The 57,671-nt window shown below is 40.0% G+C and carries 56 protein-coding genes (2 of these 56 cut by a window edge); 27 read left to right on the plus strand and 29 right to left on the minus strand.

From position 1 onward, the window contains the following. The 10 genes from EHQ49_RS07920 to speE all read right to left on the minus strand — a co-directional run. Nucleotides 1-63, minus strand: the 5' portion of a protein-coding gene (locus tag EHQ49_RS07920; protein ID WP_135578142.1) for a PLU-1-like domain protein. Its footprint begins 300 nt before the window's first position; 63 of the gene's 363 nt are visible here — the first part of the coding sequence; it begins with the start codon at nt 61-63; its stop codon lies off the left edge, out of view. A 58-nt stretch (nt 64-121) separates the two neighbouring features. Next, the gene (locus tag EHQ49_RS07925) at nt 122-577 is read right to left on the minus strand and encodes an SRPBCC family protein (protein ID WP_135578351.1); all 456 of its coding nucleotides are present in this window, start codon (nt 575-577) and stop codon (nt 122-124) included. Nucleotides 578-681: 104 nt separating this feature from the next. Continuing rightward, nucleotides 682-1,995, minus strand: coding sequence for an SAM-dependent methyltransferase (locus tag EHQ49_RS07930; RefSeq protein WP_135578144.1), 1,314 nt, complete (start codon nt 1,993-1,995; stop codon nt 682-684). Then, entirely contained in the window at nt 1,952-2,752 is an 801-nt protein-coding gene (locus EHQ49_RS07935) for a DUF1365 domain-containing protein (protein WP_135578353.1), read from the minus strand. Before EHQ49_RS07935 ends, EHQ49_RS07930 begins: the two co-directional genes overlap by 44 nt. An 8-nt stretch (nt 2,753-2,760) precedes the next feature. Continuing rightward, nucleotides 2,761-4,032 carry an NAD(P)/FAD-dependent oxidoreductase gene (locus EHQ49_RS07940; protein WP_135578146.1) on the minus strand — a complete coding sequence of 424 codons (1,272 nt, stop codon included), beginning with the start codon at nt 4,030-4,032 and terminating at the stop codon, nt 2,761-2,763. A 26-nt stretch (nt 4,033-4,058) separates the two neighbouring features. Continuing rightward, the gene (gene pyrF / locus EHQ49_RS07945; RefSeq protein ID WP_135578148.1) at nt 4,059-4,886 is read right to left on the minus strand and encodes an orotidine-5'-phosphate decarboxylase; all 828 of its coding nucleotides are present in this window, start codon (nt 4,884-4,886) and stop codon (nt 4,059-4,061) included. Next, complete coding sequence (locus EHQ49_RS07950) at nt 4,883-5,752, minus strand: hypothetical protein (protein WP_135578150.1); 870 nt, start codon at nt 5,750-5,752, stop codon at nt 4,883-4,885. The genes pyrF and EHQ49_RS07950 overlap by 4 nt, the downstream gene beginning before the upstream one ends. Further along, nucleotides 5,749-6,480, minus strand: coding sequence for a hypothetical protein (locus tag EHQ49_RS07955; protein ID WP_135578152.1), 732 nt, complete (start codon nt 6,478-6,480; stop codon nt 5,749-5,751). The genes EHQ49_RS07950 and EHQ49_RS07955 overlap by 4 nt, the downstream gene beginning before the upstream one ends. Beyond that, a complete protein-coding gene (locus EHQ49_RS07960) occupies nt 6,470-7,729 on the minus strand; it encodes a hypothetical protein (RefSeq protein WP_135578155.1) in 1,260 nt (419 codons plus the stop codon). The genes EHQ49_RS07955 and EHQ49_RS07960 overlap by 11 nt, the downstream gene beginning before the upstream one ends. 7 nt (nt 7,730-7,736) lie before the next feature. Beyond that, a complete protein-coding gene (speE, locus tag EHQ49_RS07965) occupies nt 7,737-8,582 on the minus strand; it encodes a polyamine aminopropyltransferase (protein ID WP_135578157.1) in 846 nt (281 codons plus the stop codon). 141 nt (nt 8,583-8,723) lie between these two features. Between speE and EHQ49_RS07970 the strand changes: the two genes are divergently transcribed. Together EHQ49_RS07970 and EHQ49_RS07975 are read left to right on the plus strand one after the other, a co-directional pair. Next, nucleotides 8,724-9,164, plus strand: a complete 441-nt coding sequence (locus tag EHQ49_RS07970; protein ID WP_135578159.1) for a hypothetical protein — start codon at nt 8,724-8,726, stop codon at nt 9,162-9,164. An 83-nt stretch (nt 9,165-9,247) separates the two neighbouring features. Then, the gene (locus tag EHQ49_RS07975) at nt 9,248-9,637 is read left to right on the plus strand and encodes a DUF302 domain-containing protein (protein WP_135578161.1); all 390 of its coding nucleotides are present in this window, start codon (nt 9,248-9,250) and stop codon (nt 9,635-9,637) included. Nucleotides 9,638-9,819: 182 nt separating this feature from the next. Here EHQ49_RS07975 and EHQ49_RS07980 read toward each other — a convergent pair whose 3' ends face one another. Both EHQ49_RS07980 and EHQ49_RS07985 read right to left on the minus strand, forming a co-directional pair. Further along, nucleotides 9,820-11,031: a hypothetical protein gene (locus tag EHQ49_RS07980; RefSeq protein WP_135578164.1), complete on the minus strand. Its 1,212-nt coding sequence runs from the start codon at nt 11,029-11,031 to the stop codon at nt 9,820-9,822. Between the two features lie 149 nt (nt 11,032-11,180). Further along, nucleotides 11,181-11,597, minus strand: coding sequence for a hypothetical protein (locus EHQ49_RS07985; RefSeq protein WP_135578166.1), 417 nt, complete (start codon nt 11,595-11,597; stop codon nt 11,181-11,183). Nucleotides 11,598-11,948: 351 nt separating this feature from the next. Between EHQ49_RS07985 and EHQ49_RS07990 the strand changes: the two genes are divergently transcribed. Both EHQ49_RS07990 and EHQ49_RS07995 read left to right on the plus strand, forming a co-directional pair. Beyond that, the gene (locus EHQ49_RS07990; protein WP_135578169.1) at nt 11,949-12,497 is read left to right on the plus strand and encodes a hypothetical protein; all 549 of its coding nucleotides are present in this window, start codon (nt 11,949-11,951) and stop codon (nt 12,495-12,497) included. 38 nt (nt 12,498-12,535) lie between these two features. Further along, nucleotides 12,536-12,916: a VOC family protein gene (locus EHQ49_RS07995; protein ID WP_135578171.1), complete on the plus strand. Its 381-nt coding sequence runs from the start codon at nt 12,536-12,538 to the stop codon at nt 12,914-12,916. A 15-nt stretch (nt 12,917-12,931) separates the two neighbouring features. Here the strand turns inward: EHQ49_RS07995 and EHQ49_RS08000 are convergent, their stop codons facing one another. The 4 genes from EHQ49_RS08000 to EHQ49_RS08015 are packed head-to-tail and all read right to left on the minus strand — an operon-like array spanning nt 12,932 to nt 15,809. Further along, on the minus strand, nt 12,932-13,786 hold the full coding sequence (locus tag EHQ49_RS08000; protein WP_244241403.1) for a DMT family transporter: 855 nt from the start codon (nt 13,784-13,786) through the stop codon (nt 12,932-12,934). Between the two features lie 55 nt (nt 13,787-13,841). Next, complete coding sequence (locus tag EHQ49_RS08005) at nt 13,842-14,324, minus strand: DUF2505 family protein (RefSeq protein WP_135578174.1); 483 nt, start codon at nt 14,322-14,324, stop codon at nt 13,842-13,844. Then, on the minus strand, nt 14,324-15,082 hold the full coding sequence (locus tag EHQ49_RS08010; RefSeq protein ID WP_135578176.1) for a ferritin-like domain-containing protein: 759 nt from the start codon (nt 15,080-15,082) through the stop codon (nt 14,324-14,326). The genes EHQ49_RS08005 and EHQ49_RS08010 overlap by 1 nt, the downstream gene beginning before the upstream one ends. Nucleotides 15,083-15,140: 58 nt before the next feature. Continuing rightward, nucleotides 15,141-15,809, minus strand: coding sequence for a lysoplasmalogenase (locus EHQ49_RS08015; RefSeq protein WP_135578179.1), 669 nt, complete (start codon nt 15,807-15,809; stop codon nt 15,141-15,143). A 65-nt stretch (nt 15,810-15,874) separates the two neighbouring features. Here EHQ49_RS08015 and EHQ49_RS08020 point away from each other — a divergent pair, with 65 nt between their 5' ends. From EHQ49_RS08020 to meaB, 4 genes are all read left to right on the plus strand, one after another. Further along, nucleotides 15,875-16,183, plus strand: a complete 309-nt coding sequence (locus EHQ49_RS08020) for a hypothetical protein (protein ID WP_244241404.1) — start codon at nt 15,875-15,877, stop codon at nt 16,181-16,183. A 1-nt stretch (nt 16,184) separates the two neighbouring features. After that, nucleotides 16,185-17,996 (plus strand): methylmalonyl-CoA mutase family protein, encoded by a 1,812-nt coding sequence (locus EHQ49_RS08025; protein ID WP_135578181.1) that lies wholly within the window; start codon nt 16,185-16,187, stop codon nt 17,994-17,996. 1 nt (nt 17,997) lies between these two features. Continuing rightward, nucleotides 17,998-20,136, plus strand: coding sequence for a methylmalonyl-CoA mutase (scpA, locus tag EHQ49_RS08030; RefSeq protein ID WP_135578183.1), 2,139 nt, complete (start codon nt 17,998-18,000; stop codon nt 20,134-20,136). An 88-nt stretch (nt 20,137-20,224) separates the two neighbouring features. Continuing rightward, nucleotides 20,225-21,340, plus strand: coding sequence for a methylmalonyl Co-A mutase-associated GTPase MeaB (gene meaB / locus EHQ49_RS08035; protein ID WP_135578185.1), 1,116 nt, complete (start codon nt 20,225-20,227; stop codon nt 21,338-21,340). 472 nt (nt 21,341-21,812) lie between these two features. On the opposite strand, the gene EHQ49_RS08040 is transcribed toward meaB, so the two are convergent. From EHQ49_RS08040 to EHQ49_RS08060, 5 genes are all read right to left on the minus strand, one after another. Continuing rightward, on the minus strand, nt 21,813-22,454 hold the full coding sequence (locus EHQ49_RS08040) for a response regulator transcription factor (protein WP_135578188.1): 642 nt from the start codon (nt 22,452-22,454) through the stop codon (nt 21,813-21,815). Continuing rightward, entirely contained in the window at nt 22,451-23,698 is a 1,248-nt protein-coding gene (locus EHQ49_RS08045) for a sensor histidine kinase (RefSeq protein WP_135578190.1), read from the minus strand. Before EHQ49_RS08045 ends, EHQ49_RS08040 begins: the two co-directional genes overlap by 4 nt. 47 nt (nt 23,699-23,745) lie before the next feature. After that, nucleotides 23,746-24,108 carry a PilZ domain-containing protein gene (locus EHQ49_RS08050; RefSeq protein WP_135578192.1) on the minus strand — a complete coding sequence of 121 codons (363 nt, stop codon included), beginning with the start codon at nt 24,106-24,108 and terminating at the stop codon, nt 23,746-23,748. Nucleotides 24,109-24,181: 73 nt separating this feature from the next. Then, nucleotides 24,182-27,385, minus strand: a complete 3,204-nt coding sequence (locus tag EHQ49_RS08055) for an efflux RND transporter permease subunit (RefSeq protein WP_135578194.1) — start codon at nt 27,383-27,385, stop codon at nt 24,182-24,184. 12 nt (nt 27,386-27,397) lie between these two features. After that, entirely contained in the window at nt 27,398-29,260 is a 1,863-nt protein-coding gene (locus tag EHQ49_RS08060; protein WP_244241405.1) for a hypothetical protein, read from the minus strand. Between the two features lie 124 nt (nt 29,261-29,384). On the opposite strand from EHQ49_RS08060, the gene EHQ49_RS08065 reads away from it, so the two are divergent. The 3 genes from EHQ49_RS08065 to EHQ49_RS08075 are packed head-to-tail and all read left to right on the plus strand — an operon-like array spanning nt 29,385 to nt 33,111. Next, entirely contained in the window at nt 29,385-30,044 is a 660-nt protein-coding gene (locus EHQ49_RS08065; protein ID WP_135578198.1) for a MotA/TolQ/ExbB proton channel family protein, read from the plus strand. A 12-nt stretch (nt 30,045-30,056) separates the two neighbouring features. Further along, nucleotides 30,057-30,698: an energy transducer TonB gene (locus EHQ49_RS08070; protein ID WP_135578200.1), complete on the plus strand. Its 642-nt coding sequence runs from the start codon at nt 30,057-30,059 to the stop codon at nt 30,696-30,698. Nucleotide 30,699: 1 nt separating this feature from the next. Further along, nucleotides 30,700-33,111, plus strand: a complete 2,412-nt coding sequence (locus EHQ49_RS08075) for a fibronectin type III domain-containing protein (protein WP_135578202.1) — start codon at nt 30,700-30,702, stop codon at nt 33,109-33,111. A gap of 24 nt (nt 33,112-33,135) precedes the next feature. Here the strand turns inward: EHQ49_RS08075 and EHQ49_RS08080 are convergent, their stop codons facing one another. Beyond that, entirely contained in the window at nt 33,136-33,552 is a 417-nt protein-coding gene (locus EHQ49_RS08080) for an acyl-CoA thioesterase (RefSeq protein WP_135578204.1), read from the minus strand. 118 nt (nt 33,553-33,670) lie between these two features. Between EHQ49_RS08080 and EHQ49_RS08085 the strand changes: the two genes are divergently transcribed. Then, nucleotides 33,671-34,255 carry a TetR/AcrR family transcriptional regulator gene (locus EHQ49_RS08085; protein ID WP_135578206.1) on the plus strand — a complete coding sequence of 195 codons (585 nt, stop codon included), beginning with the start codon at nt 33,671-33,673 and terminating at the stop codon, nt 34,253-34,255. Here EHQ49_RS08085 and EHQ49_RS18860 read toward each other — a convergent pair. The 3 genes from EHQ49_RS18860 to EHQ49_RS08100 are packed head-to-tail and all read right to left on the minus strand — an operon-like array spanning nt 34,245 to nt 36,278. After that, complete coding sequence (locus EHQ49_RS18860; RefSeq protein ID WP_135578207.1) at nt 34,245-34,502, minus strand: LA_0364 family Cys-rich lipoprotein; 258 nt, start codon at nt 34,500-34,502, stop codon at nt 34,245-34,247. The genes EHQ49_RS08085 and EHQ49_RS18860 overlap by 11 nt on opposite strands. Further along, complete coding sequence (locus EHQ49_RS08095; RefSeq protein ID WP_135578209.1) at nt 34,499-35,911, minus strand: UTP--glucose-1-phosphate uridylyltransferase; 1,413 nt, start codon at nt 35,909-35,911, stop codon at nt 34,499-34,501. The genes EHQ49_RS18860 and EHQ49_RS08095 overlap by 4 nt, the downstream gene beginning before the upstream one ends. Nucleotide 35,912: 1 nt before the next feature. Next, the gene (locus EHQ49_RS08100; RefSeq protein ID WP_135578211.1) at nt 35,913-36,278 is read right to left on the minus strand and encodes a hypothetical protein; all 366 of its coding nucleotides are present in this window, start codon (nt 36,276-36,278) and stop codon (nt 35,913-35,915) included. 115 nt (nt 36,279-36,393) lie between these two features. On the opposite strand from EHQ49_RS08100, the gene EHQ49_RS08105 reads away from it, so the two are divergent. Then, the gene (locus EHQ49_RS08105) at nt 36,394-37,242 is read left to right on the plus strand and encodes an esterase/lipase family protein (protein ID WP_135578213.1); all 849 of its coding nucleotides are present in this window, start codon (nt 36,394-36,396) and stop codon (nt 37,240-37,242) included. 69 nt (nt 37,243-37,311) lie between these two features. Here EHQ49_RS08105 and EHQ49_RS08110 read toward each other — a convergent pair whose 3' ends face one another. The 3 genes from EHQ49_RS08110 to EHQ49_RS08120 form a co-directional block, all read right to left on the minus strand. After that, nucleotides 37,312-37,758, minus strand: coding sequence for a four-helix bundle copper-binding protein (locus EHQ49_RS08110; protein ID WP_135578215.1), 447 nt, complete (start codon nt 37,756-37,758; stop codon nt 37,312-37,314). Between the two features lie 80 nt (nt 37,759-37,838). After that, nucleotides 37,839-38,213 (minus strand): hypothetical protein, encoded by a 375-nt coding sequence (locus EHQ49_RS08115; RefSeq protein ID WP_135578217.1) that lies wholly within the window; start codon nt 38,211-38,213, stop codon nt 37,839-37,841. A 41-nt stretch (nt 38,214-38,254) separates the two neighbouring features. Continuing rightward, entirely contained in the window at nt 38,255-39,478 is a 1,224-nt protein-coding gene (locus EHQ49_RS08120) for a TraB/GumN family protein (protein ID WP_135578219.1), read from the minus strand. A gap of 60 nt (nt 39,479-39,538) precedes the next feature. Here EHQ49_RS08120 and EHQ49_RS08125 point away from each other — a divergent pair, with 60 nt between their 5' ends. Genes EHQ49_RS08125 through EHQ49_RS08135 form a run of 3 tightly spaced genes read left to right on the plus strand, consistent with a single transcriptional unit; the run spans nt 39,539 to nt 41,468 of the window. Continuing rightward, complete coding sequence (locus EHQ49_RS08125) at nt 39,539-40,042, plus strand: chemotaxis protein CheD (RefSeq protein ID WP_135578221.1); 504 nt, start codon at nt 39,539-39,541, stop codon at nt 40,040-40,042. A 6-nt stretch (nt 40,043-40,048) separates the two neighbouring features. Further along, a complete protein-coding gene (locus EHQ49_RS08130) occupies nt 40,049-40,903 on the plus strand; it encodes an HDOD domain-containing protein (protein WP_135578223.1) in 855 nt (284 codons plus the stop codon). A 28-nt stretch (nt 40,904-40,931) separates the two neighbouring features. Then, nucleotides 40,932-41,468, plus strand: coding sequence for a shikimate kinase (locus EHQ49_RS08135; protein ID WP_135578225.1), 537 nt, complete (start codon nt 40,932-40,934; stop codon nt 41,466-41,468). Between the two features lie 112 nt (nt 41,469-41,580). On the opposite strand, the gene EHQ49_RS08140 is transcribed toward EHQ49_RS08135, so the two are convergent. Beyond that, nucleotides 41,581-42,528 carry a TPM domain-containing protein gene (locus EHQ49_RS08140; RefSeq protein WP_244241406.1) on the minus strand — a complete coding sequence of 316 codons (948 nt, stop codon included), beginning with the start codon at nt 42,526-42,528 and terminating at the stop codon, nt 41,581-41,583. A 51-nt stretch (nt 42,529-42,579) separates the two neighbouring features. Between EHQ49_RS08140 and EHQ49_RS08145 the strand changes: the two genes are divergently transcribed. The 11 genes from EHQ49_RS08145 to EHQ49_RS08195 all read left to right on the plus strand — a co-directional run. Then, a complete protein-coding gene (locus EHQ49_RS08145) occupies nt 42,580-43,791 on the plus strand; it encodes a hypothetical protein (protein WP_135578229.1) in 1,212 nt (403 codons plus the stop codon). 196 nt (nt 43,792-43,987) lie between these two features. Continuing rightward, complete coding sequence (gltB, locus tag EHQ49_RS08150; RefSeq protein WP_135578232.1) at nt 43,988-48,565, plus strand: glutamate synthase large subunit; 4,578 nt, start codon at nt 43,988-43,990, stop codon at nt 48,563-48,565. Continuing rightward, complete coding sequence (locus tag EHQ49_RS08155) at nt 48,558-50,000, plus strand: glutamate synthase subunit beta (protein ID WP_135578234.1); 1,443 nt, start codon at nt 48,558-48,560, stop codon at nt 49,998-50,000. Before gltB ends, EHQ49_RS08155 begins: the two co-directional genes overlap by 8 nt. Before the next feature lie 207 nt (nt 50,001-50,207). Beyond that, complete coding sequence (locus tag EHQ49_RS08160; RefSeq protein ID WP_135578236.1) at nt 50,208-51,179, plus strand: LA_0442/LA_0875 N-terminal domain-containing protein; 972 nt, start codon at nt 50,208-50,210, stop codon at nt 51,177-51,179. Nucleotides 51,180-51,370: 191 nt separating this feature from the next. Then, entirely contained in the window at nt 51,371-52,801 is a 1,431-nt protein-coding gene (gene ccoN / locus EHQ49_RS08165) for a cytochrome-c oxidase, cbb3-type subunit I (RefSeq protein WP_135578238.1), read from the plus strand. Next, complete coding sequence (ccoO, locus tag EHQ49_RS08170; RefSeq protein ID WP_135578240.1) at nt 52,801-53,496, plus strand: cytochrome-c oxidase, cbb3-type subunit II; 696 nt, start codon at nt 52,801-52,803, stop codon at nt 53,494-53,496. Before ccoN ends, ccoO begins: the two co-directional genes overlap by 1 nt. Nucleotides 53,497-53,500: 4 nt before the next feature. Next, nucleotides 53,501-53,650 carry a cbb3-type cytochrome c oxidase subunit 3 gene (locus EHQ49_RS08175; RefSeq protein ID WP_135578242.1) on the plus strand — a complete coding sequence of 50 codons (150 nt, stop codon included), beginning with the start codon at nt 53,501-53,503 and terminating at the stop codon, nt 53,648-53,650. A 5-nt stretch (nt 53,651-53,655) separates the two neighbouring features. Then, nucleotides 53,656-54,186 carry a c-type cytochrome gene (locus EHQ49_RS08180; RefSeq protein ID WP_135578244.1) on the plus strand — a complete coding sequence of 177 codons (531 nt, stop codon included), beginning with the start codon at nt 53,656-53,658 and terminating at the stop codon, nt 54,184-54,186. Nucleotides 54,187-54,188: 2 nt separating this feature from the next. Continuing rightward, nucleotides 54,189-55,508, plus strand: coding sequence for a cytochrome c oxidase accessory protein CcoG (gene ccoG, locus EHQ49_RS08185; protein ID WP_135578245.1), 1,320 nt, complete (start codon nt 54,189-54,191; stop codon nt 55,506-55,508). Continuing rightward, entirely contained in the window at nt 55,508-55,999 is a 492-nt protein-coding gene (locus EHQ49_RS08190) for a FixH family protein (protein WP_244241407.1), read from the plus strand. Before ccoG ends, EHQ49_RS08190 begins: the two co-directional genes overlap by 1 nt. Then, a protein-coding gene (locus tag EHQ49_RS08195) for a heavy metal translocating P-type ATPase (protein WP_135578247.1) crosses the window boundary here: on the plus strand, nt 55,996-57,671 show its 5' portion. 787 nt of this gene lie beyond the right edge of the window; the window shows 1,676 of its 2,463 coding nt (coding positions 1-1,676); it begins with the start codon at nt 55,996-55,998; the stop codon falls past the right edge of the window. Before EHQ49_RS08190 ends, EHQ49_RS08195 begins: the two co-directional genes overlap by 4 nt.

Raw genomic sequence — 57,671 nt, forward strand, 5'->3', positions numbered from 1 at the left:
AGCGATACGGTCTGTTATATCAGTTAATTTCTGGAAATACGGTTCCAATTCAGGATATTCCATCTTCGAACCCTCCTTAACAACCCTTACTTTTACCAGGATTTTAGAAAGGGTCTAGAGATCAAGATTTTTTAAAAAATTTAGTGATATCTGGATTTTGTTTTAGAAAGTCTTTTAAGTGAATGGCTTGCCCATCCCAAGCTTCTTTGGCTCCTTCAATCCAAACATCAGAACCATCTCCGTCAGGGAATCCACCATTAATGATTGTTAGCTGAGATTTGTCCCCACCTTTGGATTCAAATAATAATTGTAAAAAAATGGCACCACTTGGATCTGCTGGATGGTCTTTCCACTCCATAACCAATTCTTTCAGTGGTTCTATCTTTTTGTAGGTACCATGAGTGGTAAAATCACCCTCTAGTCCTAATTTCCATGTCCAAGAGAAGTCACCACCTACCTTCGGTCTTCCTTTTACCTCGTCCGCCAACCAATGTACTAACACTTCATAGACGGTAACTCCCGACCACAATCGTTCTATTGGTTCATCAAAGGTAAATACAGACTTCGTTTCTCTCATAGACAGAGTAGTAAAGGTTTGGGTTTTCTTTGGCAAGATGTTTTTTTAAAGTAAGAACACTACTGATAACGGTTCGTTACCAGTAAGTTTGTGTTTTGTACGAGTTAGATATTCAGATTGTTTGGCCTAACATAAACAGATTGAACTACACTGATATTTCTCATTTGAAACGCTGCCGCACAATAAGCTAAATAATATCTCCACTTTCTGATAAAAGTTTCACTATAACCCTGGTTTCTTACCTCAAGGATGTTTTCTTCAAAACTCTTTAGCCAAAACCGTAAAGTCTTCGCATAACTAAGACCCAGATCTTCCAGATGGAAAAGATACATGTCACCTGTACGGTTGATGGCTTGGTTCATTCGCCCAATTGAAGGGAGTAAAGAACCCGGGAAAATATGTTTCTGAATGAAATCGATTCCCTTTTTGAACGAAGTAAACCGGGAATCAGGGCAAGTGATGACTTGAAGAGCCATAATCCCATCCTTTGTGAGAAGGTCTTGGCACTTTTGAAAGAAGGTTTCGTAAAATGCATCTCCTACCGCCTCTAACATTTCTACAGAAACAATTTTTGTAAATTGTCCTTCTAACTTTCGATAATCCTGAATGCGAATTTCGATTTTATCACTAAGTCCTTCCTTCTCGATTTTTTCTTTAGCAAAACTATATTGTTCTTCGGAAAGGGTCACAGTAGTAACACGGCATCCATAATTTTTTGCAGCATGGATCGACAAAAATCCCCACCCACTTCCAATTTCCAAAAGATGATCGGCTGGATTTAACTTCAACTTTTGACAGAGTTTATCTACCTTCTTAGTTTGTGCCTCTTCTAATGTATCTTCAAGTGCTTCGAAATAAGCAGAACTATAAGTCATCGTTGGATCTAAAAATAATTTATAAAATCGATTCCCCAAATCATAATGTTCTACAATATTTTTTTTACTGCCGGTTAAGGTGTTCTTTCTCAAAAAATGCAGGAATTTATTACCTAAATTGAATAAATCCAAATGGAATAATTTCTTTTTGGCACCCGACATATTCGGACTATCATCCACATTCAAAATAAACCACGAGATTACATTTTCAATTGAATCGGTTTCCCAATCTCCAGTTAAATAAGATTCCGAAAACCCAATGTCACCATATAACACTGATTTTTTGAAAAAAACCGGATCCTTCACATGAACGAGAGCTGAGTGAAATTTTGAGTCGAACAAAGAATCGGGATCACCGATGACCACTTGTTCTCCATCAGGAAGGATCATTCGTAAGGATCCTCTTTTCATGGAACTCATTGCTTTAAAAAAAATTTTCCTATAAATAGGAAACTGATCTGTGATAGACTTGTTCTTTAATTCGGTAAAAAGTTTTGAATCAATCGTGTCTTGTAAGAGGGACTGGTTCTGTGATTTTTCCAAGGGGAACTCCTGTTTGTTTCTCTAAGTTTTGGTGTTTCGAAATGTATGGAATTTTTTTGACCCATAACTTGAACGCCTGCCAATGAATCAATGTTATTATTTTGACGGTGATAAATGGGAATCGGGCAAAAAGTTTTAATAAGTATTTTGATTGGAATGGAATTTTTTTTCCAAGAAAGGAAGTAACTAAAATTCGTTTTCCATTTTCGAAAGAGTCGACACCAATCTGTAATTCTTCTTTCGGTACATTCAATCGAAACTCAAATTCGGAATCTAAAGGAATGAAAGGTGAGACATAAAAATTCTTCTGTTCTCTAATGTACACTTCAGGATCAGCAATCGTTCCTTTTGTCTTCTTAAAGTATCCAAGATAGGGTTTGATTTCGCCAAACGTATTCCCGACTTCCGCAATGGATACTAGGGGCTCCCCTGCCTTATCATAACAAAAATAAAAACTGACGGGATTAAACCCATAACCAAGGATACGAAGGTTGGTTAGAAGAAATATCTTTCCAATGTTTGTGACCCCAGAGGCTTCGAGAAAGGCCTTTATATTTTCATAAACGTTCTCTTTTCCAAACTGGATATGGTCTTTGTCATAAAAGGAAAAAAGATTCCATCGGTTTCTGGAAAACCAAAAACTTTTGTGGGACAACTGGTCTATTTCGGAAAGGTCCAAATAAAAATTGAATATTTTGTATTGGAACTTGTTTGGTTTTGGGGCGGTCCGGGCATGAAATACATCCGCCGCATACATGCAGGAATTTAAGTCCATGGATCCCTTTTTAAAATACTCCGAGAGACATTCACTGCGGACAAAAATCCATCTTCGTGAAATCCATACCGAAAATAAGCACCGGCATAATAAATAGGGCCATTTTGATTCAACTCAAAAAGGCGACTTTGACCAAGAGAGGCTTCTACAGAAAATAGCGGATGTTCATAATCGATTTTTTTGATAATTTTATCTTTCTCAACACGTCCTGGGTCGTTGATCGTTACAAAATAATTTTGTTTTTTAGAAACATTTTGCAAACGGTTCATCCAATAGATGGTATACGGATCTTGTTTTCCCATCTCCCCTTCTACAATTTTATAATTCCAACTCGACCAACATGAGGAAATTTTTGGCATATCACTCGCATCCGTATGGAGAGTGGCAGTATTGTGTTGGTATTTGTAAAGGGGAAGAAGTTCATTCTCTAATTTCGTAGGATTTCCTAGTAATTTCGCAGAAATATGGCCATGGGTGGCAAGTAAAACTTTATCAAAAACTTGCTTTTTATTCTCACCAAACACAAGTTCTACCTTTCCATCCGTAGTTCTGTTCACTTGTTTCACAGGAGTGTTCAAACGAATGAGATCTTTAATGGGTGGAATGATTCGTTTTATATACTCATGAGATCCACCGTCCACGGTATACCATTGGTGTTGGGTATTCAGACCCAAAAATCCATGGTTATAAAAAAAACGAATGAGTGACTTAGCGGGGAACTCCAACATAAGATCAGGAGGAGTAGACCAAACTGCTGAACTCATAGGAATTAAATAGAAGTTGAGGATGTCTTTCCCAAATCCGAAGGTTTCCATGTACTGACCCAAATTCCAAGTATCATACTTAGGATCTTCTAAAATCTTTGGTGCCGACTTGTTAAACCTGTCTATCTCAAGTAACATCTTCAAATATCGAGGGCGGAAAAGATTCTTTTTCTGGGCAAATAATCCGGTTAGGCCTGAACCACAAAACTCTAATTTGGTGGGATCATGTTGGACACTAAAAGACATATCCGATTTTTTTGTCGGAACATTTAGTGTTTGGAATAGTCTAAGTAAGTTTGGATAGGTGACATGATTGAACACAATGAACCCGGTATCAATCGGAATGGAAACTCCATCCTCTTCTACCATAACAGTATTCGTATGACCACCTATATAATCGGCACTGTCAAATATGGTTAAATCAAAATCATTTTTTAAAAAGTACGCAGAACCGAGACCAGCGATTCCCGTACCAACAATAGCTAATGTTTCTTTCACTTGTTTCCCTGGTGGTGATTAGACCGTCAGAGAAAGAGTTGGTTCATTTGCAGATGGACTTCTTCTGCTTTCTTTTGTGCAACTTGTCCGAAATTTTCTTCCAAAGAACTAAGGGTGATTCCCCGGGAAGAATTGATAAGCGAATGTTTTCCAGAAGCTTGGATGATGGATTCTAAATCCCCACCTTGGGCACCGAATCCAGGAATGAGAAAATACATTTCTGGATGGCGGGAACGTAAGGTTTTGATTTCTGAGGGATGGGTTCCGCCCACAACAAGTCCGACCTGGTTTGGGTACTCTTCACCGAGCCTTGCCATCTGATCACTCACCTCTTCATATAAAAAGATATCCTTCCCTACCAATTTTTGTTTTTGAAAATCAGCAGAACTAGGATTGGAAGTAAGGCCTAGGACAAAAATATAACCACCGAGATCCAAATAAGGAACCAAACTATCACGGCCCATATAAGGATTTACAGTGAGCGCATCTACCCCCAAGGTCTTGAAAAAATACTTAGCATACTCTTTAGAAGTATTGGCAAGATCCCCTCGTTTGGCATCCATCACAATGGGCACTTGTGGCGAAACTTCCTTCATCACTCGGACCATATGTTCCAAAGCAAAATATCCTTCCGCACCTAACCGTTCAAAAAAGGCAACGTTCGGTTTCCAAGAGGTTGCATAAGGATGAGTGTAACGAATGATGGTTTCTGCAAAATGAACAAGTGGAGCCTTAGACTCCAAACTAACTTTGGGTAATTTTTCTAATTCAGGATCAAGACCGATACAAAGCAGAGACTTAAGTGTATCTCGTCTAGTGTCAAATTTTTGAATGAAGTTGGATGAATGGTTCACTTAGGTTCCTTAATTTGGATCTTTTGTTTTCTTTTGTCTAATTCCATATCAATGTCTCTTTTTTTGTAACGACCGTAAATATGGCCCGGGATCACAGCAACAGCGGTGATGGGATTGGCCACCACATCTCCAATAGCGCCTCCCACATAAGTAGAATAAGCCGGTGTGAGCAGTTCATAAGAAGATTCTAACTGTTCTCTATCATTTTTTTCTGCAAAATAATTTAAGGCATCATCAGAGGCTCTTGCTTCATGATAGAGTGCACCAACCACAGGGATGGCATATACGGCGGCATATAAAGTTCTTTTTTCTCTTTGGGCAAAGTCTTTGGCATGCCCTCCTTCGTGGATGACAACAGGAGGTAAGTCAGAATACACATTGATTGTGTTGGTAAAAGAATTGTAGTGATCCCCTCCTATAGTTCCTGCAAATAAACGACCAGGAAGAAAAGTATACGCGAGTAAAGAAATGGACCCAAAGAAATACCGAACCACAGGATTGATATTTTTGTTTTTAGGCAGACGTTTCCATTCAGAAATCGGAGCATATTGGTTGAAACGTACTTTCACATCTCGTAAATTGTTTTCTTTGATATAACGAATCAGATATTCCTTTGTTTCTTTTGAAATATGATGGTTGTCCGCTTTTAAATTAAGGAGGACTAATTTAGAAGGAAGAGAAAAAATCCAATTTCCAGTTTGGTCCAAAATCCAAATTGGTTCTCCTTCTTCAAATTGTGGATCGTCTTCGGTAAATTCGGGACTCGGAAGGTATGGATTCCCGTAGTTGTATGGTTTTTCTAATGAATAACAGTTTATGAAATAAAAACCAATCCAGATGAATAGGAGAATGACACGAAATTTCATAAACTCTCTAAAATCTCTTTCAGTTTTGGATCCACTGGTTCTTGTTTTGTTGGTGTTTGTTTCTGTTTTATAGGTGCAGACTCCGGCTGAGGAGATTCATCTACCGGTGAACTTCCGTTATACCCGGACAAAACTTCCAACTTTGCAAAAAATTCCGACAAAGAATTTCTTCCCAATTGGTTCAATTGGTCTTCTCGATTCCCCCGAAATCCATTATATGGAACATACCATAACAATGGTATCACGGTTAGAATACTTCCGGTTAAATAACAATTGGTCACACGAGAATCAATTTCATCATAATAAGAAAATACTTCTTCTGTAGAACTACCAATTTGAATTCGTACCTTCAGACGAACGAAACTTAAATTTTTAGAACACTTATCAAGGGAAACCAATTGGAATTCATCAACTAAAATCTTCCCTCCTCTATCGAGTAACAAAGGATAACGATTCCCACGCATAGAAAGTTCTTTTCTTATCAAATAGGACAAAGGACCATATTCATTGGGAAGTCCTTCGGGACTTGAAAAATATCCATCATAAATCCCCATCTTCATTCGGTTCTCTTCTTTGACTTTGATCTCAATATGATCCATTTTTTTGACAAATTCAAATGCAGTTTCATTCGGGAAAGGACGATACACCCGAAGGGAAATCCCACAACCCATTCCCAACAAAGAAACAAAAACCAATAACAGAGAATGAAAACAAATTTTAAAAAACATAAGTATATCCAAAGTATAAATTCTGAATTAGATAACTTCGAGAAAGGCGTTTGTCCCGACCATCTGCCTCATAATAAGCAGAACTCAAATAAAAATCTCTCACTCCCGAATGAAAAGAATCCTGATTTAAGGCCCGAATCCCTGGCACATAAGATTCGTTAGCTCTCCATATATATTGGATGACTTGTAAACCCAAGTGAAATTTATGGTGGTCAAACGGTTGCCAATTGAATTGTCCGACTAGATCAAGTCCAACAATGGTTGTTTGCACTGGTTTTTCTGAAAATACAGAATAGGCTTCTTCACCCAAAACCATACCTTCCGCAAATCTTGGTACACCGCCAGTTTGGGTAAAAATATCCCTTCTGTATTGAAGTCGACCAAGAGGAGTAAAAAACAAATCTCCTCCTAATTCATATGAAAACCCGTCTTCCAATTTATGATAAAATTTGAATCCTGTACTTGGAGCAAGATATCGCATTGAATCTCGCATAACTCCCGTTTGCCTCATCGTCTGGGAGGAAAAAACGGAATTTGTGTGAAAAGATCCGGCTCGGATTCCAAAATCCCAACTATAACCAATATTTTTAGAAAACTCTTCATAAATTTTAACAACTAATTTATGCTCTGCGCTATACAGACGATCCGAATGGTATGCAGACTGCGTTTCACCCAAAAATCCTATAGAAAGGAAATCATTTGTTGTTTGAAACTGAAAGTAAACATATTCCAATCCCCATTTTGCAGATTTATGTTTGTATGCCACTCGAGGCGATAAAGAACCAGAAGCTCGATTCGAATTCTCTAAATCGTAGGAATAAGGAAGAGTTCGAATGTTTTGGTATCCAATGGGGGATCGAGGATAATACGGTGTGCCTGCCTGGAAAGCCACACGGCCATTATCAAGTGCCCAGTCATTACCTGGAGAAAAAACCCCAAACTGAGTTAAGCCCCGAAACCCGACCTCCCAAGTTCCTTGGTTGAATTCCAAAGAACCTTGGTTGGTTGCTGGGATGTTTTTTGTGGGTGAAACATATTGTTCTTGAGTGTTTCGATCACGAAATTGATCAGAACGAATTTTTTTGACTTTGTTACGGATTTCTTCTGATTTTTTTGGATACCCACGTTCCTCATAAGATTCCGCTTCTAATTCCAACTGTGTTGCTTTTGTTTCTTCTGCCCACAATGAATGGGTAGTTGTCAGAAAAGATAAGAACAGTAGGAAAAAGAATACGAGAATCTGTTTCACAAAGAATCTATCCTTTTCGTTTGATATAAGCTTTTGCAAATTCAGGAAGTACAAAAGCAGCTTTGTGAATTTCAGGACTATAGTATTTGAGTCCTTTAGGAACTCGTTTAGGATCTGGTGTCACAGAATAAGGATCTATCGCATTGGATAAAAAAGTAAACCCAATGATTCCAGAAGGATAGGTAGGAATCGTTGTGTAATAGTATCCATACTCAGGAAAAATTTTGGGAATGAAATTGAATAGAGAAGAAATCACATCTCCATGATACCAAAAAGATTCCGCTTGAGTCGCAATGATTCCTGTTGGTTTCAATGCACTTGCCATATCCCGAAAAAATGGTTCTTTAAATAGGACTTCTGCTGGGCCTACTGGATCACTAGAATCGACTAGAATCACATCAAAACGGCCTTGGTTTTCACGAGCAAATTTGGCACCATCATCATAATAATGAATGACCTTTGGATCTTTCATCGCATCAGCACATTCAGGAAAATATTTATAACTAATATCTACAACGGCTTTGTCAATCTCGCATAACACAACTTCTTTGACAGAAGGGTGTTTTAATACTTCGCGAACCGTTCCACCGTCTCCCCCACCAATCACAAGTACCGATTCTGGATTTGGGTGACTCATCATGGGGATGTGGGCTATCATTTCATGATATGAATGTTCGTCTTTGTTAGTAACCATTGTTACACCATCAAGTGTAAACATGCGGCCAAAGGATTGTGTTTCAAAAATATCGATTTTTTGGAACGGAGATTGTAGGCTTTCGATTGTTTTTGTTACCCGGTAACTGACAGCGCGCCCTTTTTCTAATTCCAATTTTTCGGTATACCAAATCTCCATTGATTTCTCCTAAGGTTTCTCTCTTTGAACCAGATTTGATTTGGGAAGAAGAAGGTGTAGTTTTTTTTAAAGTTTCTTGGTTTGGGGAAGATTAAAAATTCAACTTGGCGAGAACTGGGTGTTTCAGTTCCATTGCCTTGTATGCAGAAATATTCCCGTGTTTTTTACCTGCTTGGTTTTTTATCCATGCCACTATTCATTTTATTACTGGTTTATGGTTATATCAAAATCAACGAAATGGCGAGTGAAGAAATCCATTGGGGTCATAACAAATCCTTCGCTTTTGGACAGGCTTCCCGCGAAGGAAAACTCATTCTCCTGGCAGTGACCAAATCTCGTTGTGAGATGCTCCAAGGCCTTGAATGCGGCGAAGGCAAACCAGATCTCGGTGCTTATGTTTTACTGAACTACACTCCGAGAGACCAAGAATTCCAAACTTTGATTTTGGATGACCGGTTTGGTTCCTTAAAAACAGATCCCATTCCCCAATACTTCCTACTCAATTCTTCTGGGGAAATCCGTCATATGTCAACGCAGCTTCCCAGTGTAGAAGAGATGCAAAAACTCCCTAAAAAAGAATGATCTTTTTTAAATCCTAACCAAAATTCTCTTGCAAGTTCCTTTTCGAAACCATACCCTATGGGGTATAGACTTGCGGAGGATTTATGTTAGGACTCACTGTTCACAGAAAAAAAAATTTTGAAGATACCATCACCGACACAACCGAAGCCCTAAAAAAAGAAGGTTTTGGTGTTTTAACTACAATCGACGTCAAACACACACTCAAAGAAAAGATAGGAGTCGATTTCAAAAGATACACCATTCTTGGAGCATGTAACCCAAGTTTTGCGCACAAAGCCCTACAAACCGCCGACGAAATCGGACTATTACTCCCCTGCAATGTGGTTGTCACCGAAGAAAAAAATGGGGAAACCAAAGTATCCATCTTCGACCCAATGACCATGACAAAACTCGTCCAAAACCCAGAACTAGAAAAGATTGCTAAAGAAGTACAAGAAAAATTAATTCAAGTCATCCACCATTTACACGAATGAATTAGATTTTAATCATTGGGGCGCCTCGCCAATGGCTTGGAGTCCCCACATTCTATCCATTAGGCGATCCCGCTTTTCGCTCCAATCTTTCTGGAAGGCCTTTTTGTATCCAACAGGGTTCTCGAACCAGAAAGGATTTCCGCTACAATCGGTGGCGCTTTGGGGACTGATCCTAAAAAAAATTAGTATGTATTTGTTTCTTTCTCCTTCTTTGTTTGAGACGGTAAGAAAGTTTTTTCATTATCATCTGATAATGAAAACTGATAAATATCTTTCATCAGTTCCAATCGTTTTGTTAATGTTAAATTACAAACATTCATTTTGAAAAAAAGATTTGGTTCATCAAACCTGTACATACTTTCCCACTTAGTTTCGTAAATTCTTGTCCACTGGTCTTCAAATTTTTCTGATCTTAATACCAGATACAAAATGCATTGATCTTCCTTTCCCAATGGATAGTTTAAATACAAAGTCCCAAATGAATCTTTCGGAACAGACTGGGCACTCAGAGAAAATCCAAAAACAGTGAACTCTCTATTTAATTTTTCTTCGCTGATGAGAACTCTGTTCCTTCCCCATCCATAAATAATAGTGATATAAAGAATAAAACTAGAGAAAAAAATGAAAACAGTTCCCCAGAGAATCTGTGAGTAAGAAGGGAATTTTTTTGCCGGTGCTAATCTAAAAAAATAGTAAACCAAACAAAGCCCATAAAGAAATACAACCGTAGAACCTAAAAGATAAAGTACACTCGGATCAGGCACCCAGTCCCATTCTGGTTGGATTTCCTTTCTCGAAATACCAAGACCGAATTTCCTTTGTTTCGATTTTTCCAGAAGAATCCTAGAAGGAATTTCGGCAATATGATTCAATACTGGGAGACCAAGTAAACTCACTAGTGATTTTAAATTTTGTTTTTGGTTTGTTGGCTCAAGTGACCCAAGTTCTAATTCAAAACCATAAGAAGTCAGTAGGCTTATGTGTTGGATTTTTGGATCCGGTTTTGGTTTGGATGTATCTACATCCTCCTCTTCCAGAAAAGCTGAGTCCGGTAATAAAAGTAAAAACTGAAACTCCGAAAAAGGAATTTTGAATTTTGTGGATTCTTTTGTTACCGTGATTTCCCGAGAAACCCCATCGAGTAGAATCGAAGTTTTTTCTGTTCCGAGAGGTGTGAATAAACCTACAACAAACCAAAAAATCCCACTCACTAACATCATAAAGGGATGGTTGAATGTGGGGTCTTCTACAGGTTTTTTTTTCAGAAAGCTTGGGAGACTAAATAGTATGAATACAGAACCAACCAAAAGGATAAAGACCTTGGCTGCGATCCAAACAAAAGAAAGGCCCCCATCTTCCATCTGAATCCCATTGTTTAAAATGACTAAGTTCATAATTTTTTAATCCCCACTATAGCCACCAAACTTTCTGGCCGGATTTCTTGTTTCATACAAAATTTTCCAACCAGAAAGGATTTCTGCTATCATTGAGGTGTATGAGATTTGTTTTTTTACTAATCGATCATCCTATTTGGATTTCTCCATCACTTACAAAAACCAGGAAGACTTTTTGTTGGATTCGGAAGTCTCGCATAACAAACAGTAACTCCTTCGGTGGTCATCCCAAAAAGATTCAGTTTAGGTCCACCCACCGGATATTGAGCCGTTGACCCAGGGCCTTCTTGCCATTCGATGCGATAATTTCCTTCTGGTTGGCCTTTGCTCATCTGTCCTTTGACAACACTACTTGTTTTTTTATAACAGGATTTAATCTCCCGATTGTTACTAATGACAAGCCAAGCCACGGGACTGGGAGAAGGATTTTTAACACAATCTGAAGTGAGAACCCAACTCCCTTCTAAAATGGTCTTAGTGTCTTCAGCTCCCGCTTTTTCTCCTGACTGGCACTGGAATACGAGTGCAGAAACCGCGAACGCAAATACAAAAGTAATTTTCTTCAAAACAGGCTCCTTGGCGGAAATTGATTATGATTTCCACAAAGAGACATTAGAGATCAAAAAATAAAGAATCTGTCAAACTTTATTACAAATATTTGAAGGTTATTTTGAAATTTCCAAACAAGGGGTTTGCGGTATTTTTCTTACCCTATTTATCTCTAAAAAATCACAAAACAGAAAATAGTTGGCACCTAACGGAGAATGATTCCGCTAAGGAATATTTTATTTTTTGTCTATTTTTTTATTGAAGCTTCTAGAGAGAATGTACCAATTTGACAACTCGGATAAACCCAAGTATTTTCCGTTAGGCGGAAATGCTGAAGTCATGCCATCATTATTACAAAAGGACCCTATATGAATCAAAAAATCTACGGAACCATCCTTCTCTACCTAATGGTGATTACAAATGTCCAAGCGGCTGACCCCATTAAGTTAGAAATTTTTGATGAAGAAGAATACCAAATCGTATTTACCGATTCTAATGAGACCAATTCGATTCGGGAATACTTACGAAAGGTGGATCAATTAGAAAAATGGGATCGAATGATCACCAAATTTGAATGGAAAAACGTTCAGAAAATCAAAGAGATTCTACCCACTTATACAGCAAAGGTGATCACTCCCAATTCGATCAGAACACCAAATGTATTTCAGAATACTCATTCCTCACAAAAAGAAGATTATATATTCGAATTTTTTCTATCTCCCGGAACAGGAGGATATATTGAATACAATTTGCATCGAATGATCACAACAAATGAGGATAAAGTTTTATCTTTTATTTTTGCCATTAAAATCCCAATGACCGGAACCAAGGAAGTAGATCAAGAAACTGTCAGAAAGATTTTAGAACCGAACAGAACCAAATGGATTGCAGAAATAAAAGAAGTTAAAATAAACTAAATTTTAATCGGTTTAACATAAGAAGACCAACAAGAAGTATGGCTCCAAAACTGAATCAATTAATACCAATGATATACACTACTGACTTGCAAGGTACAGTGGACTTTTATGTGAAATCACTAGGATTTGTTTGTTTAACAAACAAAAAGGATTTGGGTTGGGCGAAAGTGCAACTGGATAACGCAGGCCTAATGATCAGTAAACCAAATGACCACATACCCTTTGAAAAACCAACTTTCACGGGTTCCTTCTACTTCCATACAGATAATGTAGACAACATCTGGAACCGAGTTAAAGACAAATTGAAAGTATGTTATCCCATTGAAAACTTTGAATATGGAATGAGAGAATTTGCAGTTTACGACAACAACGGTTATTTACTACAATTTGGACAAACCATAATTCTAGCTGCAAACTAGACAACTCTGTCGGTCCTACGTCGAACCTACCTCTTCCGCTTTACCACCCTCTGCTTTTTTTCGAAATACTTCCAATATTGCACAAAACAAAATCACACCACCACCTAACCACAACCTTTCGGGAGGTACTTCGCCGAGAAAATACCAGGCCGCCAAACTTCCGTAAATGGGGCTAAGAGTAGACAAAGTTCCCGCCGTGGTCACAGATAAGTTAGATAAACTACGAATCCAAATCGTATGGGCAAGTGAGGTAAAAATCCCAGCAAGTACAACTTGAAACAAAAGATATTTTGGTTCCGCTAACATTACAAAAAGGCCATCCGCAAAGGGAAGAAGAACTACAGATGTTGCAAGCAGTTGGGTGAAAAGAATTTGGGCACTGGGATAGTGAACATGCATTTCTTTGGTAAGTTGATTACGAATCGCATACAACACGGCCGAAACCACACCCCAAACCACTCCTTGGAACATTTGGTTGTTCCAGGAAAGATCCGGCACAATGAGAAACAGTCCAAAAAAGGAAAAAAGAGCCAAAAAGAAAGCAAACGGTTCAGGGCGCTTTCCACCAAACAATGGTTCCAAGAGAGCAGAAAACACAGGATAAGTGAAAAGAGACAACATCCCTACAGCAACCGTGGAAACTTGGATGGAGTGAAAGTATGTCACCCAGTGCAGGGCAAAAAGAATCCCAATTCCAAATACAAACAAAAAGTCTTTAAAACTTCGGTAGGATACAGACTTCCCACGAAGCCAGAAAAAAAGTCCGAGTAAAATGACAGAAAATAAGGCCCGACCAGAAATGATCGTAACGGCAGGAAAGGGAAGGAGTTTGGCAAACAAAGTGACGTTCCCCATGATGAGGACCGTCAAATTGAGTTCCAAGATCGACCGTAAAAAAGAGGGAGAAGAAGACTTCACTTCTTACTTAGGATTCGACCCCCAAAAATTTGGCGATGGATTTTCTGTCTTTTTCCAAACTATGTTTGTGAATTTCTTCAATTGCCTTTTCTACAATCGGAGAAACAAATAAGAGACTAGAAATCACATCCACATCGTAGGAACGTTTGGATTCGGCTCCATCCGCTTCGTATTTACTTTTACCTTTGATCACAAATACATTGTCTTTTCCTGGTGGGGAGATTTTGAATTCGTGAGTGTTCGTAGTAATGTCAAAAGTGGATTCTTCCAAAAGAGAAAGATCGTTCAATGCTGCCGAAAGTACGGCAGGCATAGATCCTTCCAAACTCACTTTGCGTTTTTGGCGAATGATATTCCCATCTTTGGTTTCTTCCAAAAGAGTTACATTTTTAAGATCAGGAAACTGATCTAGATGTTTATATCTTTCCTCTCTCGCATGTAGGAGTTTGTCGAGGGGAACGGAAAATGTATGAGTTACTTGGTATTTCACTATTTCTTCTTACCTTTTTTCTTAGCGGGTTTTGTTTTTGGTTTTGATACCGCTTTTTTTACGGCTTTTTTGGCTGCCTTTTTCACAGTTTTCTTCGCAGAAGGTTTGTTTGTTGGTTTGGCAGCTTTTTTAGCAGATGGTTTTGTTAAAGAAACCTTTGCTTTTGGCGCAGGTTTCGCCGCTTTTGGTTTTGCAGACACCTTGTTCGAAGGATTCACTTGTTCCATTAATTCTTCATCTTCCCAATAGAAAACTTGGTCTGCAGGGGTAGACTGTTCCATTGCCATAGCTTGAGCTTCTAGGAGAGAATTATTGGACTCGTTGAAGTTGGCTAATTTTTGGAATAATAAATTGATTTTAGGATCTTTGAATTTGTTTCGAATGGTAGCATAAAAATTACGAGCATCTTCCCCTTCTCTAATGGCAAGTTCCAATGCTTTTCTTTCGTCTGCTTTCACTTCTGCGTGTTTATTTCGGTCCAATCTGTCCATAACCTTTTGGATGGTTGACGAATGGAACTTTTCAATTTCAGAAAGTTGTTTTAAGTTAGGAAGTTCTTTTCCTTCTGCACCTTTATAAATTTCTTTAATGAATTTAATATGTTCATCACCATCTAACGCAAGTTGGCTGAACAGTTCTCGAATTTGACCTTCCGGTAAACTTTCGGAAAGTTTTAGATAAAAATTGAAACATTGAACTTCGTGTTCAATTGCGGCTGCAACTGCCTCGATAAAGGATGTTTTTTTTAGTGATTTCATAATCCCATTCCCCGGTTATTCAAAACCATAAATACGATACTCGCGAGTTTTATGTGAATCAAGTATTTTTCACTGATTGGACATCCAACTCTTCCGACTTTGTGGCAGAGTATATGAGGACTTGGGCAATGTAATAGGTGATCATAATTCCCATAGATGCAGTGAATCTGTCCATTTCTGGTTTTAGAAACATAGAATATGCTATAATGGAATCAGAAAGGATAAATACCAAGGCACCCAACAGTCCTAGATAAAAAGGTTTGGAAACCGAATTTCTCGCAGCAGCACGCCAACCCATTAGGCAGATAGCAGAAATATAGACTCCTACAGGAATGAGAAGAGGTCCCAGTTTTGGAACAAGAACTAAGAAGAAAGAACTACCAAATAGTAAAAACGGGACTGCCAGTAAAGGTTTAACTTTTGAGTCCAATGTGAAAGCATATGAGTAGATCAATTGGGCAATCAGAAAGGAACCGAGTCCAAATACAAAATATCCTTCTTTGGGAAGAGCAAGGAAAGCATCCCCAAAAAGAGAAAACACTAGACCCACAGCCACCAATTTCCCACGTTTTTCCAAAGTCGGAAAGTAGCGAAAGAGTGCTACAATGAGAATCAATATTGGAATGATTTTGGAAGGGAGGTAGAGGGCATCATGTTTTGTGATCGTAGCGATCGCCAAAAGATGCACAATAGAATAGAGAACAAACAAAACAATTTCTTTAGCCATATTTCTTACTTTACAGGGATATCATTCTCGAGATTTCATCAGATGAAAGCCCGAGTGATCAGCCTATGAAACAAACACGACCCTTGTCCATCCTTTTCTTAATCTGTCTCCTATGGACCCATAGTTTATCCGCAAGAGAAGTGCCATCTGGTGGCGAAATGTTGATTGATTTGATTGTTGCGCGTCCTATGGGACTTGCCGGTACCCTTCTCGGAACCGCAGCCTTTGTTGTCGCCTCCCCTTTCACATTATTGTCGGGAACGTTTTTACAATCAGGCAGACGTCTTGTTGTTTACCCTGCTAAATTCACCTTCACACGTGGGTTAGGCGACTTTCCGGGTTATATGGAAGACTACCAAATCGTAGAGGAATAAATTGAACGAATTTTTATTTTCAGACTTCCCTGAAGTTTCCACTGAGGATTGGAAAAACCAAATCCTCAAAGATTTAAAAGGTAACCCTTGGGACAAAGTCACATGGGAAACAGAAGAAGGATTCAAAATCGAACCCTTCTACCGCAAAGAAGATATCCCCGAACTTCCTAGAGTGTACAAACGGAATCCAGGATGGAATATCACTGAAACCATCCTGTCTGAATCAGAACTGAATGACCTTTCCAAAAAAGGTGCGGATGCTGCAGTCCTTATCTCACACGAAGAAGATGGAAACCAATTTGGATTAAAAATCAAATCTTCTAGTGACTTGGAAAAACTTGCAGGCCAGACGGGAAATCTTCCCCTTGTGGTCTCCCTTAGCTCTAGAACTACATCTTTTGCTGACTCACTTAAAAAACTTACATCTTCGCATAACATCGTTCTTGGCGATTTGGATCCTTACGGAACTGCACTTTTATCTGGGGAATTAAAAATCGAAGAAGGTGCTATCGGAAAATCTTTTGCAACACTTTCCGGAACCAAAGGATTTGCTGGTGTTGGGATTCATAGTTACTACTTACGAGATGCCGGGGCTTCCATTGGCCAAGAGTTGGCCTATTCTCTTTCTTGGGGAGTGGACTATTTAAACCGCCATATTGATGTTGGTGTTTCGATTGAAGACGCTGCTGCCAACATTTGGTTCTGGATGGGAATTGGTTCCGACTACTTTACCGAAATGGCAAAATTTCGAGCCATGCGGATCCTCTGGACAGAAGTTTTGAATGCTTACAAACCTGGCCTTGGAGAAAGTGTTCCGGCCCTTATCGTTGCAAGAACTTCCAATTTCCAATTCACGGCTTACGACCCCTATGTCAATATGTTACGCGGAACAACTGCTGCAATGTCTGCTGTCATGGGTGGGGCCGATTTTGTTTCTGTTTTACCATTTGATTCTGAATACTCCGCACAACAAGAGTTAGGCAAACGAATTGCCAGAAATTCACAACTCCTTCTTCGTTATGAGTCCTTCCTTGACAAAGTGGAAGACCCAGCTGCTGGATCTTATTATTTAGAAGTCCTCACTAAAAAACTAGCAGAAACAGCATGGTCTCAATTTCAAACTTTAGAAAAAGACGGTGGATTTGGGGATGCTTTGAAAAAAGGTACCATCCAGAAAGAGATCACAACTCGTGCTGATAAAAAAAGAAATGCTCTAGCCACCAAAAAAGAAATCTTACTCGGAACAAACCAATACCCTCTTCCTTCCGAAAGACATCCTGAACTTGTCAGTTCTTTAGAAGAGACCAAAAAACAAATTGGAACAACAAAGAAGACAACCTATGTAAGTCTTGTTCCCGTTCGTCTTTCTTACGAATTTGACAAATGGAGAAATATCACAGACACTCATATCGCATCGGGGGAAAAACTTCCAAAGATTTTTTTACTCACCATCGGTGACTTAACTATGCGAAAAGCAAGAGCCGGGTTTAGTTCCAACTTTCTCGGTTGCCTTGGGTATGAAATCATCGATAACCTCGGATTCACTTCTGTTAAAGAAGGTGTGTCGGCAGCCAAAGAACTCGGTGCAGAAATCGTTGTCTTATGTTCGTCTGACGAAGAGTATGCGACCTACCTGCCCGAATTTGTTTTGGAGATGAAAACCCAATTGCCTAACTCCTGGAAATTACTCGCAGGATATCCAAAAGACCTCATCACACAAGCCGAATCTCTCGGGATCGACGACTTCATCCATATGAAACGAAACATCGTGGAATTTATGGAAAAAGCCCAAACCAAATGGATCGGGAAATAAAATGAACAAACCCAATTTTGCCAATACTCCTCTTTCTTTCGGTTCTACAAAACCAGACCCCAAGGCCATATCCCTTTGGCAAACCGCGGAAGGAATCACCATTCAATCTCGTTATGCGAAGGCCGATTTGGATGGAATCGAACACTTAAATTATGCCGCAGGAATTCCCCCTTATTTACGTGGTCCTTATTCTACGATGTATGTGAATAAACCTTGGACCGTTCGTCAGTACGCAGGATTTTCCACGGCCGAAGAATCCAATGCTTTTTATCGTAGAAACCTAGCTGCCGGACAAAAGGGACTTTCTGTTGCCTTTGACCTTGCCACCCACCGCGGTTACGACTCTGACCATGAACGAGTGGTTGGAGACGTGGGAAAAGCGGGTGTGGCCATCGATTCGGTTTTGGATATGAAGATCCTCTTCGACCAAATCCCTCTGGATCAAATGTCGGTTTCGATGACCATGAACGGTGCCGTCATTCCTGTACTTGCTTTTTATATTGTTGCGGCTGAAGAACAAGGTGTCTCCAAAGACAAACTTTCCGGCACCATCCAAAATGATATTTTGAAAGAGTTTATGGTGCGTAACACTTACATTTACCCACCCAAACATTCCATGAAAATCATCGCCGATATCTTTGGTTACACTTCCAAATATATGCCCAAGTTTAACTCTATCTCCATCTCTGGGTATCATATGCAAGAAGCCGGTGCTACTGCCGACTTAGAACTTGCTTATACTCTTGCGGACGGTTGGGAGTACATCAAAACAGGAATTGCTTCTGGCCTTTCTGTAGATGAGTTTGCTCCAAGGCTTTCCTTCTTTTGGGCGATTGGAATGAACCATTTTATGGAGATTGCCAAGATGCGTGCGGGTCGACTTCTCTGGGCAAAAATAGTCAAACAGTTCCAACCCAAATCAACTAAGTCACTCGCACTCCGAACCCATTGCCAAACTTCTGGTTGGTCACTCACCGAACAAGATCCGTTCAATAACGTAGGGAGAACTTGCATCGAAGCGATGGCAGCCTCTCTTGGTCATACTCAGTCCTTACATACAAATGCCCTAGATGAAGCCATTGCTCTACCGACGGACTTCTCGGCAAGAATTGCAAGGAATACACAGATTTACTTACAAGAAGAAACAAACATCCACAGAGTCATCGACCCTTGGGGTGGTTCCTTCTATGTAGAAAAACTCACAAACGATCTCGTTCACAAAGCTTGGGCCCTCATCACCGAAGTACAAAAATTAGGTGGTATGGCAGAGGCGATTGAAACGGGAATTCCTAAGATGCGAATTGAAGAAGCATCTGCAAGAAAACAAGCTCGTATTGATTCAGGAAAAGATGTGATTGTTGGAGTGAACCGATTCCGTTTGGATAAAGAAGCTCCTCTTGATATTTTAGACATTGATAATACTGCCGTTCGAATTGCCCAAATCAAACGTTTGGAACAAATGAAAAAAGATCGTGATAACACGGCAGTAGAAGCTGCATTAAATGCCATCACCAAATGTGCGGAAACTGGCGAAGGAAATCTTTTGGAACTAGCAGTGGACGCAGCTCGCAAACGTGCTTCTCTTGGTGAAATTTCTTATGCCATGGAAAAAGTATTTGGGAGGTACAAAGCAGTGATTCGTTCTATCTCAGGAGTGTATTCCTCCGAAATTTCCGAAGACAAAGGATATCTGGAAGCCAGAGACCTTGCTGATGAATTTGCCAAACTAGAAGGACGTCGTCCGAGAATCATGGTGGCAAAAATGGGCCAAGACGGACACGACCGTGGTGCTAAGGTGATTTCAACTAGTTTTGCGGATATGGGTTTCGACGTTGATATCGGGCCTCTATTCCAAACTCCAGCAGAAGTGGCAAAACAAGTGGTAGAAAACGATTGTCATATTTTAGGAGTCTCCTCTCTTGCTGCCGGCCACAAAACTCTGGTTCCGCAAGTGATCGAAGAGTTAGCAAAACTTGGGGCCGAGGATGTGCTTGTGGTTGTCGGTGGAGTGATTCCAGCCCAAGACTACGACTTCCTCTACAAATCAGGTGCTACCGCCATATTTGGACCGGGAACTGTGATTTCAGAAGCAGCCAAACAAATTCTAAATATCCTACTCGGCGAAAGAAGAGCCGCTTAGTCGCAGAAGGATACATTCCACCAAACACCGATTTGTTTAAAATGGCAATCGGTGTTTTTGGAATTTCACACCGCAGGCAAAAACCATTATGGAAACACCTAACGAGGATATGGGTCAAAAGAAAACGCCGAAGGAAGAACCGAACCAAAAATCGGCTCTTTCGGTAAACCCTGGCGTTGCCGATGCTCCTGCCATTTCCCCCTACATTCGTGACCAAAGAAAAACTCTCGTTCGAAAAGAAATCACAGCGGAAGATTTAGCTGCCGGAATTTTATCGGGGAACAGAACTCATCTTTCCAAAGCCATCACTCTTGTAGAAAGTAACTTAGAAGAACACAATGACAAAGCCCAAGCCATATTGGAACTTGTTATGCATAAGGTAGGTAATTCGATTCGAATCGGAATCACAGGAGTTCCGGGTGTTGGGAAATCCACATTCATCGAAAGTTTCGGAAGTTATCTCCTCGAACAAAATCATAAACTCGCAGTTCTTGCCATTGATCCCAGTAGCCAAAGAACAAAAGGATCTATTTTGGGTGACAAAACCCGAATGGAAATCCTCTCTAAATCTGCCAATGCCTTCATCCGCCCTTCGCCGAGCAGTGGTTCTTTGGGAGGGGTGGCCAGAAAAACACGAGAATCCATGTATCTTTGCGAAGCTGCAGGTTTTGATACCATCATCATTGAAACAGTGGGAGTCGGACAATCGGAAACTCAAGTCCATTCGATGGTGGATTTTTTCTTGTTACTGATGCTTGCAGGTGCTGGAGACGAACTCCAAGGAATCAAACGTGGAATTATGGAGATGGCAGACCTCATTGCCATCAACAAAGCAGACGGGCAAAACGAACCCTTTGCAATGAGAGCCAGGGTCGAATACGAATCGGCACTTCACCTCTTCCCGGCCCCAGAATCAAAATGGACACCGAGAGCAACAACCTGTAGTGGGATCGGCGGAAAGGGTATTGATGAAATCTGGAAATTGATTTTAGATTATATATCCACAACCAAAACAAATGGGTATTATGCGAAGAATCGCGAAAACCAAACCAAAATGTGGTTTCACGAAACACTCAGAGAGGTAGTCCTTGAAGATTACTTTGCCCGTCCTGGCAAAAAAAATTCCATTTTGGAATCGGAAAAAAAACTGATGAGTGGCCAATCCACTCTACTCAAAGAAATCAAACGATTGATGGGTAATTAAAAAAATACCACCGCATTTCATTACGATGGTATTTGCCAGGAGCAATCAGATTGTCTAATGGAAATCATACGCTATTCGGCCAATCAAAGAGCAGGAAAGATTGGTGAACAAAATCTAATTCTACTAAATCACGAACGATTTGTCTATCTACCAAATGGTATAAAAAACTAGTTCAATGCAAAAACCGGATAGAAACGAACGGTAAAGGTAGGTGATTCTTTTTTGGGCTCGTCACTTTCTTTGAGGGCCCTTCAATACTTTCGAGTTAAAAAACCCAATTCATAAAGAATACGAGGGCAAAATAAACACCAAACCACAGAACTAGTCTTAGTTTCATCAAAAGAGCAGTGATCCAATCAATATACTCTAGTCGGGTTTGAATGTGTTTTGGTAGGTTGATGCTATTACGATATCCGATTCCCTAAACTTTGTCTATTTACCAGATGGTATAAAATGAAAGGTTCGTTTCTCTTCAAAAGATTCCGAACTGGCGCGCTTTTTTTAACATTTGCACCCTTGTATTCACTTGGAGTTTTTTATAGATTGTTTTGATTTGTTGGCGTACTGTCCCAACAGTAGTTCCAAATAAAGAAGCAATTTGATTTGGATTGTCCCCCTCAACAATCAGTTCCAAAATTTGTCGTTCTCTCGGCGTTAAAACTTCCACCCCAACACCCAAAGGATCAATCAGAGTTTGTGGTTTACGAAAACTTAACAATACTTTGGCGGCGATGGATGGAGAAATCACACTCCCCCCATCGAGTAAGGTTTGGATGGTATCATGTAAAGAATCAAGTTCGGACTTCCAAATATATCCAGAAGCACCATTTCTTAGGGCGGAGAAAATTGCATCGTCTGTTTGTAACGATGAAATCACAAGGCTCTTTCTCGATTCGACGGTATGATAAGTTTTGAGTACATCGATTCCGCTCATTCCAGGAAGGCCTATATCTAAAATCAGAAGATCCCATTCCTTAGGTTCCTCTTCTGCCCAAAATGTTTCTGCGGAATTCCAAGTGGTTAATTGTAAGTTTGGATTCTGATTCAAAACTCCACACAGAGACTGCAAAAAATCTAAATTATCTTCGATGATTCCAATTGAGATGGATTTCATATTTCAAAAAGTCCCACAGGAAGTTTCATATTGATTTGGTATGGAGATTCAGTAATGGTAAGTTCTCCATTCAAAGATTTAATCCTTTGGTATAATCCTCTTTCTCCGATACCAGTTCCAGACGATGGGTCTTGTTTTCGTTGAGATATAGGATGAGAACTTATTTCTTTATCTGAAAATTGATGTGGCTCCGTAAAAAACCGAAATTCTAAATGCTCTTGTATTCTCTCTAAATGCCAAGTTGAAATTCCATTCCCATGACGTAAATCATTGGTAGTTACTTCTTTAAAAATTTGAAGGATGTGGTGGGCCACTTCGGGATCTCGAATTTTGATGATGATCTCCTCGTCAAGGGTGTCCCATTTTAATTCAATATTACGACCGGCAAGTTTGTATCTCTTTTTAACCAATAATTTCAGACCATCTAACAAAGATTCCTGGAACAATTCTCTTTGGTCTTCTTCCTGCACTTGAGTCCGTAAAGATTGGAGTGCGGATTCCGAAAGTTGTTTCAATTTTTGTAGATGGGTTTCTGTAATTTCTTTTGGAGTTCTTTCCAATTTTTGTGTGAGTAGGACTAAGTCTGTAAGTTGAGAACCTAAACTATCGTGAATGTCTTGGAAAAAAGTTCGGCGTTTTTCTTCTAACAACATACCCCGATAGGCAGCAATATAACGTGTTCGAAACCACCAATGGTTTAGAAAAAAAGCCACCAGGAATAGAGGGAATATCGTCGACATCTCGCGCCAAGTCTCCTCGGGAATGACAGTGTGGTTGGTAAAATAAACTCGGAAAATATAAATCAGTAAAACAAAAGACCACTCTAAAATATACTGCCACACAAGACCCGGATAAAAGAAAGAAGAGGTTCCAAGTAATGCAGTGATGGTTAACCAATTTCTTGGATCAAAATACGGAATGGTAGGATCATGAAATCCTGTTTCGATTTCTACAAGAACCAAAAGGAACAAAGTCAATCGAACGAGAATTGGTGCCAGTTTGAAGAAACGTCGATAGAAAAAAGAAGTACAAACAAGGATGATACTTAAAACTAATTGGATAGCAGAAAGGATACAATTGGTCTGATCAGGAGCGTTCCATTCCAAATACACACTTTGGATATAAGCAAGACAATAAGCAAAACCAAGAAAGTAAAGTTTACTAATGATTTCCGAATAAACAGCAAGGAGAGATATAGGTTCCAAAGGAATCCCACGAAAAAAAACATAAATTCTTTGGAACATAGGAAATTTACCTAATTGTTACTTGTAAACAATACAAATTTTGTAGATTAAACTTCTAATCGGCCGATGTGTTCTAACAAAAGTTTTTCATCATCAATAAACATCTGATTGAATTCAAGACCTATTTCGTAGAAAGCTCCTTCTCCAAACTCTTCCAAACGTACAACCTTAGCTTTTGGGTACAATACGTACTTTACATCAGGGAAACGTAATTCTAATTCCAATCTTGTTCCCAAAGGCATTGGTTCTTTGGTTCGAAACAATAGTCCTCCTTCAGAAATATCTTGGGATTCTCCTTCCCCTTTGTCTTTCGGCAAAAATTGGGCCGAACCGGCACCTGATTGGATCACCCGGTATGTAAGATGGACTTTTTCAGAGATTCGTTTGTAGATTCGGCGTTCGCTGGACATGTAAGCAAGAGAACGCCGAATTCAAAGTTTGGGCAAGTTTAAATTTATATCCTAAAGTTTAGAAGTTTTAAGGTCAGTCCTCTAAATCCTCTGGTCGGATTTCAAAATCAGGACGGAATGCTCCCTCAATTTTTTCGCGTAAACGGTCAATGTATCCAAATACTGCAGGTACCACAATGAGAGTGATGAGAGTCGATAGGACAAGTCCCCCAATGATGGCAATCCCCATTGCCGTTCTTGATTTTGAGGCCTCTCCAATTCCAAGGGCAATTGGTAAAGTTCCCGCAATCATCGCAAGAGATGTCATAAGGATCGGACGTAACCGTTTGGAACCCGCATCAAAGATAGCTTCATCCCTCGTCATTCCATGTTCTTTCATCGCAAGGATGGCATGGTCCACAAGAAGGATAGAGTTTTTGGCCACAAGTCCCATTAGCAGGATGAGTCCAATCATACTGAATAAATTCAACATCTCACCAGTAAGAGCCAAAGCAAAGAAAGCTCCAGAGATCGCCGGTGGGATCGCAAAAAGAATCGTGATAGGTGTGATAAAGGACTCATAAAGAGAAGCTAACACAAGATAAATGAAGATAAGCGCCATTCCAAAAGCAAGCACGATGTTTTGTAATAGTTCCTTAAAATCTTCCGATTGGCCCACAAAGGAATAAGTGATTCCTGGAGGTGGGGGAAGTTTGTCCTTTAAGATTTTGGTTGCAGCTTCTGATGCAGACGCAATCGCTCCTCCCGGAGCAAGGTTAGCGTTGATCGGAACCACACGGGATCTGTCCTCTCGGATGATTCTTGCAGGAGAACTACTTTCCTTGCCGTCAGCAATGGCGCTTAGAGGGATCAGTCTGTTTTGGATGTTTGGCACTCGGGTTTCGTAAAAAGACTTACGTAAATTTCGTTGTTCTTCTTTCAGCCTAAGGCGTACGTCATACTCAATTCCATTCTCCAAATATTTCGCCACTTCACCACCTTCAATATGGTAACGAAGTTCGGCTCCCATCACACCGGCAACCACACCCACCGTTTGCATTTTGGCACGGTTAGGTACCACTTGGAATTCTGGTTTCCCTGTTCGGTAAGTTGTATCTACATCAGTTAAATCTGGAATCTTACGAAGTTCCTCCATCACTTTAAAAGAGTAAGTTTCTAAGTCCTTTAAATTCTCACCTTTTAGATTTAAGTTGAATGGGTATTGAACCCCACCGCCGATCGCCGAATAGTCGTTCACTTTCGGTCTTGCTTGTGGATAAACTTTTAGAAATTCACGGATTTGGTCTTTTACATCTCCTGTAGTTCTCTTTCGGTATTCAGAAGGGAGAAGGGCAACACCAATAGTAGCAATATTCGATTCCCCATCACTATTTCCAACAACCGTAGCAAGAAGTTCTAATTCAGGAACTAATTTGATAATTTCGTTTTGGATTTGTTCTACCGTTTCAGATGTTCCTTGTAAGGAAGTACCCGGAGCCATCTCCACATTCACCATAAACTCACCTTGGTCATTCGCTGGTAAGAAGGTCTTTTTTACAAAAGCCAGAGAGAAAATACTAGTCACAAGAGTTAGGAAAGTAAGCAAAATGACAGCCCATGGTTTTTTTAGGGCAAACTTCATGATGATCCCGTACATTCTGTCCAAAAAATCTTGAAATTTATCAAAAGTACGAAGGACAATGTTTTTCTTTTTGTGAATATCTGTTTTTCCTGCAAAATATGCAGATAACATTGGTGCAACGGTCAAACCATCAAATAAGGAAATGATCATGGCAAAAACCACAGTCAGACCAAACTGTTTAAAGAACTGACCCACAATTCCAGAAAGAAATCCGATCGGAAGGAATACGGCAATCACCGTCAAAGAAGTTCCAATGACAGCAAGAGTTACTTCTTCTGTTCCCTTCCTTGCCGCTACAATGACTGACTCCCCTTCCTCTAGTTTCCGGAAGATATTTTCCCGAACCACAATGGCATCATCTACGAGAAGACCAACCGCAAGAGATAATGCAAGAAGGGTCATTACGTTCATGGTAAAACCCATGGCATACATAATGATAAAGGCACCTAACATAGAGTTGGGGAGTGCCATACCTGTAATGAGTGTAGAACGAACGTTCCCGAGAAAAAGATATACTACAATAACTGCGAGTAAAATCCCAAGAATGATGGCGATGGTAACATCCTCAATATTGGCACGAATCCATTTGGATCCATCCCGAATCAAAATAACCTTAGGTGCCCCTTTTAGGTCTTTGATTTGAGAGTTAATGGTATCGATTTTTCCAAGAATTCCATCGGCAACTTCAACAGTGTTAGCTCCTGATTGTTTGTACACATCCAGAAAGAGAGCTTTCTTTTGGACTCTTTCCTTTTTAGGAGCATCATATTTGAATAATAATTTCCCAATGATAGAGGGTTCATCGTGTTCTTCTGCGCTGATTGGCGCATACAACATACCAAGCGTTTGGCGATCCTGAAGGGTGTCTTTTACTTGCCCCAAATCTTTTACAAGAACCCCTCGCCCAAACTCTCCACCAAAGGAAACTACGGTATTCTCAATTTGAGATAACGATTCATATTTGGCAACGGTTCGAAAAGAAGTTTCTTTATCTCCACCTTCTACCTTTCCGGCAGGAATGTTGACACCGGAGTTTTTGATTTGGTTTCCAATGGAAATGGCAGGAACTTGGAAGGCATTGATTTTGTTTCGATCCAGTTCGATATGAATTTCTCTACGAGATCCACCAATGATTTTTACAGCACCAACGTTGTTGACTTGTTCCAGTTTGGTTTTGATTTTCTCTTTTGCCAAATCATAAAGTTCCCCTTCTGGTAAGTCCGCAAAAAGAGAAATCCTCATAATCGGTTGGTCGGAGGGATCAAACCTTTGAACAAGTGGCTCTTTAGAAGATTCAGGAAAAAGAGGTTTAACACGCGCTGTTTTATCACGGACCTGTTGTTCTGCGTATTTAATGTCTGTGGTGAGATTGAATTCCGCAAACACCATAGAGATCCCTTCTTGGTTTCTCGATGTGATTCGTTTGAGACCAGAGATGGAACTAAGTTCTTCTTCGAGTGGTTTGGATATGGAAGTTTCAATTTCTTCCGGACCGGCACCAGGGTATACGGTCGAAACCACAACGAAGGGAATGTTGATGTCAGGGAAAAGGTCAACACCAATTCGTTTCAAGGAAATAAATCCTGTGATCACCATGATGATGACTAACGAGGAAATAAAAATGGGACGTTTGATTGAAAAGGAAGCAATACTCATAAAATTTTTTCTCTATTTGAGCAATTTATATTCTTGGAGACAAGCAATACCGGAACTCTCTCTATAAGTAGACAGCAACGTTGACTTACTATTCAAGATTTTTGTTCGATTTTCAAATTTTTCTTCTACAAAACTGTCTGGACAGACATCACTTAATAAAAGAACGGAATCGAAATCTGTCCATTCTTTCCAGCGATATTTGTTATCATTTCGTACCATCCCTTGTTTATAGGTCTTCAGTTTCATGGCAAGATCGAAATCGGAAGCGAGAACTCGCCCACGAGATCCATATTTTTCTTCAAAATGAAAAGCATTGATGAGAATGTATTTTTTATCAGTTGCGATCTGTTCGGCGATCTCCCTTGCTGGTTGGAAATCACTCGCGTTCATTCCTCGGTAACAAAACATTTTCTTTTCAAAAAACTCACCAGATAAAATCCCTTGGGAGTAAACTGAATTGGAAAATACGAATACAGAAGTGAGTAAAAGAACAGAAACAGAAGCTAATTTTTCTATTTTAGTATCAGCGAGTTTATACAAACGTAGGATCCAAAGATACCCAACAAGACCAATGGCAGGTATGAATTGTAAAACATGCCTTGGTTGTTTATTTCCTGTTGTGAGTTCTAAAATCAAAAGTTCTAAAAACAAAATGAGAGTTCCAGCAAGGAGTGGATCTTTTAACTTAGTTGGGATTTTAGTTCCGGATCGAAATAGAAAGTAGATAAGGGACAAAACAGAAAAAATAATTAGGGTTCGGAATCCCCAGATAAAATCAAAAACTCCGGGTGTAGATGGATCTAGTCCAGGCTCTGTCCAAAGTGTTAAGAAAAAACTACGAGTGTATGCATTCACAATCATTTGGGCATCAATAAGGGCATTCACACGATCGGGATTCATAAACAACCAAAGAAAAGCAGGGAAAATCGCATACACCCAAAGGACCACTGCTGTTTTTGGAAATACTTTCTGAACGGCATCCCGTTTGCGGAAAAAATAAACGGAAAGATCCACAAACAAAAGAAAGGTGATCCCAAACATAAACTGTTTGAACCCTTTTTGATTTAGGTTGATCTTTGTGACTACTCTGAGTACCGGTAAAGAAAAAACCATAAGCACAACAAAGATCAGATAAACCAACCGAATGCCTTTTGCATAATTTTTTACTAGATACAGTAAAGCATCTTTATAGATAACTGGAGATCTTAAGAGTTCATAGGCAAAACAAGCCATAAAGAATAAAATTCCGTATGGATACTTAGTGAAATAAAAACCAAAAAGAGAGAAAAAGACAAACCATTTCGTCCCAGAATCAATTTCTCGTTCTTTATTGTCGACATCATACAACCGATAAATGGCGTAAATGGAAAATAGAAGAAAGAACATTGATTGGGTTTCTAACATTGAAGAAAGTGAATAGGCAGGCACTTCTCCCGTTTGGATGGTAAGGATAAAAATCAAACAAGAAAGAATTCCCGACCAAAGTAATGACTTTGTTATGCGAAAAGAAATAAACAATAAAGCTGGATAAACCAAAATCAAAAACAAAAGCCCTAAAAAAGAATCACGATAGGTTTCATAAGCATCTATCGGCAAATAAAGCGTAACAAAAGTTAGAATCGAGCGAAGAGGTGGCCAAGTAGGGCTTTCCAAAAAGGGCATTATCCCTCGGAACCAACTTCCGCTACGGAAGTCGACATATTGGTCTAATACCTGATTCAGTCGGATGTTCTCATCCCAAGATAAAAAATCTTTGTTGGGACAGAGGTTAAGGAATGCCTCCCACGACTTTGTAGCATAGAACACTACCAAAGAAACACCTAAAATGATAAAAATGAACCCCAAAAAACTGGGAAGAATGTCTTTTGCCTTCATACCAATCCTTGGAATCATTCTTTCTCTGAGGCCGACTTAGAAGCAACCGAAGTTCTTTTTCCGTAATTTTTCTCTTTGATTGCAGTCCAAGGTAAAGAATTCTGTCCGTTAGAAGGTTCCCAAAATGCAAGATTTCGTAGACCTTGGGGAAAAAATCATTTTCCTCGTTATGTTATTTGCGAGTATTCTCGCGATAGCCGTATTTATCGAAAGGTTGATTGTTTATAAACGTAATTTTAACAAAGAATCAGAATCACTTCTAGATTCGCTCACTCTCCTCATACGACACCGTGACTTAAAAGGTACAGAGAAACTATTGGAAACCCATCCTATGGAAAACTCCTATACCAAGTTCATTCATTTTGTTTTAGAACGGGAGAAGGAAAACCACAAAGGCCTTCAGGAACTGATGGAAGGGAAAATTCTAAAGGAACGTTTGATTCTGGAAGAAAGACTTCCCATTCTCAACACTTTAGGGAACAACACTCCTTTCATTGGACTTTTGGGTACGGTTCTTGGAGTCATCAAAGCTTTTTATGGTTTGGGAACTCTTGGAAATTCTGGTGCAGAAGTGGTGATGCGAAGTATCTCGACTGCCCTACTCGCAACGGCTGCGGGACTTGCTGTTGCCATCCCAGTGGTAATGGCAAATAACTACTTCACTCGCAAAATGAAACTCGTCCTCGGCCATTTGGAAATCCTTTCCAAAGAAATCCATGCTAGTTTTGTCACGAGCGGAAAACACAACCAAACTTCTAGTTCAACGCCAAATATCCATCACTAGAAAGTAAATACGATGCAGTCATTTACCTTATACCTGCAATACAAACTCCGACGGTTCGGACTCTTCCGCGCCAGTCTTTTTGCTTCTGTGGGATTGCATGTATTCTGTTATTTGATTTATTTTGTACTTACATTACCAAGTAATGCGGCCTTTCAAGAAACTTCCATCGAAGATATGGATGTTTCTTTTGAAGAGATTCCTCCAGAGCTCATTGGTGGGACATCAAGCCCAGCGCCTGTGGAAAAACAAGAATGGGTGGAAGGATCGAACAAAGAGGCAGAAGAAAAGCCAGATAACTCTGATTTGAACCCAAACCAACTCTCTGGGAATGGAACTGACAAAGATGGGTATTTGTTTTCATTCAATGGAGATCGTCCTCCTACACCTATCATTGATTTTGACTTAAAAGCCTATTTTCCAGAAGCAGCCAAAGCCGCGAATATCAGCCAAAAGACAGTGGTTGTGATGGTACAAGTAGATGAACACGGACAACTCCAAGGTGTTAAAATTGTTTCTGGTCGAGCGGGATATGGATTTGATGAAGCAGCCATTCGCATCATTCAAAGAGCGCGGTTTTCACCTGGGTATGACAAAGGGAAACCAACACGAATGGCACATAGACTTCCTATCAGTTTTGATTTAGAAGAGGACTGAAATGTTACGGAACACCAAACATCGAATTGCGATTGGAACGATTATTATTATCGTTTCTTTGATCACATACGGATTCCAAACCAAACCCATCACTGGAAAAACAGAATCCAAATCCTCTTCCAGAAAACCAAGCCTCATTCCCGACCCTTTCGAACTTTATCAAACCATTCCACCTTTCCGTTCGGAAATGACAAGTTCTGACCTTCCCAGTAATTTTGATTTTACATCTGAGTTTCCACTGCCAGCAGACCAAGGGATCTACAAAGATAGTGTTGGGTATACTGTTGGGTATGGGCTCATTTCTTATTTAGAAGCGAAAAAAAAAGGGATTCGGAATCTTTCTTCTATTGGCCCCACTTCCGCGAATGGACAGAAAGTATTGTTCTCACCTAACTTTATTTATAACCAACTAAACAGCGGAAAAGATCAAGCAGTTTCCCTTTTGGATGCGCTCGTCCTCGCAGAAAGTCGAGGTTCGGTTTCTCTCGAACAAATGAACGAATCATCATCTAGTTTTAGAACAAGGCCGAAAGCAAATATCGTGGAATCGGGCAGGAAAGCTCGATTAAAAAGAATTTACCGAATCGAACCTCACGATCTAACATCTATTAAACTAGCGTTAGCTGAAAAACGACCAGTGCTGATCGGGTATTTGGTTTATGAAAATTTTAGAGATCCAAAACCGGAAACCATTTTTGAATCGGGGTCTGGTGAAATTTTAGGGGCGCAGTCTCTTGTTATTTTGGGTTATAATGATAAAAAGAAAGCATTCAAGGTTTGGAATTCTTGGGGATCCACTTGGGGTGACCAAGGATATTTATGGGTTTCTTACGAAACTTTTCCTAAATACACTAAGTCGGTTTATGTTGCTGATTCAGAAACTGAAAATGAACTCCTAACACAAAATAAACTAAATGATGCTTTAGAATCTTTGGAATACGGAGAGCACAACCTCTTCCCACCGAAAGAGGTGTTTGCATCCCGTGGTGATTTTTCAGATCGCATTCGGATCAGTTGGTCGAGAGAAAAAAGGGCCATTGGTTATGAAGTTTACCGGAAACGTAAGATAGACAGTAAATACCAACTTGTCGGACTTTCCAAACAAGCATTCTTTGAAGACTTTGGAATCCAAAAAAGCACTGCTTACAATTACCGAGTGGCAAGTCTCGATGAGAATTACCTCTCCAAACCATCACTTGACTCAAATGATGGTTATGCGGTTGACCCAACAAAACCAGCCGGAATTTTACCAGTGACAAACCTTCGTGCCTCGGTGGTTTCAACCAATGATCGGATTTTACTTGAATGGGATCCACAGCCAATATCCACAACCTATGCAGTTTATAAATGGAATCCAACAGCAAGGATCTACCGGTTTTTAGGACAAACTGAAAAGACAACGTACGTTGATTTAAAAGCCAGCCGTAATGGCGACAGTGAAATTTACCAAGTGGTTCCTGAAAGAAATCAATTGGTCGGTGAATCTAGTTATTATGTATCTGCCCATTTAGACCCTTCGGAAGTTTTAAAACCAAAACCCAAAAACCTAACAGCATCTAAAGGATTATATGCTGGTGCCACCATTTTACAGTGGGAAGGATCTCCCAGTGCCGTGGCTTATCATATCTTCCGTAAAACCAATGGACAATGGAAAGAAGTTGCAAAAACAACTGAGTTGCAGTTTAAAGATGACAATTCCTATGAAAAGGAATCATTCTATGCGGTAGCCTCTGAATTTGAAGGTGAATTGTTTAGTTTACCTTCGGAACCAGACATAGGATTTCCATCGCTTGTTGCGGGGAGGTCAGTGGGGTTAAAATCCCCAGAACTTAATGTTTCTGAAAATAGAAAAACTAGTGAATTTCTATTTAGTTGGAATGCAGTTCCCAAAGTAACTTCATACAAAATCTATATGCGTAAAAAAAATGACCCAGAATGGAGTCTTGTCAAAGAAACTTTCGATACAAATTTTAGATTGCAGAACCTAACCAAAAACCAGTTCTATTTTTTTGCCATTCAATCCACCGCTAAAGGAGTGGGAGAAAGTTTATTTTCCAAACCCGTCACATCAGTTATCTCTGACACGGTAGTTGATATAAAAAAAGTAAAAACGTTTGGAGAGTCCGCCATACAAAAGTTTATCGGTCCTTGGACAGCAATGTATTGGGATGGGAAAAACAAAGTGAAACCAGTCCGTTTGACCATTGAAGCAGAAGATGTTGAGGGAAACATCATCATGAAGTGGAATGAAAATCAAATCTTTCGAGGCAAAAACATTGTGGATTCTGACTTACTCGAAGAGAAAGGAAAATGGAAAATCAAACTATCACCTAATTACGAGTCCTTATCAGGCGAATTTGAAGACCAAGCACTCGTTCCTGAGAAAAGCCAGCTTTCCTTTATCCGAGAATAAACTAAAAAACGAAAGACTGAACTCCTAAACTTTCACTTCCTCGTCAGTTCTAAACTTCTCGAGGAAGGTATCAGGAAGTTTCCAAGGCCTGTTCCTTTCGAAATCAAAAAAGAGAGCAGAAAAAATAGCCTCGCAAACCAAGGCTCCATCCGAGATTCGATACATATTTTGTACAACCTTCCCCTTTATTTTTGACATATCCCGAAATCCTGTTTCGATGCGAACCGCGTCGGGATGATGGAGAGGTTTGTGATAAGATAACTCCGCCTTTAACATCACTGGCCCTACCTTTTTTTCCCTCATTTCCTGGATAGAAAACCCTTCTTGTTCCAAAGCTTGGATCCTTGCTTCATCAAAATAGGATTGGTAGACACCGTTATTGACATGTCCATTGGCATCCATATGGCTCCAAAGGACGGGGATTTCGGTAGTATGGGGCATGGGGTGGCTCCTGTTAGGGACAGATTCCGGCAGACCGTTCTGTCTGTAAATCAAAAAACAGACAGAACGGTCTGCAATGGTTGACACAACCCCCTCCTCCCTACAATACTTAAATCCCATGAAAGGCTCTCCTCGACACCGCATCCTCGAAATAGCAAAAAAAAGATTCTACCAACAGGGCTATTACCACACAGGAATCAACCAGCTCATCCGAGAATCAGGAACTGCCAAGGCCTCCTTCTATGATCACTTCCCATCCAAACGAGATTTGGGAATTCGCGTCATTCAAGCTTATGGAGCTGACGTTCTCATTTGGTTCCGCCAAATTCTTCGAGAGTCCCATACACCTGATGATTTTATCGCCGAATTATCTCAAGCCGTTACCATCCAAATGCATGAAGACGCATCCTATTACCAAGGTTGCCCGATAGCCATTTTTTCCTGCCAATTTCCTGTCGGCGAACAACCATTTAGTGATGAGTTTAAGTCTATTGTTTTTAGGTGGGAATCTTTGTTCGCAATGTACATTGCCCGATGGCAATCCAACGGTTCGTTAGAAGAAACCGCAGATCCAATGGAACTCGCTCGTGACTTAATCAATATCTATGAAGGAGCACTGATCAATTGGAGAATCTCATTAAACGAAATCTATGTAAAACGTATGTTAGCCCAAATGAAACAAATACTTGAACTTAAAAAATAGTTCCACTTTCGCAATTTTTGCGGCAAGTCTTTTCTAAACCGAGACAACTTCCCGCAAGGGCTGTGAGATCAGCTACACTATAACTTGGACTACTCGTAGAGATTTTGTAAAATGCATCATTTCTAAGAAAACATTCACCTTCTATCGTAGAACATTTGTTACGTTCGTAGCAGGCAGACCTAAAGGAAAACGGTGATCCACAATTAACCAATAGTACCAGAACGCAAAAAAAGATTACTTGTTTCATAAAGAAATGGTTTCGTTTTGGAATTCCTTCCTGTTTAAAGAAGAAATGGTTTTTAATCCACCTGATAGATTTTGAAATTTCACTTTCCCTTTAAGTGCTACGGGAACATCAAATAGAATTTCTCCTGAAACCACTAACTCTTCACAATAGAGAAGAGAAGGATATTCTTTGAATAAAGAATCAAATTGATCTATTTTTTTATAATGAGTTTCATCCAGAAGCACCAAAATCTCACCAAGTCCTGCCGATTTTCTTTCCTTTGTCATAGTGAGAGAAAAGTCAGAATTGAGTACATAGGCGTCAGAACGACGAATGAGATAATCTTCCGTTTTTTTCACTGGGGCAAACCTGTCCCTAGGAATGATAATCCCTTTGAATTTAGAAAAATTACCAACGGCACTTCCCATCGCTGTTTCCAATTGAATTACCGGTTTGCCATCTACTTGTTTCGGATTTACAATGAGGGACAAAGAAAAATTTCCTTGGTTGAATCTTTCTTTCAAAGCACGAAGATTGATCCAAAGATTGTTGGTGGAAAAAGTTCTAAATTTACCAAGACCGCTGAATTCATTTTCATGTTCTTTCGGAACTTGTGCAGTTTCCAACAACTCGTATTTAATAAACTTACCACTTAGAGTTTTTCGGTAGATAGCCCCCCCTTTTTTATCGGCAAGAGTCTTCGGAGTCATCTCCATTGCGAAATGAATGTCTTCCTTTAAAAGATAACTCACAATATGTGGATCAACCGTAGCTCCTAAATTGTCTCCATTGGAAAGGAAGGCAATTTCAAATCCCTTAGAGAGTAATTCATCCAAAATACCCTCCTGAACCATAGTGAAGTAAATATCACCATGACCCGGTGGGCACCAATTTTCTTTTTCATTTTTATTTTGGATGGGGACAAAGGTTTTTGCATCCAATCGAGGTACTTTGTTTTGTAAAAAACTAGTGCGAAGAGTTTGTTTAAATCCGTTTTTCTCTAATTCTTTTTGGGAATCTTTTTGTGTATTATAAGAATCCATAAAAAGAAGAGGAACATCAACCCCATACTCTGAACGAATGAACTCAATTTGTTTAGACATCACAGCAAGAAACGACATAGAGTCTTTGATGGGAATCAAAGACTTCGCTTTGTCGAGTCCCATACTAGTTCCAAGACCTCCGTTCAATTTAATCACCACCAATTTGGACAGAAGACTAAGGTCTGTAGCGTAAGAAGAATGGATGGTTTCTAAAGAGATTTCATCCGTTTTGGGATCCAAGTCTCCAACTTCTTCCCAATTGACCATTCCCGTTTCGCCGTTTCTCACAGCATCTACCTTGGTAATAAAATCGGCAATGAATGCGTCGGTAAGACCTGCGGCCTTCATAGTATCTCTAATCAATTGATCCGACTTCTGTTTCTCCATATCATTTCCCTTCGTGTGGTTCCCCAAGTTCGATCCTATGTGGTTCTTCCGATACCGCAGGATTCCATAAAAAAAATACGAGGATATTTCGGCCGTCTTCCTTTGGAATCGCTACCGTTTCTTTCCTTTCATATTTTGGCATAAAAACTTCAAAATTGTACATCCAATACTTACCCTTTTTACGAGCCACTTGCCGGATTCCTTGTTTTAAGGGATCCTTTTTCGTAAGTTTTCCATAAGGAAGGGGGTATTTTGTTTCCCAAATTTGGGGTAAAAGCTTCGCTGCGTCTTCATAATTTCCGGGATCGGCGGAAAGAACCCCAGGAAAAAAGCCTAAAAGAATGATCAGAAAGAAACTATGACGCATACGATTCTAAAAGGCAATCCTATGTGAGTACGGTAATCGGTCAATTCAGGAATTCTTCTGGCGCTGGAATTGATTTTCATAGACAAGAATTGAGTCAGACAGAATCATTTAATTCATGTTTCGATTCATAGAATATCTGGAACGTTTTTGGGCGTTATTGTCGTTTTATCTTCCCAGCCATTTGTTTGTGGAGAATAATAAAGATAAAAATATATTGATTGTTCCTGGTTTTCTTGCCGGACGTTCCTACTATTCTAGACTCAAATCCAACTTAGACAACTTGGGATTCAAAGTAGGAATCCTTTCTACCTTACGTGACCCTTTATCTCTGGAAGAAGCGGTTCAACATCTGGCAAACCAAATCCTGACGGCACCTAACGAAGTGACTTTGATTGCTCATAACACCGGTGGGCTTCTCGTTTTGATTTTGCCTGATGAAGCCAGACGAAAAGTCAAACGCCTCATCACTCTTGGGACTCCTTTTCATGGTTCCGATCGATTTACTAATACAAGACAATCGTATTGGGGTTATGAATCCGAATGGGTCAAAACGAATTACAAAAATGCACTTTTCTTTCCTCTGTTCCAACCTCTCTCTGCGATTGAGGATTTTTCATTTCCTCCGCAAGAGAGTACTGAGTTTGGCCAAGGCCGTGATCTCTGGTTCGATATCCCCGGTAATTATAACTTAGTTAGAAGGAACGAGAACATCCGCACGCTGAGAGAGTTTTTAGGAACACCAAAAGACAGTATTGCCATTCATTCTTCACCGAAAGCAAACCCTGAGTTCGCAGTTCCAAAAAAGATTGAAGTGGATTTTTCTAAGTATGAACCATCAGTTTATAAAAAGAATCAAAAACAATTGGCCGTAAAAAAGAAGTCCGGGGCAAAAAAAACAACTCCGGCTAAAAAATCAAAACCTGTCTCGAAACCAAAAGCCAAAAAAAAGGCTAAAAAACGTTAGAAATTACTATTTGAAAAACAACTGCCCACCAAACAGCGGACAGTTGTTCAAGTTATCCAGTTTATAGAATTAAACTTTTTTTAACTCTTTGATACAAGCAAGACAGCTATCTCGACACTCTTTACAGATTGTGTGATGATTAGCATGTTTATCACATTCCTTTGCACAAGCTTCACAAACCTCAATACAAAGATTTGCTAACTTCTTCGTGAAACTGGAAGACTGGCTAGCTAATTTCACAAAAGAATCACATAAACTAATGACTTCTCTTGTACTCACCGCACAAGCTGCGAGAGACTTATCCCCTTTTCCAAGTTCTGTGAGGCAATGACTGAGGCAAACCTCAGCAGAAAGTTGGCAATGCATGGCTACCATCATTGCTTTAGAATACTTAGATTTTCCTGCCGATGGCATTGTCATTGTAGAATGATCATGGTCTTCTGCGGAAAGTGTAGATAAAATTCCTGAAACGGCAACTGCCATTCCTGCTTTTTGTAATAATTCCTTGCGATTCATATCGTATAACCTCTGTTAAAATTTAAAAATCAATTGAAATGGAAATGAAATCCTTTCACCTCAAACGAGGTGTGACCATATCAAATCAGAAGTCTTACGGTTTGTGTGGGAAAATAGGAGGGAGAATGACGAAGCCCGGAAATAAGCCACTTTACGGATGGACCAGAAAGGACCTGGGGTTGTTTAAAAAAAGTGAATCCATTCCAAGCGGTAAGTTTGATTTGTTTCCAAATGGGAAAATCAGGGCCGCTAGAAGACTGGAGTTCTTCATGTGTGATAGGGCATTCACAAGAATCAGCAGAACTTTCTTTTGATTCGGAAGTTTGGTGGCAAGGTGGAACAGAAGCCCGGTCCACAAATTTCTCAGCAGAAATACAAAACCCAAATAGGGATGACTTACATCCCAGGTAGGTTAGAAAAATTAGAATGAATCCAATGGTAAACTTTCGTTTCATATTCTTCTGCTACAATAATTAGACGAATCTAATCTTACTTCCTAAAGTAAATTCTTCAAGCCTTTTCCTGCAACAATGAAAGTTCCAATGGTAGATCCAAATTGTGGAAGAAAAAAAACGAGAAAGATGTGGAGGACACGATTTTTCCAAAAACCAACAAATGATTCTGAATCTTCCGCAATATGTTCGAAATCTTCTACTAGGGGCTTACGTAAATACGATTCGGAAAGAGCACTCACCCAACCTGCCTTAAAAATCGGAACAAAAGTTCCAATGGGAGCCGTAATGAATGCAAGTAAAATAGAAATGGGATGGGCCCAAGCAATGAGAGCCCCGAGAGCCGCAAGACCACCTTTGATATAAATAAGTTTAGAAAAAAGATCCATACCAGCTTCTCCACCTTGGCTCCAAGTGGTATAACCGATAAGGCCTGCAAAAAAAGTTGGATATAGAATGATACTGATATTGTCCCACCATTTTCGTTTAGGAACTTCATCTAACACAGACAAGTCGTTTTTTGTTTGGATGTTTCTTGCAATCCCTGCCAAATGACCTGCACCGACCACGGCCAAAACTTTTTTCGTCGACTTTCCTTCGGTAGCCTGGCGAATTTTTTCTGCTAGATACACATCTCTTTCATCAATGATCACATGTTTGACAGATTCATATTTTTTGGGAATTTGAGAAAAGAGATCTTTTAGGATATCATCCGATTTCATTTCTTCGATTTTATCATCCGATACATCTTCGCGAACAAGAAGGGAAGCAAGTAAAGCACTGAAAAGATACATCTTAGAGAAAAAACCTACGTTCCCCCAAGACCTTTTTAGTGTGGTTTGGATTTCCCGATCTACAGCCATCACTGGTTTTTTCAGTGTTCGACCCATAGTGATTGCTTTACGCATTTCATCACCAGGTTTGATATCCTTATTTCCGATTTTCTTTTGAAAAGAAGAAAGAATGAGACTAGATAGAAGTAACCACATCTTTCTTTCTTTAAATACTTTGAATATATCTAACTTTTTTAAGTAGTCGGGATCTTCTACCGACTTCATTCGAGACTCACATAACTCAACACAAATGACATCGGGTTTGAGTGTTCGGATCATTTTTTCGACTTCATCTACACTTTGTTTGGAAACATGGGCCGTTCCGAGAATGTGGACTTCCGTTTTTCCGATGGTTTGGAAGAGATAAGGTTCAATTGTTTTGAAACCTTTTTTGGTAGATTTTCTTGGGGGAGTAGTTTTTTTGATTGAACGCATAAGGAAAGGTTACTATCTATAATACCTAAGTAACGGTTCCACTCTCTAGAAACAAGTAGAATGTCTATAAAATCCAAAATCATCAATGTGGGAATTGCCGACATCAAGGTCGGAAAAGATACGGATGTGCTTAGAACTACACTAGGTTCGTGCATAGGAATCGTTTTGTATGATCCTGAGCAGAAAGTAGGAGCCATTTCCCACATCATGCTTGCCAAAGATCCAACGGGCAAGGACGCTTCCAAGTTTCCGCATAAGTACGGGGAAACTGCCCTACCCATCCTTATCGAAATGATGAAACAACAAGGATCCAACATTGGCCAATACTCTTGTCGAATGTTCGGCGGAGCATCCATGTTTAAGGGAATCAATTCCCAGTTTTTACAAAACATTGGGGAACAGAACATAGCAATTGTCAAAAAATTTATGGAAGAGAAAAAAATCCCTGTCATAGTGGAAGATGTGGCGGGGAACGAAGGAAGAACCATCAGTCTTTACTGTGACGACGGACGTGTTTTGCTAAAAAAAGCTGGTATGGAAAAATACCTTTATAAGGTGCGTTAGGCGACTATGCTAAAATCAAAGGTTGATGAAGTATTACAAGACGTAAATAAACTACCTGCCATTTCGTCGGTTGTATCAAAGGTATTGGAAAAACTCCAAAAACCAGATGTAAATATCGCTGACCTTGCACAGGAGATTTCGAAAGACCCGGCCATCACTGCAAACGTTATTAAACTTTCTAACTCTGCGTATTATAGGGCATCCAAACCAATCCGGACGGTTCAAGAAGCCCTGATGACTCTCGGAATCAAAACGGTAAAAGAAATTGTCCTTCTCACGGCAGCCAAAGGGATTTTGTCTCAAGACCTAAACAGTTACCAATTGGAAGCTGCACAACTTTGGACCTCTTCCTTACTTGTAGCCGAACTTTCTAGTAAAATTGTACAACACAAAAAACTCAAAATCGATAAGGATCTTGCCTTCACGTCTGGACTTCTTTGTAGTGTTGGTAAAATTGTTCTCGCTCAGTTCTTTAGTCCTGTCATGATGCAAATCAAAACCGATCTAAAAGACAACCAAGAACCCTTCTCAGTGTTAGAGAAAAAATATTTCGGATACACTCATATGGAAGTGTCTGAAAATCTTTTAAAACGTTGGAATTTTCCACAAGAGTTAACTGACGTTGTGGCAAATTATTTAACGCCAGAAAATTCAAAAAGTAATCCTCTCCTCACTTCTGTTGTCCATATTGCCAGTATCCTAATTGTGGTTTCTGGAATTGGAATTGATATCGGTGGGGAATCAGTTCCGATTTCACCATTTGCATTAAACCAAACAGGCGTTACAGAAGCAGATATCGAAACTTATTTTGTTCATATCCCTGATTTACAAGCCGGCCTAGCTGATTTGTTAAACGTTTAAGTTATATTTTTTAAAGAAATTATTTTCAATGAACATTATCTTTATTGGAGCAAGAGGGGCTGGCAAATCCAAAGTCTCTCGTTCCTTATCCAAACAAACAGAATTCCCCGTTGTTTCTACCGATTCCGTTGTCGTTTACGAAGCGGGTGGTGTGCCCATTCCTAAATTTGTAGAAAAGCACGGATGGAAAACTTTTCGTGAATTAGAATATTCAATTTTACAAAAGCTACAAGGAGCCGATGGGATCATTTTGGATTGTGGTGGTGGCATTTTATTTGATTTGGACGAATTCGGGAACGAAGTCCCAAGCCAAAGGAAATTGGATTTACTCCGAAGTTTAGGAAGGATTGTGTATTTGGAACGTGGGATAGATGAACTCATCGAAAAGGTAAAAGGAGATTCTACGAGACCTGACCTTTCCAAAGAGGCCTCCTACCGTTCCATTTTAGAAAAAAGACTACCTATCTACCAAGAAGCCGCTCATTTTAAGTTAAACCTTTCTAAACTTTCCAAAGAAGAAGCCACTGAACGGATATTAGACTGGCTCGGAATCAAATCTAAATAAAAAACGAAGTTTAACAAACCTTATACTCCGTTTGTTTTGCTCAAGTTACAAAAACCATCTAATAACAACTCCGGATTTTGACAGTTTTAATTCTGGGAAATTAAAAACCGATTTACCAACTCCCACTGGAGCCGCCACCTCCAAAACTCCCTCCTCCTCCGCTAAACCCACCACCGGAAGAACCTCCCGAAGAACTCCAACCTCCCCCAGAAGAACTGCCGGAGGAATAAGTTACTGAACCAGAAATTTTTTCAGACAAAGCCTTTACCCAAGAGATTTTATTTCTCGTTAGGCGGACAAATATAAACCCAACGATATAAATGAAATTACAAATCACCCAACCATAAAATCCGTAAAAAATAGACGGGACCCACTGAAAAAAGATAAGCAAAAAGAAAAATACCCATATACTGTTATCTTCTTTATGAAAGGCTAAAATAGTTGCGAAAAGAAAAATGATCCCAACGAAGATAAGACCAATCAAATACAAATGCCAACCATCTTTGGCTCCAATTCCTCGAAAGGATCGGAACTGCTCCCATAAACTTGGCTCTTCTGGTGTAATACCTGTATCCAAGGTCGAAAGGATTTCGTTTAGCCCGGCAGTGATCCCTTTTTCATACTCTCCCGACTTAAAATACGGAATCATTGTATTTCGGATCAGACGATTGCAATAGGCATCGGTTAGGATCCCTTCCAGTCCATATCCCACTTCGATCCTTACTTTTCTGTCCTCAGTGGATAGTAGTATCAAGACACCATTGTCTTGATTCTTTTGTCCGAGCCTCCACTCTTCTGTAACTTTCAAACTATACTCTTCTAAAATATCACCTTCTAACGAACGTATAACGAGAATGGCAACTTGGTTGGAGGTTTTTTCTTCGTGTTCTTCTAAAACCTTTTCCCAAATTTCAGCATCAACATTGGTTATGGTTCCTACCTCCCAAGTGACTCGCCTTTCCAAAACAGGAATCTCTTTTGCAGAAATACCAAAGGGAATCAGATTTGCAAAAAAAAGAACGGAGATCCCGAAACGGAGATCTGAAAATATAAATTTCATCGCCACAGGATAGTTGACAAATGAGAAAAATCAAAGAATTTTTCTCGAGCCGTGGAAACAACTTTTTTATCCGATTCTGTATTAGTAAAAGCAGGAACCTTCAGTGATTATCTGATGCTTTTTGGGATTGTTTTTTGGATATCTCTTTCCCTTTCTGGAATTTGGATTTGGAGACGAACACATATAGGTAAAATAGGAATCTTTTTTACCTTACTGATGTTTCTTCCCTTCAGTTTTATGTGTTATAAGTCATATCAAGATAAAGAGATATTCTCTTACAAATTAGTTATAGATAAAAATGAAAAAAAGGTCCGATTTGGAGATTCTGCACTAGAACCTGATATAGAATTTCCTTTTACAGAATTCATCTCTTACCAAATTAAATCGGAATCAGAATCAAAAAAAGATGGAAGGTTGTATTCTGATACAATTTACTTAAACCATATATCAGGATTGTTACTTCCCGTAGCCGTTGTTTCCGTTAGAAAGTATAACGATAGTAAAGAAAGTTTCAGCCGTTATACAAAACTCTCCAAAGAATTCAGAAAATTCTTCCGCATTTTTCCCTTACCCGTGGAAACAAGGACAGGAAAACCATTCAAAGAGCTTCTCGTCAAACCAAAGTTACCGAATGAAAAATCAGAACCCAACGTTGTGCTCAAAGGGGGAAAATTTGATACTATGATTTCTCCAAAAGAACAAACACAACAGACAACTAACAATCCTCCTCAGTTCCCCATTCGATGGGATCACCACATCACAAACGCTAATTGGTATTTTTCACTAAGTCTTCTTAGTATCGGGAATTTAGGTTTATTTCTTTTTGTTGTCACAATTCGAGAAAATGGGAATTCCAACTGGGTTTGGGGATTGGTTTTGCTTTTTGTGGGTTATCTTTCATTTGCAGCCCAATATCATTTTTGGATTCGTGAGAAACAAGGAACCCAATATAAAATTGAACCTGCCGAAAAGAGTTATTTGTTCTCTTCCTTAAAGGGCGGAAAATCCACAGAAGAAAAAGTATGGATCAGAAACTCTGATAAAATGGGTTTTTTGGAGTTACCAGGAAAGACCCTCCACATCCAAAGCAAACTTGCTTACGAAAAAACAAAGGCTCTTGCGAGTTCTCTCGAAGACCCATCTTCTGATTTCGGAGATGCCTTAAAACTAACAAAAGAGGCCTACGAAGCCTCCGATTGGGAGCGCTGGGATTTAAGCGATCTTCCTATGGAAGTTGCAGTTCGCTTGTTTCTTGTACTCTAGGTTTTTTTAGACGGAATACAGGCTTGTTCAATAAATAATCCAAATGATTGTTTATTATGCCGAATGTACTCGTAACGAACATTTTCTTATGTTTGATTTTGCCTAAAAATAAATCATTTTGCTGAAAACAAAATAATTGGACAGTACACCCAAATTCAAAAACAAGGTACAGTAATTGCTTTAGTGTAGGGTACGTATGTCAAAATCTAACCAACCACCCATCCTTCCGCCACTCGGCCCACAGGCCCAAGGTATGTATGATCCTGCCATGGACAAAGATTCCTGTGGTGTTGGTTTTATCGCAAATTATAAAGGTAAACGGTCCCGCGACATCGTCGACAAGGGTATCCGCCTCATGTGCAATTTAGAACACAGGGGTGCCGAAGGGGCTGATCCAAAAACCGGGGACGGTGCAGGGATCATGATCAATATCCCTGATGCATTTTTTAGAAAGAACCTTCCCTTCACTTTACCAAAAGAAGGCGATTATGCCGTAGGATTTCTTTTCCTTCCACAAAACACAGAAGTTCGCACGGCTGTGGAAAACGTAATCGAAAAAATCATCGTCGATGAAGGGGAAGAGTTTCTCGGATTCCGCGATGTTCCGGTGAACAAAGAATATGCGGGCGTTGTTGCATCTAAAACGATTCCTGTTTTCAAACAAGTATTCATTGGTAAAAAATCCAAAAAATTAAAAACGTCTGATGACTTCGAAAGAAAACTATTCCTCATCCGTCGCCTCATCGATAGACGCATTCGTACAGAAATGAAACTGGATCGTTCCCAGTATTACGTACCTAGTTTTTCCTCACGAACAATTGTATACAAAGGGATGTTACTCGGTGATCAGGTTAAAAAATTCTACGAAGATTTAAAATCTCCAGATTTAACTTCTGCATTTTGTTTAACTCATACAAGATTTTCGACTAACACCTTTCCTACTTGGGATTTGGCTCACCCTTATCGCCAAATTGCTCACAACGGAGAGATCAACACACTTCGTGGGAACATGAACTGGATGGCTGCTCGCCAAATGGTAATGCAATCTCCACTTTATGGTGATGAACTTCGTCGTATGCTTCCCATTGTCATGGAAGGCCAGTCGGATACGGCAACCTTTGATACTGTACTCGAGTTACTTGTTATGGGAGGAAGATCTCTCCCTCATTCTGTGATGATGATGATTCCAGAAGCTTGGTCAAAAAACAAAGCTATGGATGCCGACAGACGCGCGTTCTACGAATACCATGCAACCTTTATGGAACCTTGGGATGGGCCGGCTGCCATTGCTTTTACTGATGGTAGAATCATTGGAGCCACTCTTGATCGTAACGGACTTCGTCCTGCTCGTTTTGTTGTTACAAAAGACGATGAAGTGATCATGTCTTCCGAAGCAGGGGTATTAAACCTTCCTCCAGAAGAAGTTTTAATCCAAGACCGCCTTCGCCCAGGCCGTATGCTTCTCATAGATATGGAGAAAGGCCAAATCCTAGACGATGAAGAAATTAAAAAACAAATCGCTACCCAAAAACCGTATCGCAAATGGGTAGAAGACAATATGATTCGTCTCGGTTCTTTACCAGACCCTGAGAACGTAAAACAACCACAACACGAAACCATTTTGGAACGCCAAAGGGCCTTCGGTTATACACATGAAGATGTGTTTACCATCATCAAACCAATGGGAGTTTCTGGCGAAGAACCGATTGGCTCTATGGGTGTGGATTCCTCTCTTGCTGTCCTCAGTGAAAAACCACAACCCCTATTCCGTTACTTCAAACAAAACTTTGCACAAGTAACCAATCCACCGATTGATCCTATCCGTGAAGAACTTGTGATGGAACTCACAACTTATATTGGACCGGAAGGGAACCTTCTTTCGGAAGAGCCGGAACATGCTCATCGTTTGGAGTTGGAACACCCGATTCTTACAAACGAAGATTTTGAAAAAATCAAACAAATCAGCGAAGGTCATTTCAAAGCCAAAACTTTTGAAATCCTTTTTGATCCATCTAAAAAACATGATATGAGAAACTCTCTTGATCGTGTTTGTGCCGATGCTGCAAAAGCCGTCAGAGAACAAGGAGTGACTCTCATCATCCTTACCGACCATGGTGTGGGTGAGAAAAAAGCTGCTATCCCATCACTACTTGCAGTAGCAGGACTTCACCACTATTTGATCCGTGAAGGTCTTCGTACTCGCGCAGGGATTGTATTAGAATCAGGAGAACCAAGAGAGGTAGCCCATTTTGCATTGTTATGCGGATATGGTGCCAACGCCATCAATCCATACCTTGCTTTTGAAACGATTGCCGATCTTTCACAACAAGGCCTACTTCCAGAAGTTCCTGAATACAAAGAAGCCAAAAAGAAATACATCAAATCCATTGGAAAAGGTTTGTTTAAAGTATTTTCAAAAATGGGGATCTCCACATTACAATCGTATTGTGGCGCTCAAATTTTTGAAGCCGTGGGACTTGATTCTGAGTTAGTGAATACTTATTTTGCGGGAACTCAGTCAAGAATCGAAGGACTTTCTCTTGAGATGTTAGAAGAAGAAACCGTTCGTCGCCACAAAGCAGCTTACGATTCGACCTTTTTCCCAAACAACTTGGAGCCGGGCGGAGTACACTACTATCGCAAAAATGGCGATAGCCATCTTTATACTCCAATTACAGTTCATAAACTTCAAAAAGCGACACAAGACAACGACTACAAAGTATTTAAAGAGTTCTCTAGTCTCATCGATAACCAAAACGAAAGGGCCATCACTCTAAGAAGTTTATTCCAACTCGATTATGAAGGATCTAAAGAGATCCCGATTGAAGAAGTTGAGTCTGTAAAATCAATTCTCAAACGTTTCCAAACAGGAGCCATGAGTCATGGGTCCATTTCTTGGGAAGCCCATACGACACTCGCTATTGCTATGAACCGAATTGGTGCTAAATCCAACACGGGAGAAGGTGGAGAAGATCCAGTAAGATTCAAAACTCTTCCGAATGGAGATAGTATGCGTTCGGCGATCAAACAGGTTGCCTCTGCGAGATTTGGTGTGACTATGGAATACCTCACCAATGCTGATGATATCCAAATCAAAATGGCACAGGGCGCAAAACCAGGAGAAGGTGGACAACTTCCAGGTCATAAAGTGGATAAATACATTGGGTGGCTTCGTTATTCCACACCAGGGGTGACATTGATTTCCCCTCCTCCACACCATGATATTTATTCCATCGAAGATTTAAAACAGCTGATCTTTGACCTAAAGAACTCCAACCCAAGAGCACGAGTTTCCGTAAAATTAGTTTCTGAATCTGGAGTAGGAACAGTGGCAGCTGGTGTGGCAAAAGCACATGCTGACCACATCCTCATTGCAGGACATGAAGGGGGAACGGGAGCTAGTCCTATCTCTTCGATTCACCATGCAGGAACACCTTGGGAACTCGGGCTTTCCGAAACCCACCAAACACTCGTTGCAAACGGACTTCGTGACCGTGTGTATCTGGCTGTGGATGGAAAACTCCTCACTGGAAAAGATGTGGTTGTAGGAGCCCTACTTGGTGCGGAAGAATTTGGATTCTCTACTTCTGCACTCGTATCAGTGGGTTGTATCATGATGCGTAAATGCCACTTGAATACTTGCCCTGTGGGTGTTGCGACTCAAGATGAATTCTTAAGAAGTAAATTTACCGGCAAACCAGAGTATGTTGTAAACTTCATGACCTTTGTTGCAGAAGAAGTTCGTGAAATCATGGCAAAACTTGGATTTAGAACTTTCGAAGAAATGATTGGCCAAGTGGAAAAAATCAAATTCAAACGACCTCACCACCATTGGAAAGCTCGTGGACTTGATTTTACAAAAGTTCTACACAGACCAACTCCTGTATTCCCTACAGGACTATTCCGTGCAAAAGAACAGAACCACCATTTGGATGAACAAATTGACAACGAACTGATTCGTAAGTCCCTCCCTGCGATTGACCACAAACAACCGGTGAAAATTCAAACCTCCATTGTGAACCTAAATCGTTCTGTGGGAACCATGCTCAGCCACGAAGTGACAAAAAAATATGGAGTGGATGGTCTTACCGAAGACACCATTGACATCGAATTTACCGGAACCGCAGGACAGTCGTTTGGTGCTTTTGTGACCAAAGGGATGACACTTCGCCTCATCGGGGAAGGAAATGACTACGTAGGGAAAGGATTATGTGGTGGAAAACTCATCTTCCAAACTCCTAAAAATGCTCCTTACAAAGCAGAAGAAAACATAGTCATCGGTAACACTTGTTTCATTGGTGCCACTAGTGGAAATGCTTATGTCAACGGGATTGCAGGAGAAAGATTCTGTGTTCGTAACTCAGGTGCTCATGTAATCGTAGAAGGAACAGGAGACCATGGTTGTGAATACATGACTGGTGGACGGGTCATCATCCTTGGAGACATTGGAAGAAACTTTGCCGCTGGTATGTCTGGTGGAATTGCATACCTTTGGGATCCAAAGAAAAACAAAGAATCACTCATCAACAAAGAGATGGTCGACTTAGATCCGTTAACTGATGCATCAGAAATTGCAGAAGTAAAAAAGATGGTAGAAGATCATAAAACTTATACTGGTTCCAAAAGAGCAGAAGAAGTTCTGAAAGATTGGGACGTTGTTGTAAAACAAATGATCAAAGTGATTCCGAGAGATTATAAAAAAGCTTTAGAAAAAATGGCCGAAGAAACTACATCGGCAAAACCAAACAAAGAGGGGGTAACAGCTCGTGGGTAAACCAACAGGATTTTTAGAATTTAAAAAAGAATACCTTCAGAAGATTGAACCAAAAGAAAGAGTTAAGAACTATAAAGAGTTCGAAAAACCTTTTTCTGAGACTGTTGCCAAAGACCAAGGTGCTCGTTGTATGGACTGTGGGATTCCTTTTTGCCACGGTGATACAGGTTGTCCTGTAGATAACCTCATACCAGAGTTTAATGACTTTGTATACCGAGGTCGTTGGAAAGAAGCTTGGGAAAATCTTTCCAAAACAAATAACTTTCCTGAATTTACAGGAAGGTTATGCCCTGCTCCTTGTGAGTCGGCTTGTACTTTAGGAATCATTGAACCACCGGTTTCGATCAAATCCATTGAAAGAACCATCATTGATCGTGCTTGGGAAGAAGGTTGGGTCATCCCACAACCTCCGACTTCCAAATCGGGGAAAAAAGTTGCCGTTGTTGGATCGGGACCGGCAGGTCTTGCCGCAGGACAACAGTTAGCTCGTGCTGGACATACTGTTACTATTTTCGAAAAAAATGATCGGATTGGTGGCCTACTTCGTTACGGAATTCCCGACTTCAAAATGGAAAAAAGACATATCGACCGCCGTATGAAACAAATGGAAGCGGAAGGTGTTACCTTTAAAACCAATGTCAACGTAGGTGTAGATATCACCGCTAAGCAACTATTAGCTGATTTTGATTCCGTTGTCCTTGCTTGTGGATCTGAAGTTCCAAGAGACTTACCCGTAGAAGGTAGAAAGAACAAAGGGGTTCACTTTGCTATGGACTTTTTGTCCAAAAACAACAAACATGTTGCTGGTGACGATATCGAAATCATAAACGCCAAAGACAAACATGTTATCGTAATTGGTGGTGGAGATACAGGTTCCGATTGTGTAGGAACTTCCAACCGCCAAGGTGCGAAGTCTGTGACTCAAATTGAACTTTTCCCAGAACCTCCGAAAGAAAGAGACTCCTCAACTCCTTGGCCACTCTACCCTAAGATGCTTCGCACGTCCACCTCACACGAGGAAGGTGTAAGTCGCAAATGGGCCGTCTCCACTATGGGTTTCAAATCCAATGATAAAGGGGAAGTCACCGCCATTTACGGATCGGAAGTGAAAGAAGAAAATGGAAAATTCAATCCAGTTCCTGGAACCGAATTTGAATGGCCGGCTGATTTAGTTTTTCTTGCGATGGGATTTGTAAACCCAATCAAAGAGGGACTCATCGCTGATTTGCAAAAAGAAGGATTGGAACTAGACGGTCGTGGAAACGTGAAGGCCGATTTCGGAACAAAACAAGGATCATTCGCAACTTCTGTACCGAAAGTGTACGCTTGTGGTGACGTGAGACGGGGGCAATCCCTCATCGTTTGGGCGATTTCTGAAGGAAGGAAGTGTGCCGACCAAGTCCACCACTTCCTCATGCAAGACGTAGAGGTCTAAACCCTCTACTCTACGAACCACATTTGGAACATACCTTGTCATAACAGGGATAATTTGTTTCCAAATGTGGATTTACTTTCAAACCTTCTTTGGCAAAAAAATTCTTGCCTAACTTCCAAATTGTCAAAATCATTGGTGAGATCAATTGAAACGTAGCTAGTAACACTATAGAAATTGTTATATAATATTCCAACACTTGAGATACCCTTGAAACTAACTATTACACAATATTTTAAAATCGCAACACTTTTGGTAGTGCTTACCACAAACCTAACTGCAGAAAACATCCTTCTTAAAAAAGGAGGAACTCTGCAAGGTAAGGTGGTGGAACAAGACCAATATAAGCTAAAAATTCGCAAAGAAGATGGAACCGTTGTAGTTCTAAATAAAACTGATATCCTCAAAGTGGTTTATAAAGACCACCTAACAGCTGCAGAAGAAGAGAAACTTCGGAAAGCAGAAGAAGAGAAAGAAAGAATCAAAAAAGATAAAGAAGAAGCTGCTAGACTGAAAAAAGAACAAGAAGAAGCAGCTAAATTAGAAAAAGAAATGGCTGCCAAGAATGCAACTGCTGATGCAGAGGCCAAACGCAAACAAGAAGAAGAGGCAAAACTTGCCGAAGCAGATCGCAAAAATCTCACTAGGGGCGGAGCTACTTGGAGATCGGCAGTCCTTCCTGGTTGGGGTCAGTGGAAACAAGGCAGAAAGGTTCAAGCAATTGTTTATCCATCCATCGTTGCCATTGGACTCTTTTTCACATACGATAAACATCGTATGTATTTAAACGCCAAACGTGATTATAATAATTTAGAAAATCCTTATACAACTAACGGTTATATCAGAGCAGCATTTTCCCCTCAAAGTTCAGCAACCGTATCACCGGCAGAAGCGGTCGTGGCAAGCCAACTCGGTCCCTTCAAAGGTCAAAGAGAGTCAGTGGAAAAACATTACCAAGATATGCAATACATTGGTGCAGCAACCATTCTTGTTTATTTATGGAATGTGTTTGATGCCTACTACTTCCATCCTACTGGCTCAGGAGTTAGTATGGAAGACACTCGCAAAGAAAAATTCTTTATGCATTCTTCCGTAGATCGTGTTGGATACCATCCGACGGCGATTGCTGGGGATCGCGGTATCGAACACCGCACACAATTAGGATACGAGTTTACCTTCTAACAATCATTAGGAAATATCTCCGTCCCCACCATTTTTTAGATTAATTCTAAGTCTCAAGGAACCCCTTGACAAATATCAAGGGGTCATAATAAGAACCCTATTCTGTTTTTCTTTCTTTTCTTCGTCCTTTTTTATACAAAGGAATTAGTTCTCTATACATACGGAACTGATAAAGATTAAGGAGAGAAACATTGGCTACGGAAAAAACTCAATATGATGATTTTATCGTAAAGGGGTTTATCATTTCAGCGTTAGTCTGGGGCGTCGCATCAATGACATTTGGTGTCATTATTGCCTTCCAGCTTGTATATCCACAGCTGAATTTGGAATTACCCTGGACGAGCTTCGGAAGGTTACGACCTCTACATACCAATGCTGCCATTTTTGGATTTGCATTGAGTGTTATCTTCGCCACAGCCTACCACACAGTACAAAGATTGTGTCGAACTAGAATGTGGAACGACACTCTTTCCAAAATACATTTGGCATTGTATAACCTATCAATTGTCCTTGCAGCAATTACTTTACCACTTGGTTTCAGCCAATCAAAAGAATATGCCGAATTAGAATGGCCTATCGACTTATTGATAGTTGTATGGTATGTAATTTTCTTTGCAAACTACTTGATGACGGTACTTAAAAGAAAAGAAGAACAAATGTATGTGGCCATTTGGTTTTACATTGCTTCTTTTGTTACAGTTCCACTTCTTTTTATCGTAAACAACATTGTTATTCCTGCAGGATTCTTAAAATCTTACTCAGTATACGCAGGAGTGTTTGATGCCAACATTCAATGGTGGTATGGACACAACGCAGTAGCCTTTGTTCTTACGACTCCATTTTTGGGACTAATGTATTACTACCTCCCAAAACATATCAAACAACCCATTTACTCACATAGACTTTCGATCATTCATTTCTGGTCGTTAATCTTTATCTATATTTGGGCTGGACCTCACCATTTACTATACTCTCCAATTCCGGAATGGTTACAAACAACTGGTATGGTATTCTCCATTATGTTGTGGATGCCTTCTTGGGGAGGTATGTTAAACGGATTCTTAACACTTACCCAAGCTAAAGATAAAATTAAAGTGGATGCTACCCTCAAAATGATGTTAGCTGCAGTTACTTTTTACGGTATGTCTACGTTTGAAGGTCCACTTCTTTCCATTCGTGCTGTATCTGCTCTTGGACACAACACTGACTGGATCATTGGTCACGTTCACTCGGGAACACTCGGTTGGGTTGGATTTATGTCTGCCGCAGCTTTATACTACCTAGTGCCAAGACTTTGGAATTCCAATCTCTATAGCGAAAAACTTGCCAATGCACACTTCTGGCTCGGAACTCTCGGTATCCTACTCTACATCATCTCCATGTGGGTCTCTGGAATTACTGAAGGATCTATGTGGCGAGCAGTTGGCGAAAACGGTGAACTTGTTTATAAAGACTGGGTAGAAATTGTAGAGTTCTTAAAACCATTTAGACTTTTCCGTGCGATCGGGGGAACACTCTATCTAACAGGAATTATACTAATGGTATATAACTTTATCAAAACCATTCAAAATAAAGATAGCGGGTTTGTAGAACAAGACTTACGTATAGGAGTGAAATCATAATGTTAGGATTTAACAAATTCTTAGATTGGTTTTCTGAAATTGCAGACCGTTGGGACACAAAGGGTGTTAAGTTTACACTATATACAACGATAGCAGTTGTCATTGGTGGACTTTTTGAACTGGTTCCTCCGTTTTTTCTAACAAAAACGGTAACACCAATTTCCACTGTGAAACCATATTCAGCTTTAGAACTAGCAGGTCGTGATACTTACCAAAAAGAAGGATGTATCGGATGCCACACTCAAATGGTTCGACCTTTCAAATGGGAAGTGGATCGTTTTGACCCAACTAAGGCGTATGGCAGAACTGGGTATTCTAAAGGTGGAGAGTATGTTTATGACCATCCATTCCTTTGGGGATCAAAACGTACGGGTCCAGACTTAGCTCATGAGTCCCAAATGTTACGATCTGACGAATGGCATAAAAACCATTTAATCAACCCAAGAACTGTCGGTGGTGTACCTAACTCGATTATGCCAGCCTATCCATGGTTATTCGAGACATCACATAAAGTCGATGTAGATCAAGTACTTGCAAACATGAAAGCTCTCAAATCTATCGGAGTCCCTTATACTGAAGAAGACTTTGCCAATGCACCTTCTCTTCTAAAGGACAAAACCGAGGGAGAGGCTCTGGTTGCATATTTGCAAAAACTGGGAAAGGATTCCGCAGAATTGCAGAAAGGTATGAAGTAAAATTATGAACGAAGCAGATATTCTACTCGTTTACAAAAGTTTGAGATTGCCGATCCTCGTGATCGCAATCTCTTACATCACCTACTACGTTTATAAAAAACGTACGAAAGACGAAATGGAGAAACCCAAGTATAGAATGCTTGAGGAGGATTAATACGAATGAAAGAACCAAAAGAAGTAGACGGAATCTTCCAAGCCGACAACCCCATGCCCACTTGGTGGAAATTAGTGTGGTTTATCAGTATCATCGTTTCCATAGGTTATGTTGTATACTTTCACTGGTATTCTGAATGGCCACAAGATGTTGCGTTTGAGAAAGAAGTAGCAGAACACGAAGCACAATTTCCAGTCAAACAAGCAGTGGTAGTGAATGCAGAAGACGGATCCAACCCTTACCGAGATGATGCAGTTGCTATCAAAGAAGGTGAAGGAACATACAAACAAATTTGTTCTGCTTGCCACGGTCCGACTGCAGAAGGTGCTGTAGGTCCAAGTCTTGTGGACAAAGACTGGCTTCACGGAAATACCGATAAAGAAGTTTTCAACAACATCATGAAAGGGGTAGGACCTGAAAGACAAAAACTCAATCGGGGAGGAATGCCCGCTTGGGAAGGATTAGGAGCGGAAAAAGTGTATGCCGTGATGGCATGGCTTGCGACTAAAAATAGTAGTTTGGTAAAGGCTAAATAAAGATGATCATTTCAAGACCTCAATCAGGGAAAGTAAGGACACGGAGAAACTTCGTAATGAGTTTCCTCGTGGGTTTATTTTTAGCAGCTCCATGGGTGATGTTACCAGATGGTAGCCCTCTCATTCGGCTGGACATCCCACGTAGGATGTTTCACTTGTTTGGTGGTCTTTTTATCCCGCAAGAGGGACTCATCTTATGGTTTTTTCTTCTGACAATGGGTCTCTCTCTTTTCTTTTTCACCTCCGTCATTGGCCGAGTCTGGTGCGGATGGGGATGCCCCCAAACAATCTATACCGACCTTTTCGATAGAATTGGTCGGTTTGTTTTAAATTCAAAGTATGGAAAAAAGGACGCCTCGCTGCATGGTAAACTTACCGTTTATTTTCTGTGGATCGTTGTGTCCTTTATCGCTTCTTTCCATTGGATTGGGTACTTTGTTAGCCCCTATGAAATGTTAGCTGACTACCTAAATTTATCCGCTTTTTCACAAACGCATTTTTATTTTACCGCATTTTTCACCGCATCGATGTTTATCGACATCGGATTTGTGCGTGAACAATTTTGCCGTTATGCCTGTCCTTATGCAAGGTTCCAAACTCTTCTTATGGATGAACATTCCTGGAATGTGACTTATGATTTCAAACGAGGTGAACCTCGTCGGGACGGAAAAACCAAAATTGGTGATTGTATCGCTTGTAATATGTGTGTGGTTGTTTGTCCTACAGGAATTGACATTCGTGACGGTCTTCAGGTAGGTTGTGTAGCCTGCGGAAAATGTGTAGATGCTTGTACATCTATCATGGCAAAAGAAAACAAAAAAACATTAATCGGCTATTTTTCTCTCAAACAAATTGAAACCGGCGCAAAAATTAAATGGATTCGACCAAGAACGGTTATCTATGCAATTCTATTAACCATTGTCATCGTCGGCGCAAGTATTCAGCTCATCACAAGAAGCCCTATGTCAATGATTGCTGCGTCCAATAAATCAATGCCACCCATTCTAATTCCTGATAATAAAATTAGAGCTTTTGTGGCTCTCCGTATTCAAAATATTGCTCCAGTTGAAAAAGAATTCCAACTCTCTGCCTTTGACACAAGGCATGGGAAAAAAATTCTAGTTCGTTCTGGTGAAGAAAACAACCAATTTAAATTAGGATCAGGCGAAATCAAAAGTATTTCTGTGGTTTTAGAAACAGAATCTCTCACAGAACAAGAATTAAATGAAGGTTACTTACCAGGTTCCATTGTGTTAAACAATGCAAAAGATACAGACGAACGATTGGAGAAAAAACTCTCCTTAACATTACCAAGGAGGTAATGATGTTTAAAGAATTACACCCAAGTCTACGAAGTGCCATGTATGTGGTTCTCTTTAGCTTTACAGCCCTAGTGGCGGCTACTTTTTACACCATCCGTCTCACTTACAAAAACTTCGAACCAGTAATGGATAAAAACTATTACGAAATTGGTCTGAACTACGAAAAGGCTATTGAAACCCAAAAAGGATTTTTGAAACAAGGTTATCTCATTAAAACCAGTTGGGACAATCAAACCATCCTTCCTTTAGGAGAATCTGAAATCACAGCGCAGTTAGAAAAATCAGGAGTCCTCGCCCAAGCAAGTTCTATGACTGTGTTTTTAGAACGAAACGCCACAACAAAGAACACAGCTCATTATGATTTAAAATCAAACGGCAACGGGTTTAGTGGGAAAATCTCCCTTCTGGAAAAGGGTACCTGGAATTTGCGACTTGTTGCGAATATCGATGGAAAAACCTTTGAAAGGGAAGGAAAGATCTCGGTTCGATGAACGACAGCCTTGCTAACGTAACAAAAACTGAATGCGACCATTGCGGTAATCCGATCCGATTGGTACGGATTGAAGCAAAGGTCGACAATGATATTAAAGTATTTTGTTGCGAGGGTTGTGAAACTGTTTTTTCCATCATTAATTCGTTAGGTGGAAGTTATTATTACAACCTAAAAGGTAATACAAAACTCGATCCAGTTCGAATGGAAAATTCAGATACTGAGATTGAAAACGAACTGGTCTACGAAAAGTTTGTACGTACTTCGGCAGAATATTCCGAAGTTTCTATACAAATCACAAATATTCATTGTTCAGCCTGCGTTTGGATCAATGAAAAAGTACTAAATGAAGAGGATGGAATCCTTTCTGCTCAGATTAATTTTGCTTCTGGTAGAGCCCGAGTTCGATTTGATCGTTCTAAAATTAAGATTTCCCGCATCTTAGCACTCATACGTGCTATTGGTTATAAACCAGTCCTCTTCTCTCCAACCGAAGGCACTCTAGAAAAATCAAAACAATTAAAATCCCTTCTCCTTCGTATCGGAGTCGCTGGATTCTGTTTTGGGAATATCATGATTTTAAGTGTGGCCCTATATTCTGGATACTTTTCTGGAATTGATTTGGATATCAAACGTCTCTTCCACTATGCTTCCTGGGTCTTTGCTACTCCTGCCTATTTGTATTCAGGATATCCGTTTATGGCCGGTTTTCTCACTAGCATCAAACGGAGAACCTTATCCATGGACTTCCTTTTATTTTTGGGAATTTCTATGGCCTATTTTTATTCGGTTTATGTAACACTCACGGACATTGGAGAAGTTTATTTTGACTCGGTGGCTATGATTTACTTTTTTATATTGATTGGAAAGTACTTCGAAGAAAAAGCAAGAGTCTTTGCTTCTGATAAATTGGAATCTATTCTTTGTAAACTTCCCGAAACCTCCATCCGTGTGACAGAATCGGGAGAAAATTTGGTCCCAAGTACAGAGATCAAAATTGGGGATACCATTCGAGTGGCACCGGGAAAACGAATTCCTGTGGATGCAGTTTTAATTTCTGAACAAACCTATCTAGATGAATCCTTTCTAACAGGTGAATCCTTACCTATTCGAAAAAAAAAGGGAGACCCAATACTTGCTGGCTCCCTTACAATGGATAACCCAGCAATCATTCTTGCTAGCTCCGACTACCATGCCTCTACTCTCTCTTCCCTCAAACTAAGATTAGAAGAAGCTTTACATCTGAAACCAAAATTACAAATCCTTACAGAGAGAATCGCATCTTATTTTATTTCTGTTGTGTTTGCCTTGGCCTTTCTTTGTTTTTTTGTATGGTATTTTGTATCAGGAGGAAACCTAGAACAAAGTCTTGTGACAACCATTTCTGTTCTCATCGTAGCCTGTCCTTGCGCTTTGGGAATTTCAGTACCGACTGCCCTTGTTACCAACCATATTCTTAATGCGGATAAAGGTGTTTTGTTAAAAAATCCATCTGTTGTAGAAGCTTTAGCAAAAGCCAATACTATCTTTTTAGATAAAACAGGAACACTCACAGAGGGAAAATTTTTAGTCAGACAAGTTTCGGTAAAAGATGACCACCTACCACTTGTTTATCGAATTGAAAAAGAAATAAATCATCCTTTAGCAAAATCTCTTGTAAAGCATTTACAACC

Source organism: Leptospira perdikensis (assembly GCF_004769575.1).
GTDB lineage: Bacteria > Spirochaetota > Leptospiria > Leptospirales > Leptospiraceae > Leptospira_A > Leptospira_A perdikensis.

Bases quoted from the DNA above. Each gene is read 5' to 3' on its own strand.
- EHQ49_RS07925 (WP_135578351.1), bottom strand. From the start codon at position 577: ATGAGAGAAACGAAGTCTGTATTTACCTTTGATGAACCAATAGAACGA.
- EHQ49_RS07935 (WP_135578353.1), bottom strand. From the start codon at position 2,752: ATGTATGCGGCGGATGTATTTCATGCCCGGACCGCCCCAAAACCAAAC.
- EHQ49_RS07950 (WP_135578150.1), bottom strand. From the start codon at position 5,752: ATGAAATTTCGTGTCATTCTCCTATTCATCTGGATTGGTTTTTATTTC.
- EHQ49_RS07955 (WP_135578152.1), bottom strand. From the start codon at position 6,480: ATGTTTTTTAAAATTTGTTTTCATTCTCTGTTATTGGTTTTTGTTTCT.
- speE (WP_135578157.1), bottom strand. From the start codon at position 8,582: ATGGAGATTTGGTATACCGAAAAATTGGAATTAGAAAAAGGGCGCGCT.
- EHQ49_RS07970 (WP_135578159.1), top strand. From the start codon at position 8,724: ATGCAGAAATATTCCCGTGTTTTTTACCTGCTTGGTTTTTTATCCATG.
- EHQ49_RS07975 (WP_135578161.1), top strand. From the start codon at position 9,248: ATGTTAGGACTCACTGTTCACAGAAAAAAAAATTTTGAAGATACCATC.
- EHQ49_RS07980 (WP_135578164.1), bottom strand. From the start codon at position 11,031: ATGAACTTAGTCATTTTAAACAATGGGATTCAGATGGAAGATGGGGGC.
- EHQ49_RS07990 (WP_135578169.1), top strand. From the start codon at position 11,949: ATGAATCAAAAAATCTACGGAACCATCCTTCTCTACCTAATGGTGATT.
- EHQ49_RS07995 (WP_135578171.1), top strand. From the start codon at position 12,536: ATGGCTCCAAAACTGAATCAATTAATACCAATGATATACACTACTGAC.
- EHQ49_RS08010 (WP_135578176.1), bottom strand. From the start codon at position 15,082: ATGAAATCACTAAAAAAAACATCCTTTATCGAGGCAGTTGCAGCCGCA.
- EHQ49_RS08015 (WP_135578179.1), bottom strand. From the start codon at position 15,809: ATGGCTAAAGAAATTGTTTTGTTTGTTCTCTATTCTATTGTGCATCTT.
- EHQ49_RS08020 (WP_244241404.1), top strand. From the start codon at position 15,875: ATGAAACAAACACGACCCTTGTCCATCCTTTTCTTAATCTGTCTCCTA.
- scpA (WP_135578183.1), top strand. From the start codon at position 17,998: ATGAACAAACCCAATTTTGCCAATACTCCTCTTTCTTTCGGTTCTACA.
- meaB (WP_135578185.1), top strand. From the start codon at position 20,225: ATGGAAACACCTAACGAGGATATGGGTCAAAAGAAAACGCCGAAGGAA.
- EHQ49_RS08040 (WP_135578188.1), bottom strand. From the start codon at position 22,454: ATGAAATCCATCTCAATTGGAATCATCGAAGATAATTTAGATTTTTTG.
- EHQ49_RS08045 (WP_135578190.1), bottom strand. From the start codon at position 23,698: ATGTTCCAAAGAATTTATGTTTTTTTTCGTGGGATTCCTTTGGAACCT.
- EHQ49_RS08050 (WP_135578192.1), bottom strand. From the start codon at position 24,108: ATGTCCAGCGAACGCCGAATCTACAAACGAATCTCTGAAAAAGTCCAT.
- EHQ49_RS08055 (WP_135578194.1), bottom strand. From the start codon at position 27,385: ATGAGTATTGCTTCCTTTTCAATCAAACGTCCCATTTTTATTTCCTCG.
- EHQ49_RS08060 (WP_244241405.1), bottom strand. From the start codon at position 29,260: ATGAAGGCAAAAGACATTCTTCCCAGTTTTTTGGGGTTCATTTTTATC.
- EHQ49_RS08065 (WP_135578198.1), top strand. From the start codon at position 29,385: ATGCAAGATTTCGTAGACCTTGGGGAAAAAATCATTTTCCTCGTTATG.
- EHQ49_RS08070 (WP_135578200.1), top strand. From the start codon at position 30,057: ATGCAGTCATTTACCTTATACCTGCAATACAAACTCCGACGGTTCGGA.
- EHQ49_RS08075 (WP_135578202.1), top strand. From the start codon at position 30,700: ATGTTACGGAACACCAAACATCGAATTGCGATTGGAACGATTATTATT.
- EHQ49_RS08080 (WP_135578204.1), bottom strand. From the start codon at position 33,552: ATGCCCCATACTACCGAAATCCCCGTCCTTTGGAGCCATATGGATGCC.
- EHQ49_RS08085 (WP_135578206.1), top strand. From the start codon at position 33,671: ATGAAAGGCTCTCCTCGACACCGCATCCTCGAAATAGCAAAAAAAAGA.
- EHQ49_RS18860 (WP_135578207.1), bottom strand. From the start codon at position 34,502: ATGAAACAAGTAATCTTTTTTTGCGTTCTGGTACTATTGGTTAATTGT.
- EHQ49_RS08095 (WP_135578209.1), bottom strand. From the start codon at position 35,911: ATGGAGAAACAGAAGTCGGATCAATTGATTAGAGATACTATGAAGGCC.
- EHQ49_RS08100 (WP_135578211.1), bottom strand. From the start codon at position 36,278: ATGCGTCATAGTTTCTTTCTGATCATTCTTTTAGGCTTTTTTCCTGGG.
- EHQ49_RS08105 (WP_135578213.1), top strand. From the start codon at position 36,394: ATGTTTCGATTCATAGAATATCTGGAACGTTTTTGGGCGTTATTGTCG.
- EHQ49_RS08110 (WP_135578215.1), bottom strand. From the start codon at position 37,758: ATGAATCGCAAGGAATTATTACAAAAAGCAGGAATGGCAGTTGCCGTT.
- EHQ49_RS08115 (WP_135578217.1), bottom strand. From the start codon at position 38,213: ATGAAACGAAAGTTTACCATTGGATTCATTCTAATTTTTCTAACCTAC.
- EHQ49_RS08120 (WP_135578219.1), bottom strand. From the start codon at position 39,478: ATGCGTTCAATCAAAAAAACTACTCCCCCAAGAAAATCTACCAAAAAA.
- EHQ49_RS08125 (WP_135578221.1), top strand. From the start codon at position 39,539: ATGTCTATAAAATCCAAAATCATCAATGTGGGAATTGCCGACATCAAG.
- EHQ49_RS08130 (WP_135578223.1), top strand. From the start codon at position 40,049: ATGCTAAAATCAAAGGTTGATGAAGTATTACAAGACGTAAATAAACTA.
- EHQ49_RS08135 (WP_135578225.1), top strand. From the start codon at position 40,932: ATGAACATTATCTTTATTGGAGCAAGAGGGGCTGGCAAATCCAAAGTC.
- EHQ49_RS08140 (WP_244241406.1), bottom strand. From the start codon at position 42,528: ATGAAATTTATATTTTCAGATCTCCGTTTCGGGATCTCCGTTCTTTTT.
- gltB (WP_135578232.1), top strand. From the start codon at position 43,988: ATGTCAAAATCTAACCAACCACCCATCCTTCCGCCACTCGGCCCACAG.
- ccoO (WP_135578240.1), top strand. From the start codon at position 52,801: ATGTTAGGATTTAACAAATTCTTAGATTGGTTTTCTGAAATTGCAGAC.
- EHQ49_RS08175 (WP_135578242.1), top strand. From the start codon at position 53,501: ATGAACGAAGCAGATATTCTACTCGTTTACAAAAGTTTGAGATTGCCG.
- EHQ49_RS08180 (WP_135578244.1), top strand. From the start codon at position 53,656: ATGAAAGAACCAAAAGAAGTAGACGGAATCTTCCAAGCCGACAACCCC.
- ccoG (WP_135578245.1), top strand. From the start codon at position 54,189: ATGATCATTTCAAGACCTCAATCAGGGAAAGTAAGGACACGGAGAAAC.
- EHQ49_RS08190 (WP_244241407.1), top strand. From the start codon at position 55,508: ATGATGTTTAAAGAATTACACCCAAGTCTACGAAGTGCCATGTATGTG.